The 55,589-nt window shown below is 51.7% G+C and carries 61 protein-coding genes and 2 tRNA genes (2 of these 63 cut by a window edge); 26 read left to right on the forward strand and 37 right to left on the reverse strand.

Translation table 11 applies throughout. The features are described from left to right. The 4 genes in view from lpoA to dolP are tightly spaced (at most 19 nt apart) and all read left to right on the forward strand, a layout consistent with a single transcriptional unit that may run on beyond the window. A protein-coding gene (gene lpoA, locus D9736_RS20905; RefSeq protein WP_130259094.1) for a penicillin-binding protein activator LpoA crosses the window boundary here: on the forward strand, positions 1-1,135 show its 3' portion. 902 nt of this gene lie to the left of the window's left edge; only the last 1,135 of its 2,037 coding nucleotides appear in the window; the start codon falls outside the window, past its left edge; it ends in the stop codon at positions 1,133-1,135. After that, entirely contained in the window at positions 1,093-1,488 is a 396-nt protein-coding gene (locus D9736_RS20910; protein ID WP_130219225.1) for a YraN family protein, read from the forward strand. Before lpoA ends, D9736_RS20910 begins: the two co-directional genes overlap by 43 nt. Positions 1,489-1,507: 19 nt before the next feature. Then, complete coding sequence (gene diaA, locus D9736_RS20915; RefSeq protein WP_001158034.1) at positions 1,508-2,098, forward strand: DnaA initiator-associating protein DiaA; 591 nt, start codon at positions 1,508-1,510, stop codon at positions 2,096-2,098. A 9-nt stretch (positions 2,099-2,107) separates the two neighbouring features. Then, complete coding sequence (gene dolP / locus D9736_RS20920; RefSeq protein ID WP_000646037.1) at positions 2,108-2,683, forward strand: division/outer membrane stress-associated lipid-binding lipoprotein; 576 nt, start codon at positions 2,108-2,110, stop codon at positions 2,681-2,683. A gap of 202 nt (positions 2,684-2,885) precedes the next feature. Here the strand turns inward: dolP and D9736_RS20925 are convergent, their stop codons facing one another. Continuing rightward, positions 2,886-3,926, reverse strand: a complete 1,041-nt coding sequence (locus tag D9736_RS20925; RefSeq protein WP_130259095.1) for a permease — start codon at positions 3,924-3,926, stop codon at positions 2,886-2,888. A 72-nt stretch (positions 3,927-3,998) separates the two neighbouring features. Continuing rightward, positions 3,999-4,634 carry an NAD(P)H-binding protein gene (locus D9736_RS20930; RefSeq protein WP_000084526.1) on the reverse strand — a complete coding sequence of 212 codons (636 nt, stop codon included), beginning with the start codon at positions 4,632-4,634 and terminating at the stop codon, positions 3,999-4,001. 127 nt (positions 4,635-4,761) lie between these two features. Here D9736_RS20930 and yhbO point away from each other — a divergent pair, with 127 nt between their 5' ends. Next, complete coding sequence (gene yhbO / locus D9736_RS20935) at positions 4,762-5,280, forward strand: protein/nucleic acid deglycase (protein WP_000037608.1); 519 nt, start codon at positions 4,762-4,764, stop codon at positions 5,278-5,280. Here the strand turns inward: yhbO and D9736_RS20940 are convergent. Then, positions 5,260-5,703, reverse strand: a complete 444-nt coding sequence (locus D9736_RS20940) for a YhbP family protein (protein ID WP_130259096.1) — start codon at positions 5,701-5,703, stop codon at positions 5,260-5,262. The two genes, yhbO and D9736_RS20940, sit on opposite strands and share 21 nt — an antisense overlap. A gap of 50 nt (positions 5,704-5,753) precedes the next feature. Between D9736_RS20940 and yhbQ the strand changes: the two genes are divergently transcribed. Further along, positions 5,754-6,056 (forward strand): DNA damage response exodeoxyribonuclease YhbQ, encoded by a 303-nt coding sequence (gene yhbQ, locus D9736_RS20945; protein WP_130259097.1) that lies wholly within the window; start codon positions 5,754-5,756, stop codon positions 6,054-6,056. Here the strand turns inward: yhbQ and D9736_RS20950 are convergent. Continuing rightward, positions 6,043-6,546, reverse strand: a complete 504-nt coding sequence (locus D9736_RS20950) for an N-acetyltransferase (RefSeq protein WP_000908553.1) — start codon at positions 6,544-6,546, stop codon at positions 6,043-6,045. The two genes, yhbQ and D9736_RS20950, sit on opposite strands and share 14 nt — an antisense overlap. Next, entirely contained in the window at positions 6,540-7,064 is a 525-nt protein-coding gene (locus D9736_RS20955) for an SCP2 domain-containing protein (RefSeq protein ID WP_130259098.1), read from the reverse strand. The genes D9736_RS20950 and D9736_RS20955 overlap by 7 nt, the downstream gene beginning before the upstream one ends. Before the next feature lie 208 nt (positions 7,065-7,272). Here D9736_RS20955 and D9736_RS20960 point away from each other — a divergent pair, with 208 nt between their 5' ends. The 3 genes from D9736_RS20960 to D9736_RS20970 all read left to right on the forward strand — a co-directional run bounded on the left by D9736_RS20960 (position 7,273) and on the right by D9736_RS20970 (position 10,243). After that, entirely contained in the window at positions 7,273-8,268 is a 996-nt protein-coding gene (locus D9736_RS20960; protein WP_130259099.1) for a peptidase U32 family protein, read from the forward strand. Positions 8,269-8,276: 8 nt separating this feature from the next. Then, positions 8,277-9,155 (forward strand): U32 family peptidase, encoded by an 879-nt coding sequence (locus D9736_RS20965; RefSeq protein ID WP_001361201.1) that lies wholly within the window; start codon positions 8,277-8,279, stop codon positions 9,153-9,155. A gap of 80 nt (positions 9,156-9,235) precedes the next feature. Next, positions 9,236-10,243: a luciferase-like monooxygenase gene (locus D9736_RS20970; protein WP_130259100.1), complete on the forward strand. Its 1,008-nt coding sequence runs from the start codon at positions 9,236-9,238 to the stop codon at positions 10,241-10,243. A gap of 117 nt (positions 10,244-10,360) precedes the next feature. Here D9736_RS20970 and mtr read toward each other — a convergent pair whose 3' ends face one another. From mtr to D9736_RS21035, 12 genes are all read right to left on the reverse strand, one after another. Further along, positions 10,361-11,605 carry a tryptophan permease gene (gene mtr, locus D9736_RS20975; RefSeq protein WP_130204608.1) on the reverse strand — a complete coding sequence of 415 codons (1,245 nt, stop codon included), beginning with the start codon at positions 11,603-11,605 and terminating at the stop codon, positions 10,361-10,363. Between the two features lie 153 nt (positions 11,606-11,758). Beyond that, entirely contained in the window at positions 11,759-13,660 is a 1,902-nt protein-coding gene (deaD, locus tag D9736_RS20980; protein WP_130204606.1) for an ATP-dependent RNA helicase DeaD, read from the reverse strand. After that, a complete protein-coding gene (gene yrbN, locus D9736_RS20985; protein ID WP_010723222.1) occupies positions 13,653-13,733 on the reverse strand; it encodes a protein YrbN in 81 nt (26 codons plus the stop codon). The genes deaD and yrbN overlap by 8 nt, the downstream gene beginning before the upstream one ends. A 106-nt stretch (positions 13,734-13,839) precedes the next feature. Next, complete coding sequence (gene nlpI / locus D9736_RS20990; RefSeq protein WP_098723386.1) at positions 13,840-14,724, reverse strand: lipoprotein NlpI; 885 nt, start codon at positions 14,722-14,724, stop codon at positions 13,840-13,842. Between the two features lie 108 nt (positions 14,725-14,832). Then, entirely contained in the window at positions 14,833-16,968 is a 2,136-nt protein-coding gene (gene pnp / locus D9736_RS20995) for a polyribonucleotide nucleotidyltransferase (protein ID WP_001298330.1), read from the reverse strand. A gap of 244 nt (positions 16,969-17,212) precedes the next feature. Beyond that, positions 17,213-17,482 carry a 30S ribosomal protein S15 gene (gene rpsO / locus D9736_RS21005; protein WP_000059470.1) on the reverse strand — a complete coding sequence of 90 codons (270 nt, stop codon included), beginning with the start codon at positions 17,480-17,482 and terminating at the stop codon, positions 17,213-17,215. 148 nt (positions 17,483-17,630) lie between these two features. Then, positions 17,631-18,575: a tRNA pseudouridine(55) synthase TruB gene (truB, locus tag D9736_RS21010; protein ID WP_000089698.1), complete on the reverse strand. Its 945-nt coding sequence runs from the start codon at positions 18,573-18,575 to the stop codon at positions 17,631-17,633. Then, positions 18,575-18,976 (reverse strand): 30S ribosome-binding factor RbfA, encoded by a 402-nt coding sequence (gene rbfA, locus D9736_RS21015; RefSeq protein WP_001040205.1) that lies wholly within the window; start codon positions 18,974-18,976, stop codon positions 18,575-18,577. Before rbfA ends, truB begins: the two co-directional genes overlap by 1 nt. A 164-nt stretch (positions 18,977-19,140) precedes the next feature. Continuing rightward, positions 19,141-21,813 (reverse strand): translation initiation factor IF-2, encoded by a 2,673-nt coding sequence (infB, locus tag D9736_RS21020; RefSeq protein WP_130204600.1) that lies wholly within the window; start codon positions 21,811-21,813, stop codon positions 19,141-19,143. Between the two features lie 24 nt (positions 21,814-21,837). Then, positions 21,838-23,325 (reverse strand): transcription termination factor NusA, encoded by a 1,488-nt coding sequence (nusA, locus tag D9736_RS21025; protein ID WP_130204598.1) that lies wholly within the window; start codon positions 23,323-23,325, stop codon positions 21,838-21,840. A 27-nt stretch (positions 23,326-23,352) separates the two neighbouring features. Further along, positions 23,353-23,805 carry a ribosome maturation factor RimP gene (rimP, locus tag D9736_RS21030; RefSeq protein ID WP_001300397.1) on the reverse strand — a complete coding sequence of 151 codons (453 nt, stop codon included), beginning with the start codon at positions 23,803-23,805 and terminating at the stop codon, positions 23,353-23,355. 206 nt (positions 23,806-24,011) lie between these two features. Further along, positions 24,012-24,088: transfer RNA gene (locus D9736_RS21035), tRNA-Met, on the reverse strand. A gap of 347 nt (positions 24,089-24,435) precedes the next feature. Here D9736_RS21035 and argG point away from each other — a divergent pair. Next, positions 24,436-25,779, forward strand: coding sequence for an argininosuccinate synthase (gene argG, locus D9736_RS21040; RefSeq protein WP_130259101.1), 1,344 nt, complete (start codon positions 24,436-24,438; stop codon positions 25,777-25,779). A gap of 7 nt (positions 25,780-25,786) precedes the next feature. Here argG and D9736_RS21045 read toward each other — a convergent pair whose 3' ends face one another. The 7 genes from D9736_RS21045 to rlmE form a co-directional block, all read right to left on the reverse strand. After that, complete coding sequence (locus D9736_RS21045) at positions 25,787-27,412, reverse strand: phosphoethanolamine transferase (RefSeq protein WP_130259102.1); 1,626 nt, start codon at positions 27,410-27,412, stop codon at positions 25,787-25,789. A 470-nt stretch (positions 27,413-27,882) separates the two neighbouring features. Continuing rightward, positions 27,883-27,969: transfer RNA gene (locus D9736_RS21050), tRNA-Leu, on the reverse strand. A 14-nt stretch (positions 27,970-27,983) separates the two neighbouring features. Further along, positions 27,984-28,316 (reverse strand): preprotein translocase subunit SecG, encoded by a 333-nt coding sequence (gene secG, locus D9736_RS21055; protein WP_001295556.1) that lies wholly within the window; start codon positions 28,314-28,316, stop codon positions 27,984-27,986. Positions 28,317-28,543: 227 nt separating this feature from the next. Next, on the reverse strand, positions 28,544-29,881 hold the full coding sequence (gene glmM, locus D9736_RS21060; RefSeq protein ID WP_130219209.1) for a phosphoglucosamine mutase: 1,338 nt from the start codon (positions 29,879-29,881) through the stop codon (positions 28,544-28,546). Continuing rightward, positions 29,874-30,722, reverse strand: coding sequence for a dihydropteroate synthase (gene folP / locus D9736_RS21065; RefSeq protein WP_130259103.1), 849 nt, complete (start codon positions 30,720-30,722; stop codon positions 29,874-29,876). The genes glmM and folP overlap by 8 nt, the downstream gene beginning before the upstream one ends. 89 nt (positions 30,723-30,811) lie before the next feature. Further along, a complete protein-coding gene (gene ftsH, locus D9736_RS21070; protein WP_064529531.1) occupies positions 30,812-32,746 on the reverse strand; it encodes an ATP-dependent zinc metalloprotease FtsH in 1,935 nt (644 codons plus the stop codon). A gap of 99 nt (positions 32,747-32,845) precedes the next feature. Beyond that, complete coding sequence (gene rlmE / locus D9736_RS21075; RefSeq protein WP_000145975.1) at positions 32,846-33,475, reverse strand: 23S rRNA (uridine(2552)-2'-O)-methyltransferase RlmE; 630 nt, start codon at positions 33,473-33,475, stop codon at positions 32,846-32,848. 126 nt (positions 33,476-33,601) lie between these two features. Here rlmE and yhbY point away from each other — a divergent pair, with 126 nt between their 5' ends. Continuing rightward, positions 33,602-33,895, forward strand: a complete 294-nt coding sequence (gene yhbY, locus D9736_RS21080) for a ribosome assembly RNA-binding protein YhbY (protein WP_001054420.1) — start codon at positions 33,602-33,604, stop codon at positions 33,893-33,895. A 155-nt stretch (positions 33,896-34,050) separates the two neighbouring features. On the opposite strand, the gene greA is transcribed toward yhbY, so the two are convergent. Next, a complete protein-coding gene (gene greA / locus D9736_RS21085; protein ID WP_064529530.1) occupies positions 34,051-34,527 on the reverse strand; it encodes a transcription elongation factor GreA in 477 nt (158 codons plus the stop codon). A 247-nt stretch (positions 34,528-34,774) separates the two neighbouring features. Between greA and dacB the strand changes: the two genes are divergently transcribed. Beyond that, a complete protein-coding gene (dacB, locus tag D9736_RS21090; RefSeq protein ID WP_130259104.1) occupies positions 34,775-36,208 on the forward strand; it encodes a serine-type D-Ala-D-Ala carboxypeptidase in 1,434 nt (477 codons plus the stop codon). A 190-nt stretch (positions 36,209-36,398) separates the two neighbouring features. Here dacB and cgtA read toward each other — a convergent pair whose 3' ends face one another. The 4 genes from cgtA to rplU all read right to left on the reverse strand — a co-directional run bounded on the left by cgtA (position 36,399) and on the right by rplU (position 39,267). After that, positions 36,399-37,571 (reverse strand): Obg family GTPase CgtA, encoded by a 1,173-nt coding sequence (gene cgtA, locus D9736_RS21095; RefSeq protein WP_000673561.1) that lies wholly within the window; start codon positions 37,569-37,571, stop codon positions 36,399-36,401. Between the two features lie 15 nt (positions 37,572-37,586). Continuing rightward, a complete protein-coding gene (locus D9736_RS21100) occupies positions 37,587-38,552 on the reverse strand; it encodes a DMT family transporter (protein ID WP_000813037.1) in 966 nt (321 codons plus the stop codon). 125 nt (positions 38,553-38,677) lie between these two features. Beyond that, the gene (gene rpmA / locus D9736_RS21105) at positions 38,678-38,935 is read right to left on the reverse strand and encodes a 50S ribosomal protein L27 (RefSeq protein WP_000940595.1); all 258 of its coding nucleotides are present in this window, start codon (positions 38,933-38,935) and stop codon (positions 38,678-38,680) included. Between the two features lie 20 nt (positions 38,936-38,955). Then, positions 38,956-39,267, reverse strand: a complete 312-nt coding sequence (gene rplU / locus D9736_RS21110) for a 50S ribosomal protein L21 (RefSeq protein WP_000271401.1) — start codon at positions 39,265-39,267, stop codon at positions 38,956-38,958. A gap of 258 nt (positions 39,268-39,525) precedes the next feature. Between rplU and ispB the strand changes: the two genes are divergently transcribed. Beyond that, a complete protein-coding gene (gene ispB / locus D9736_RS21115) occupies positions 39,526-40,497 on the forward strand; it encodes an octaprenyl diphosphate synthase (RefSeq protein ID WP_001047336.1) in 972 nt (323 codons plus the stop codon). Between the two features lie 226 nt (positions 40,498-40,723). Beyond that, the gene (gene sfsB, locus D9736_RS21120; RefSeq protein WP_064529526.1) at positions 40,724-41,002 is read left to right on the forward strand and encodes a DNA-binding transcriptional regulator SfsB; all 279 of its coding nucleotides are present in this window, start codon (positions 40,724-40,726) and stop codon (positions 41,000-41,002) included. Positions 41,003-41,049: 47 nt separating this feature from the next. Here the strand turns inward: sfsB and murA are convergent, their stop codons facing one another. The 7 genes from murA to mlaF all read right to left on the reverse strand — a co-directional run bounded on the left by murA (position 41,050) and on the right by mlaF (position 45,880). After that, positions 41,050-42,309, reverse strand: coding sequence for a UDP-N-acetylglucosamine 1-carboxyvinyltransferase (murA, locus tag D9736_RS21125; RefSeq protein WP_130259105.1), 1,260 nt, complete (start codon positions 42,307-42,309; stop codon positions 41,050-41,052). 54 nt (positions 42,310-42,363) lie between these two features. Beyond that, positions 42,364-42,618, reverse strand: coding sequence for a BolA family iron metabolism protein IbaG (gene ibaG / locus D9736_RS21130; RefSeq protein WP_010379217.1), 255 nt, complete (start codon positions 42,616-42,618; stop codon positions 42,364-42,366). Positions 42,619-42,777: 159 nt separating this feature from the next. After that, positions 42,778-43,071: a lipid asymmetry maintenance protein MlaB gene (gene mlaB / locus D9736_RS21135; RefSeq protein WP_130204582.1), complete on the reverse strand. Its 294-nt coding sequence runs from the start codon at positions 43,069-43,071 to the stop codon at positions 42,778-42,780. Beyond that, positions 43,071-43,706 (reverse strand): phospholipid-binding protein MlaC, encoded by a 636-nt coding sequence (gene mlaC, locus D9736_RS21140; RefSeq protein WP_130204580.1) that lies wholly within the window; start codon positions 43,704-43,706, stop codon positions 43,071-43,073. The genes mlaB and mlaC overlap by 1 nt, the downstream gene beginning before the upstream one ends. Positions 43,707-43,724: 18 nt before the next feature. Further along, a complete protein-coding gene (gene mlaD / locus D9736_RS21145; protein ID WP_130204578.1) occupies positions 43,725-44,276 on the reverse strand; it encodes an outer membrane lipid asymmetry maintenance protein MlaD in 552 nt (183 codons plus the stop codon). Between the two features lie 4 nt (positions 44,277-44,280). Then, a complete protein-coding gene (gene mlaE, locus D9736_RS21150; RefSeq protein ID WP_000925792.1) occupies positions 44,281-45,063 on the reverse strand; it encodes a lipid asymmetry maintenance ABC transporter permease subunit MlaE in 783 nt (260 codons plus the stop codon). A 7-nt stretch (positions 45,064-45,070) separates the two neighbouring features. Continuing rightward, positions 45,071-45,880, reverse strand: coding sequence for a phospholipid ABC transporter ATP-binding protein MlaF (mlaF, locus tag D9736_RS21155; RefSeq protein WP_115195110.1), 810 nt, complete (start codon positions 45,878-45,880; stop codon positions 45,071-45,073). A 209-nt stretch (positions 45,881-46,089) separates the two neighbouring features. Here mlaF and D9736_RS21160 point away from each other — a divergent pair, with 209 nt between their 5' ends. The 12 genes from D9736_RS21160 (at position 46,090) to yrbL (ending at position 54,908) form a co-directional block, all read left to right on the forward strand. Beyond that, positions 46,090-47,067, forward strand: coding sequence for a calcium/sodium antiporter (locus tag D9736_RS21160; protein WP_130219199.1), 978 nt, complete (start codon positions 46,090-46,092; stop codon positions 47,065-47,067). Between the two features lie 13 nt (positions 47,068-47,080). After that, positions 47,081-48,067, forward strand: coding sequence for an arabinose-5-phosphate isomerase KdsD (kdsD, locus tag D9736_RS21165; protein WP_130204572.1), 987 nt, complete (start codon positions 47,081-47,083; stop codon positions 48,065-48,067). A gap of 20 nt (positions 48,068-48,087) precedes the next feature. Then, entirely contained in the window at positions 48,088-48,654 is a 567-nt protein-coding gene (gene kdsC / locus D9736_RS21170; protein ID WP_130259106.1) for a 3-deoxy-manno-octulosonate-8-phosphatase KdsC, read from the forward strand. Then, positions 48,651-49,226, forward strand: a complete 576-nt coding sequence (lptC, locus tag D9736_RS21175; RefSeq protein WP_064529518.1) for an LPS export ABC transporter periplasmic protein LptC — start codon at positions 48,651-48,653, stop codon at positions 49,224-49,226. The genes kdsC and lptC overlap by 4 nt, the downstream gene beginning before the upstream one ends. Then, positions 49,195-49,752, forward strand: a complete 558-nt coding sequence (gene lptA, locus D9736_RS21180; RefSeq protein ID WP_130219197.1) for a lipopolysaccharide ABC transporter substrate-binding protein LptA — start codon at positions 49,195-49,197, stop codon at positions 49,750-49,752. Before lptC ends, lptA begins: the two co-directional genes overlap by 32 nt. A 6-nt stretch (positions 49,753-49,758) precedes the next feature. Next, on the forward strand, positions 49,759-50,484 hold the full coding sequence (lptB, locus tag D9736_RS21185) for an LPS export ABC transporter ATP-binding protein (protein ID WP_000224099.1): 726 nt from the start codon (positions 49,759-49,761) through the stop codon (positions 50,482-50,484). Between the two features lie 47 nt (positions 50,485-50,531). Continuing rightward, positions 50,532-51,965 carry an RNA polymerase factor sigma-54 gene (gene rpoN / locus D9736_RS21190; protein WP_105281056.1) on the forward strand — a complete coding sequence of 478 codons (1,434 nt, stop codon included), beginning with the start codon at positions 50,532-50,534 and terminating at the stop codon, positions 51,963-51,965. A 22-nt stretch (positions 51,966-51,987) separates the two neighbouring features. Then, positions 51,988-52,275, forward strand: coding sequence for a ribosome hibernation promoting factor (hpf, locus tag D9736_RS21195; RefSeq protein ID WP_001176602.1), 288 nt, complete (start codon positions 51,988-51,990; stop codon positions 52,273-52,275). Between the two features lie 117 nt (positions 52,276-52,392). Further along, positions 52,393-52,884 (forward strand): PTS IIA-like nitrogen regulatory protein PtsN, encoded by a 492-nt coding sequence (gene ptsN, locus D9736_RS21200; RefSeq protein ID WP_000183677.1) that lies wholly within the window; start codon positions 52,393-52,395, stop codon positions 52,882-52,884. 45 nt (positions 52,885-52,929) lie between these two features. Beyond that, complete coding sequence (rapZ, locus tag D9736_RS21205) at positions 52,930-53,784, forward strand: RNase adapter RapZ (protein ID WP_000243741.1); 855 nt, start codon at positions 52,930-52,932, stop codon at positions 53,782-53,784. Then, positions 53,781-54,053: a PTS phosphocarrier protein NPr gene (gene npr, locus D9736_RS21210; RefSeq protein ID WP_000216792.1), complete on the forward strand. Its 273-nt coding sequence runs from the start codon at positions 53,781-53,783 to the stop codon at positions 54,051-54,053. Before rapZ ends, npr begins: the two co-directional genes overlap by 4 nt. Positions 54,054-54,275: 222 nt before the next feature. Further along, positions 54,276-54,908 (forward strand): PhoP regulatory network protein YrbL, encoded by a 633-nt coding sequence (gene yrbL / locus D9736_RS21215; RefSeq protein ID WP_130219195.1) that lies wholly within the window; start codon positions 54,276-54,278, stop codon positions 54,906-54,908. On the opposite strand, the gene mtgA is transcribed toward yrbL, so the two are convergent. Beyond that, a protein-coding gene (mtgA, locus tag D9736_RS21220; RefSeq protein WP_130259107.1) for a monofunctional biosynthetic peptidoglycan transglycosylase crosses the window boundary here: on the reverse strand, positions 54,905-55,589 show its 3' portion. 44 nt of this gene lie beyond the right edge of the window; 685 of the gene's 729 nt are visible here — the last part of the coding sequence; its start codon lies off the right edge, out of view; its stop codon occupies positions 54,905-54,907. The two genes, yrbL and mtgA, sit on opposite strands and share 4 nt — an antisense overlap.

The following is a 55,589-nucleotide window of genomic DNA, read 5'->3' on the forward strand; positions in this document are numbered from 1 at the left end:
TGACGTAGCAGAACAACCCCAGCCACAAACCGTGGATGGCGTTGCCAGCCCGGCACAAGCCTCGGTTAGCGATCTAACGGGTGAAGAAACCGCAGCGCAGCCGGTGCCTGTAAGCGCCCCTGCGGCAAGTACTGCGGCGGTAAGCACGCCAGCGAATCCAGCCGCAGAACTGAAAATCTACGATACCTCATCACAACCGCTTAGCCAGATCTTAAGCCAGGTTCAGCAGGACGGCGCGAGCATTGTGGTCGGTCCGCTGCTGAAAAATAACGTTGAGGAGTTGCTGAAGAGCAACACGCCACTGAACGTACTGGCGCTGAATCAGCCGGAAAATATCGAAAACCGCGCTAATATCTGTTACTTCGCGCTATCGCCGGAAGATGAAGCACGCGATGCGGCACGTCATATTCGTGACCAGGGGAAACAGGCGCCGCTGGTGCTGATCCCGCGCAGTTCGCTTGGCGACCGCGTAGCAAACGCCTTCGCGCAAGAGTGGCAGAAATTGGGTGGCGGCACCGTTCTGCAACAAAAATTTGGTTCCATCAGCGAATTACGCGCGGGCGTGAACGGCGGCTCCGGCATCGCCTTAACGGGTAGCCCGATTACCCCCAGAGCGACAACCGATTCCGGCATGACCACAAACAATCCGACGCTGCAAACCACACCAACCGATGACCAGTTCACTAATAACGGTGGTCGTGTCGACGCGGTCTATATTGTGGCAACGCCGGGCGAAATCGCTTTCGTCAAACCGATGATCGCCATGCGTAACGGCAGCCATAGCGGCGCAACGCTGTACGCCAGTTCCCGCAGCGCACAAGGCTCTGCTGGCCCTGATTTCCGACTTGAGATGGAAGGATTACAGTACAGCGAGATCCCGATGCTGGCAGGCGGTAATCTACCGTTAATGCAGCAGGCACTAAGCGCAGTGAATAACGATTATTCGCTGGCTCGCATGTATGCAATGGGTGTTGATGCATGGTCGCTGGCAAATCATTTCTCACAAATGCGCCAGGTTCAGGGTTTTGAAATCAACGGTAATACCGGAGGTCTGACGGCTAACCCGGATTGCGTGATTAACAGGAAGTTATCATGGCTACAGTACCAACAAGGTCAGGTAGTCCCCGCCAGTTAACCACTAAACAGACCGGCGATGCGTGGGAAGCGCAAGCGCGTCGCTGGCTGGAAGGCAAAGGACTGCGGTTTATCGCCGCTAACGTGAACGAGCGTGGCGGCGAGATCGATCTGATAATGCGTGAAGGCCAGACCACCGTTTTTGTCGAAGTGCGCTACCGCCGCTCTGCCCTTTACGGCGGCGCGGTAGCCAGTGTGACCCGCAGCAAACAACACAAATTATTACAGACTGCCCGCTTGTGGCTCGCGCGTCATAATGGGAGTTTTGATACTGTGGATTGCCGGTTCGATGTGGTAGCCTTCACCGGGAATGAGGTTGAGTGGATTAAGGATGCCTTTAATGACCACTCATAATTAAGGTTTAAGGATTAGCGTGCAAGAAAGAATTAAAGCTTGCTTCACTGAAAGCATTCAAACTCAAATTGCGGCGGCAGAGGCGCTTCCGGATGCCATCTCCCGTGCAGCCATGACGCTGGTTCAGTCTCTGCTCAATGGCAACAAAATCCTCTGTTGTGGTAATGGAACCTCCGCTGCCAACGCACAGCATTTTGCTGCCAGCATGATCAACCGTTTCGAAACGGAGCGGCCCAGCCTACCTGCCATTGCACTAAATACTGATAATGTTGTCTTAACGGCGATTGCCAACGATCGCTTACATGATGAAGTGTATGCAAAACAGGTGCGGGCGCTGGGTCATGCGGGAGATGTATTGTTAGCCATTTCCACCCGTGGCAACAGCCGCGATATTGTAAAAGCGGTAGAAGCTGCCGTTACGCGTGATATGACCATTGTGGCATTAACCGGCTATGACGGCGGTGAACTTGCAGGTTTGTTAGGGCCACAGGATGTGGAGATCCGCATTCCTTCGCATCGTAGTGCTCGCATTCAGGAAATGCATATGCTGACGGTAAATTGCCTGTGCGATCTGATCGATAACACGCTTTTCCCTCACCAGGATGATTAAGGAGAATACATGAAGGCATTATCGCCAATCGCAGTCCTTATTTCCGCGCTGCTGTTGCAAGGTTGTGTTGCCGCTGCCGTAGTGGGTACCGCTGCTGTGGGTACCAAAGCCGCAACTGACCCACGCAGTGTCGGCACCCAGGTGGACGATGGTACCCTGGAAGTGCGCGTGAACAGCGCATTGTCGAAAGACGAACAGATTAAGAAAGAAGCGCGCATTAATGTAACGGCCTATCAGGGCAAAGTGCTGCTGGTTGGGCAGTCACCAAACTCTGAGCTTTCGGCTCGCGCCAAACAGATTGCTATGGGCGTAGACGGTGCCAACGAAGTGTATAACGAGATTCGTCAGGGCCAGCCGATTGGTCTGGGCGAAGCGTCTAACGATACGTGGATCACCACCAAAGTGCGTTCGCAGCTCTTAACCAGCGATCTGGTGAAATCGTCCAACGTGAAAGTGACCACCGAAAATGGTGAAGTGTTCCTGATGGGGCTGGTGACTGAACGTGAAGCGAAAGCAGCGGCAGATATTGCCAGCCGGGTGAGCGGCGTGAAGCGTGTAACCACAGCGTTTACGTTTATTAAATAGCAGCCCTTGTAATGCCTGATGCGACGCTTGCCGCGTCTTATCAGGCCTACAACGATACAAACGTAGGTCGGATAAGGCGTTTACGCCGCATCCGACTGCCGTTGCCTGATGCGACGCTTGCCGCGTCTTATCAGGCCTACAACGATGCAAACCGTAGGTCGGATAAGGCGTTTACGCCGCATCCGACATGTTTTCCCTCAAATTAGAACAACAGCGCCAGCCCGCCGACAATCACGCCTGACACTGCCACCATCGCCCCCGTCAGCCATAAGGCTTTCGCCGGGAACGATTTGCGCAGCATTATCAACGACGGCAAACTTACCGCTGGAAGCGTCATCAACAATGCCAGCGCCGGAGCAGTTCCCATACCTGCCAGCATCATCGTTTGTACAATCGGAATTTCTGCTGCCGTGGGAATGACAAACAAGCATCCTGCTACCGCCATCGCCACCACCCACATCAGGCTGTTATCGACAGCGCCATCGGCATGGGGGAATAACCAGACGCGAGCGGCACCCAACACCAGTACAGCAAGGATATAAACCGGGATCGTACTCCAGAAAAGCGTCCATAGCGCCCTGCCCCAGCGGCTAAAAAACCCGCCCTGCACTTCCGGCATGTCAATTTCGACCGGTGCCTGCGTTTGCGGTGTTTCACGCACCCATTTTTGCACCAGCGTCGCAATCAGCAACACCATCACCAGCCCCGCCACCAGACGAATCGCGGCAAAGCCCCAGCCAAGGACAAAGCCCATAAACACCAGCGTCGCCGGGTTTAACAACGGATTACCCATCCAGAATGCCAGCGCGCCACCCATCGACACCTGCTGGCGACGCATCCCTGCCGCGACCGGAGCCGCACAGCAGGTACACATCATGCCCGGCAGCGAAAACAGCGTTCCCAGCAGCGTGCCGCGAAAGCGCGATTGCCCAAGCGTGCGCAGCAGCCAGTCACGCGGGATCAGCACCTGAATCAACGAGCCGAGAAGCACCCCCAGCACCGCCGCTTTCCATACCGCGAGGAAATAGATCATCGCGTAATCCCACGCCGCCTGCCACGGATTAGCATCCGCCTGCGCAAGGATAGATTTACCGATACTGTGGGTTTCAGCGGCAGTAAACGCTTTGCCGTAGTAAGGTTGCCATTTCACATACCAGAGACCGGCAATGACAACGAGAAAGAAAAGCGCGGGTTTCCACCACTGAATGGGCGTTGCCGCCTGAGATGAAGACTGACCAGTCATAGCATTCCCCAGGAATAAGTTATGATAATTGAGCGCGTGAATATTACGCTCACTATCATTTCTTGGGAATAATTATTCAGCTCTTTTGCGTAATTCTGAAGAGCTTAAAATAGTCACACCTTCATGCTCGGGCCGCATCGCCTCTGCCAGCATGACCCGCGCCACGTCTCTCGCATCAATGGATTTCCAGTTACCGGGTAACAAACGGAACAGCGGCGCAAAAAGCGTTTCGTTCATTCGCTGTTTGCTACGATCGCCCAGTAACATCGACGGGCGAGCAATGGTCAATTTCGGCCAGTTCTGGGCAATTAATGCTTCTTCCATCTCCCCTTTGACGCGGTTATAGAAAAACGGCGAGTGGGCATTGGCACCCATAGCACTGACCACCAGCATATGCTGCGCGCCCAGCCGCCGCCCGGTTAATGCGGTGTCCACAACCAGCGTGTAATCGGCATGAATAAACGCCTCTTTGCTCCCCGCTTCTCGCCGCGTGGTGCCGAGACAACAAAACACAATGTCGATGGGATCGGTGACCTGCGCCAGCGCGTCGGTCAGTTGCGGGTCATGGGGATTAAACACCCCTGGCATATCGCCCAACGGGCGTCGCGTCGGCGCGGCTATGGCGTTAACTTTCGGTTCGTTAATCAACATCCGCAGCAGGTGACCGCCCACCAGCCCCGTTGCGCCTGTAATCAGTACCTGACTCATCTTCGCTCCTTTACAGAATTGTCCGCCTTGCGCTCCCTAGTACATGCACCAGGCTTAATAGTCTACGAGGTAATTATCCCCGATCGTGAGAAATTCGCCTCATCCAATGCAACAACGCGGAGGAAACATGAGTAAGAAGATTGCCGTTTTAATCACTGATGAATTTGAGGATTCAGAATTCACTTCACCCGCAGACGAGTTCCGTAAAGCCGGACACGAAGTGATTACCATTGAAAAACAAGCGGGTAAAACGGTGAAAGGCAAAAAAGGAGAAGCCAGCGTGACCATCGATAAATCCATCGATGAAGTGACGCCAGCGGAGTTTGATGCCCTGCTGCTACCGGGCGGTCATTCACCAGATTATCTGCGTGGCGACAACCGTTTTGTCACCTTTACCCGAGATTTTGTGAATAGCGGCAAACCTGTTTTCGCCATCTGTCACGGCCCGCAGCTGCTGATCAGCGCCGATGTGATTCGGGGGCGCAAACTGACCGCGGTTAAACCGATCATTATTGATGTTAAAAACGCGGGCGCAGAATTTTACGATCAGGAAGTAGTGGTCGATAAAGATCAGCTGGTTACCAGCCGGACGCCGGACGATCTGCCAGCGTTTAACCGCGAGGCGTTACGCCTGCTCGGTGCCTGAGCCGCGTAGCCAGACCAGTTTTTTACCAAAGCCCAGCGTGTTGTCGGTGAATTTGATTTCATCGAGCCGGATTTCCCACACCGGGGCCGGCAGCATTCTGGCAACCGGAAAGCGACGATTGTACGCCTTGCGCGCAAGGTCGCTTTCCTCACCTTCCAGCCTGCGGATCTCGCCTTTAAACTGCACACCGCGAATTAACGCTACCGTTTTCGGCTGACCGTTTACCGTTCCGGCCACCGCCGCCTGCGGCCCGCTCATCTGCGCATGACGCGTTTTTTCTTCCGTCAAAATGTAGAAGGCGACTTTCTGCGCATCAAAAAGATAAAAGGCATTGGCGCACCACAGTTCCCCTTCCTGCTGCACACACCAGGTGACAACATGTTGTTTTGCCAGCCAACGGCTGATGGCGGTGAGTGTTTCCATTGCTGTTCTCTTTTATACTGTGGGCCAGACCTTAACATGTGACGCAGACGATGACACCCTGGTTTCTTTACTTGATCCGTACCGCCGACAATAAGCTTTATACCGGGATCACCACGGATGTCGAACGCCGCTATCAGCAGCACCAAAGCGGCAAAGGGGCGAAAACACTGCGCGGGAAAGGTGAACTAACGCTGGCGTTTTCCGCGCCAGTGGGCGATCGTTCGCTGGCGCTACGGGCAGAATATCGCGTTAAGCAACTGACAAAACGGCAAAAAGAGCGTCTGGTAGCGGAAGGCGCAGGGTTTGCAGAGCTATTAAGGAGTCTGCAAACCCCGGAGATTAAAAGCGATTGAAGTGATCGTGATACTCAACCAGCCCGGTTACGCCGTTCAGCGCGTCATCCGCTAAACGATGTACCTGGAAGGCGCTTTCAGTGCCCGGCCAGCGACAACGCAAATCGTGATGCGCAGCCAGCTCAAAGCCGAAACGACTGTACAGCGCAGGATCGCCCAGCGTCACCACTGCGGCATAGCCGAACTCATTAAGCGAATCGAGTCCTTCATAGACCAGTTGGCGTGCCAGCCCCTGTCCACGGTATTTTTCATCAACCGCCAACGGAGCCATGCCGACCCATTGCAGGTCTTCGCCCTGCACATCAACCGGACTGAATGCCACATAGCCAATGACCTGACCTTCGTCATCTGTCGCCACCAGGCCCAGCGTCAGAAAGCCATCTTCACGCAGATCGTGAACCAGCTTCGCTTCCGCATCGCTTTCGAATGAACGACGCAGCAGGGCATCAATACCCGGCGCATCAATGGGAATTTCTACTCGAATTAGCATGGTTCACCTACCGATGTCTGTTTGGTTTCAGGCGCGGTTTTCATTCCCGCCTCAACAAAATCCGCCAGTTGCAGCAGCATCATACGTAAGGCTTTCGGCATCTGCTCCAGTTCAATGGCGTCCATCAGGTTTTTCACATACAGCCCCAGCTCCGTATCGCCTTCAATCATCAGCCGACGCTGGAAGAAGAGCGTGTCTGGATCTTGTTTACGCGCCGCAATCATCAGCAGATCGCTGGCGTCGGCACTAAAACTCACATCAGCTTGCGCGTTCTGGCTGACCACCAGTTTGCCATTCACCACCGAGGTAAACCATTGCAGGTCAATATCACGCACATGAATACTTAACCAGCGGCCTTCAAGAAACTCCAGCTCGCCGTCGTCCAGCGCCTGACGGAATTGCCAGCTTAAGACCTGCTCAAGAACCTTGCGTTTAAGCGCAAATGGCGTCAGTTTTACCGGTACACTCAACAGAGATGGCCCCAAATGCACAATGCGGGAACGCAGTTTATCCAACACGAGTTTTACTCCCTGCTTCAACAATCATCCTATTTTGCCATATTGGAAAAATAACATAGCGGTATAAATCAACAATTCCATATGAAATTGCTGCTACCACCAATACAACTTTTACTGCCTTAAATCAAAAATTGTCGCAGCAGGGTTAACTAAAATCCCAGTTCGTTAACATTTTTGCGCTTTGACTGCGCAACCTTCAGGAAAAATTATGGAGCTGCTCTGCCCTGCCGGAAATCTCCCGGCGCTTAAGGCGGCCATCGAAAACGGCGTAGATGCTGTTTATATCGGGCTAAAAGATGATACTAATGCCCGCCACTTCGCCGGCCTTAACTTTACCGAGAAAAAATTGCAGGAAGCGGTGAGTTTTGTTCATCAACATCACCGCAAACTTCACATCGCAATTAACACTTTTGCGCATCCGGACGGTTACGCCCGTTGGCAGCGCGCCGTGGATATGGCGGCGCAGCTGGGTGCCGACGCGCTGATCCTCGCCGACCTCGCCATGCTGGAGTACGCCGCCGAGCGATACCCGCATATTGAGCGTCACGTATCGGTGCAGGCTTCGGCGACCAATGAAGAGGCGATTAACTTTTATCATCGCCATTTTGACGTTGCTCGCGTGGTGCTGCCGCGCGTGTTGTCGATTCATCAGGTAAAACAACTGGCGCGTGTTACCCCTGTACCGCTGGAAGTGTTCGCTTTCGGCAGCCTGTGCATTATGTCGGAAGGGCGTTGCTATCTGTCGTCGTATCTGACGGGTGAGTCGCCCAACACCGTGGGCGCGTGTTCTCCGGCCCGTTTCGTGCGCTGGCAACAAACGCCTCAGGGGCTGGAATCCCGCCTGAACGAAGTGCTGATCGACCGTTATCAGGACGGCGAAAACGCAGGTTATCCGACGCTGTGTAAAGGGCGTTATCTGGTGGACGGCGAGCGTTATCACGCGCTTGAAGAACCAACCAGTCTCAATACCCTGGAACTGCTGCCGGAGTTAATGGCGGCGAATATTGCTTCGGTGAAAATTGAAGGCCGCCAGCGTAGTCCGGCGTATGTCAGCCAGGTGGCGAAAGTCTGGCGTCAGGCTATCGACCGTTGTAAGGCCGATCCGCAAAACTTCATACCGCAAAGCGCGTGGATGGAGACGCTCGGGTCGATGTCCGAAGGCACGCAGACCACCCTTGGCGCGTATCACCGTAAATGGCAGTGAGAAAAGCAATGAAATATTCCTTAGGGCCAGTGCTGTGGTACTGGCCAAAAGAGACGCTGGAAGAATTTTATCAGCAGGCCGCCGCCAGCAGCGCCGACGTGATTTATCTTGGTGAAGCGGTATGCAGCAAGCGCCGGGCAACCAAAGTTGGCGACTGGCTGGAGATGGCAAAATCGCTCGCCGGAAGTGGCAAGCAGATTGTGCTCTCCACGCTGGCGCTGGTGCAGGCATCCTCCGAACTGGGCGAACTGAAACGCTATGTTGAGAACGGTGAGTTTCTGATTGAAGCCAGCGACCTCGGCGTGGTGAATATGTGCGCTGAACGCAAACTGCCGTTCGTCGCCGGACATGCGCTGAACTGCTACAACGCGGTGACGCTGAAAATATTGCTTAAACAGGGCATGATGCGCTGGTGTATGCCGGTGGAGCTTTCCCGCGACTGGCTGGTGAATCTGCTTAATCAGTGCGATGAGTTGGGCATTCGCAACCAGTTTGAAGTGGAAGTCCTGAGCTACGGTCACCTGCCGCTGGCCTACTCCGCCCGCTGCTTTACCGCGCGTTCGGAAGATCGCCCGAAAGATGAGTGCGAAACCTGCTGCATTAAGTATCCGAACGGGCGCAACGTGCTGTCGCAGGAAAACCAACAAGTGTTTGTACTCAATGGCATTCAGACCATGAGCGGCTACGTTTACAACCTCGGTAACGAGCTGACATCCATGCAGGGATTGGTTGATGTGGTCCGCCTGTCACCGCAGGGTACTGACACTTTTGCGATGCTCGACGCCTTCCGCGCTAATGAAAATGGCGCTGCGCCACTGCCGTTGACGGCAAACAGCGACTGTAACGGCTACTGGAGACGGTTGGCGGGGCTGGAGCTGCAAGCCTAAGCAAATAGCTCACTTTGTTAACAACTTTAACTACTCTTTAATGCAGTATTAAAGATTAATCGGTAACAAAGTGAGCTGTTATGACTGATAAAACCATTCCGTTTTCGCTACTCGATCTGGCCCCCATTCCCGAAGGTTCTTCGGCGCGAGAAGCGTTCTCCCACTCTCTCGATCTCGCCCGTCTGGCTGAAAAGCGCGGCTATCATCGCTACTGGCTGGCGGAACACCACAATATGACCGGCATTGCCAGTGCTGCCACGTCGGTGTTGATTGGCTATCTGGCGGCGAATACCACCACGCTGCATCTGGGTTCCGGCGGCGTGATGTTGCCTAACCACTCACCGTTGGTGATTGCCGAACAGTTCGGCACGCTCAATACGCTCTATCCGGGGCGAATCGATTTGGGGCTGGGTCGTGCGCCGGGTAGTGACCAGCGAACCATGATGGCGCTACGTCGTCATATGAGCGGCGATATTGATAATTTCCCCAGCGATGTCGCGGAGCTGGTGGACTGGTTTGACGCCCGCGATCCCAATCCGCATGTGCGCCCGGTACCGGGCTATGGTGAGAAAATCCCGGTGTGGTTGCTAGGCTCCAGCCTTTACAGTGCGCAACTGGCAGCGCAGCTTGGTCTGCCGTTCGCGTTTGCCTCACACTTCGCGCCGGATATGCTGTTCCAGGCGCTGCATCTTTATCGCAGCAACTTCAAACCATCGGCACGGCTGGAAAAACCGTACGCGATGGTGTGCATCAATATTATCGCTGCCGACAGCAACCGCGACGCTGAATTTCTGTTTACCTCGATGCAGCAAGCCTTTGTGAAGCTGCGCCGCGGCGAAACCGGGCAACTGCCGCCACCGATTCAAAATATGGATCAGTTCTGGTCGCCATCCGAGCAGTATGGCGTGCAGCAGGCGCTGAGTATGTCGCTGGTGGGCGATAAAACGAAAGTGCGTCATGGCTTGCAGTCGATCCTGCGCGAAACCGACGCCGATGAGATTATGGTTAACGGGCAGATTTTCGATCACCAGGCGCGGCTGCATTCGTTTGAGCTGGCGATGGATGTTAAGGAAGAGTTGTTGGGATAGTGTGTTTTAACGCGGGAAGCCTTATCCGAGCTGGCAACGCAGTCCTACGTAGGCCTGATAAGCGAAGCACATCAGGCATTGTGTAGGCAGCAGACATGTCGGATAAGGCACCGCTGATTACTGATACACCGGCAGTAAATTAAAGCTCGATAAAATATGGATCAGTGCGTTACCAACGCCAAACACCAGAATCAGCACGATCATCGGTTTGCCGCCCCAGACGCGGAATTTCGGGCTGCCAAAGCGTTTACGCGATGCGCGGGCCAACAGCGCCGGAACTATTGCCGCCCAGATGGTAGCCGCTAAACCAGCATAACCAATGGCGTACAGGAATCCGTTCGGGAACAGCAGGCCACCCACAACAGGCGGGGCAAAGGTCAGCAACGCTGTTTTCAAACGGCCCATAGCCGAGTCGTCGAAACCAAACAGATCTGCCAAATAGTCAAACAAACCCAACGTTACGCCAAGGAACGAACTCGCTACCGCAAAGTTTGAGAACACGACCAGCAGAAGGTCCAGACTACGGCTGTTCAGCACGCCGCTTAACGCCTGTACCAGCACATCAATATTGCCGCCCTTCTCGGCGATGCCGATAAACTCCGGACGAGGGATGTTGCCCATTGTCGCCAACAACCAGATGGTATACAGCGCCAGCGCCATCAGCGTACCGTACACCAGGCATTTCACGATGGTTTTCGGATCTTTGCCGTAATACTTCATCAGGCTTGGCACGTTACCGTGATAACCAAACGACGCCAGGCAGAACGGCAGGGTCATCAGCAAATACGGCGCATAAGATGCATTGCTTTCGGCGACGTTGAACAATGTCGCAGGCTGTACATGCCCCAGCAGGCTACCGAAGGTGAGGAAGAAGGTAATGACTTTCGCCCCCAGCACAATCGCCGTCATCCGGCTGACCGCTTTGGTGCTCAACCACACCACAAACGCCACCAACAGTGCAAAACCAAAACCCGCCGCGCGTGCCGGGACGTTCAGCGACATCTCCGCGAAGGTGTGATGCAGAATCGAACCACTGGCAGAAATATAGGCATAGGTCAGGATATAGAGCACAAAGGCAATGGAAATGCCGTTGACCACGTTCCAGCCTTTGCCCAGCAAATCTTTGGTGATGGTGTCAAAACTCGAACCGATCCGGTAATTCAGGTTAGCTTCCAGAATCATCAATCCGGAATGCAGCATGCAGAACCAGGTGAAGATCAGCGCCGCCATTGACCAGAAGAACCACGCACCGGACATGACCACTGGCAGAGAAAACATCCCTGCGCCAATAATGGTGCCGCCGATAATCACCACGCCGCCAAGCAGCGACGGTGACGTTTGGGTGGTGGTTAGTGTTGCCATGAGGGCTTCTCTCCAGTGAAAAATAGTGCGACTGCGTTGTTATGTATTGCACTGTACCAGTACACGAGTACAAAAGACAGAAAAAAAGCCCCGATTGTTAAAATCGGGGCTGTATATTTTACTTTACGGCAGAGTTCTGCAGGTCAGCGTGAATTACGCATCACCACCGAAACGACGGCGACCGGTAGAGTCATCACGACGCGGTGCGCGGCCTTCACGACGTTCGCCGCTAAAACGACGACCATCACCACGACCACCTTCACGGCGTTCACCGCTGAAGTTACGACCGCCTTCACGACCACCTTCACGACGCTCGCCACTGAAACCACGACCACCGCCACGACGCTCACCACCAGTATGCGGCTGTGCATCGCCCAGTAACTGCATGTTCATCGGCTTGTTGAGAATGCGAGTGCGCGTAAAGTGTTGCAGCACTTCACCCGGCATACCTTTCGGCAGTTCGATGGTGGAGTGAGAAGCAAACAGCTTGATGTTACCGATGTAACGGCTGCTGATGTCGCCTTCGTTAGCAATCGCGCCAACGATATGACGAACTTCAACACCATCATCACGGCCCACTTCAATGCGGTACAGCTGCATATCGCCAACGTCACGACGTTCACGACGCGGACGATCTTCACGGTCGCCGCGCGGGCCACGGTCGTTACGATCGCGCGGACCACGATCATCACGGTCACGGAATTCACGTTTCGGACGCATCGGCGCATCTGGCGGAACAATCAGAGTACGTTCACCCTGTGCCATTTTCAGCAGTGCGGCTGCCAGAGTTTCGAGATCCAGCTCTTCACCTTCTGCAGTCGGCTGAATTTTGCTCAGCAGTGCGCGGTATTGATCCAGATCGCTGCTTTCCAGCTGCTGCTGTACTTTAGCGGCGAATTTTTCCAGACGGCGTTTGCCCAGCAGTTCTGCGTTCGGCAGTTCTACTTCCGGAATAGTCAGCTTCATAGTACGTTCAATGTTGCGCAGCAGACGACGCTCGCGGTTCTCAACGAACAGCAGCGCGCGGCCAGCACGACCCGCACGACCGGTACGACCGATACGGTGAACGTAAGACTCAGAATCCATCGGGATATCGTAGTTAACTACCAGGCTGATACGCTCAACGTCCAGGCCACGGGCCGCAACGTCGGTCGCAATCAGGATGTCCAGACGACCATCTTTCAGGCGTTCCAGTGTCTGCTCACGCAGCGCCTGGTTCATGTCACCATTCAGCGCGGCGCTGTTGTAGCCGTTACGCTCAAGAGCTTCAGCCACTTCCAGAGTCGCGTTTTTGGTACGAACGAAGATAATCGCCGCATCAAAATCTTCCGCTTCCAGGAAACGTACCAGTGCTTCGTTTTTACGCATACCCCAGACAGTCCAGTAGCTCTGGCTGATGTCAGGACGGGTAGTCACGCTGGACTGAATGCGCACTTCCTGCGGCTCTTTCATAAAGCGGCGGGTAATGCGACGAATCGCTTCCGGCATGGTTGCAGAGAACAGAGCGGTCTGATGACCTTCCGGGATCTGCGCCATAATAGTTTCAACGTCTTCGATGAAGCCCATGCGCAGCATTTCGTCAGCTTCATCCAGAACCAGACCGCTCAGTTTAGAGAGGTCCAGAGTGCCACGTTTCAGGTGGTCCAGCAGACGGCCCGGAGTACCGACAACGATCTGCGGCCCCTGACGCAGGGCGCGTAATTGCACGTCATAACGCTGGCCGCCGTACAGGGCAACCACGTTTACGCCGCGCATGTGTTTAGAGAAATCCGTCATTGCTTCAGCAACCTGTACCGCCAGTTCGCGGGTCGGTGCCAGCACCAGAATCTGTGGTGCTTTCAGCTCAGGATCAAGATTCTGCAGCAGAGGTAAAGAGAATGCTGCAGTTTTTCCGCTCCCCGTCTGGGCCATACCCAGAACGTCGCGGCCATTCAGCAGATGTGGAATACACTCTGCCTGAATTGGAGATGGTTTTTCGTAACCCAGATCGTTAAGGGCTTCAAGGATAGGAGCCTTCAGGCCCAGATCTGCAAAAGTGGTTTCGAATTCAGCCATGTAGTACGTGTGCCTCAAAATTAATGGCGGCCAGTCTACATAACTCATCATGAAATTGATCAGCAATTTTCATTGAAAAGTGTGAACCGGCTCAAAGTAGGTGTATTAACGAACAACAACGCCCTCACCCGTTAAGGTGATGGCAATCAAAAAAGATTACGGGCTGATGTGTACGTCAGCTATTGCTGGTCCGATTCTGCCAGGTCATCTTGGTCCTGGCCCAGGAGCGATAATTCCAACAATGCGTATCGGTGCTCAACAAAGTTATGAACGTTGTTGGCAACCGCCAGTTTGAACAGTGCCGTGGCGCTGTCCAAATCCCCCAGACTTAGGTAGTACTTACCTAAATAGAAGTTGGTTTCACTGAGATGCTCAGCGAGCGAGGTGTTATCCGTTGCGTCCGCCTTGAGCCTTTCCATTAACGTTTGTTCGCTAATGTTGCCCAGGTAGAACTCGACAATGTTCCATCCCCACTGTTCCTTGTCCGATTTTTCGAAGTGCTGTTTCAACACTTCTTTAGCCTGCTTCTCATCGAGCTTCTGCTCGGCGAGATAAAGCCACAGACTACGGAAAGGATCATTGGGATCGTCTTGATAAAACGCCAGCAGATCATCTTGCGCTAACTTGTCACGACCGCCGTAATATAATGCGATCCCGCGATTCAAGTACGCGTAGTTGTAAGTTGGATCAAGCTCAAGTACAGAATCAAACGCTTCATAGGCAGCATCAAAATTGCCTGCCTGCGTTAAATATATGCCTAAGTAATTGAATACTTCAGGCATATCTGGTCGGATTGCCAGCGCTTGCGAAAAATCGTTACGCGCTAATGCCCTCAGACCGAGACTATCATACAACACTCCGCGCTCATATAAAAGCTGTGCGCGTTCGTCATCGGTTAAAGCCCGACTGGCAAGGATTTGTTCCATACGTGCCAGAATCACTTCCTGCTGTAAAGTCGGTTGCAATGGTACCGCGAGGACTTCACTTTTACGCCAGGAAGTATTACTGCATCCTGCAAGCGTAAGTGCTGTCGCAACGAAACACCAGCGCAAAAAAGGCTTCATTTCCCACTCCCGAAGACCACGGTTGAATGAACGTCCTGTTCCCGGTTGCTAACAAGGCGTCCTGCCCGGTTAAAAGCCCCCCGCCGCAGCGGAGGGCAAATGGCAACCTTACTCGCCCTGTTCAGCAGCCGGAGCTTCCGGTGCTGCAGCAGGTTGAGACTGCTCAGTCGCTTCTTTAATGCTCAGACGGATACGGCCCTGGCGATCAACTTCCAGAACTTTCACCGGTACTTCCTGACCCATCTGCAGGTAATCGGTCACTTTCTCAACGCGTTTGTCAGCGATTTGAGAGATGTGTACCAGACCTTCTTTACCGCCGCCGATAGCAACAAATGCGCCAAAGTCAACGATACGGGTCACTTTACCATTGTAGACGCGGCCCACTTCGATTTCTGCAGTGATCTCTTCGATACGACGAATAGCATGTTTCGCTTTCTCGCCGTCGGTCGCTGCGATCTTCACAGTACCGTCATCTTCGATTTCAATGGTGGTGCCAGTTTCTTCGGTCAGGGCACGGATAACAGAGCCGCCTTTACCGATAACATCTTTGATCTTGTCCGGGTTGATCTTGATGGTATGGATACGCGGTGCGAACTCAGAGATATCGCCACGCGGCGCGTTGATCGCCTGTTCCATTACACCTAGGATGTGCAGACGCGCACCTTTAGCCTGGTTCAGTGCAACCTGCATGATCTCTTTGGTGATACCTTCAATTTTGATATCCATCTGCAGTGCAGAGATACCGTCGCGGGAACCCGCAACTTTGAAGTCCATATCGCCCAAGTGATCTTCGTCCCCCAAAATGTCAGACAGTACAACGTAGTTGTCGCCTTCTTTCACCAGACCCATTGCGATACCTGCAACAGCGGCTTTGATTGGCACACCTGCGTCCATCAGCGCCAGAGACGCGCCGCACACGGAAGCCATAGAAGAAGAACCGTTGGATTCGGTGATTTCAGACACAACACGTACGGTGTACGGGAATTTGTCCATATCCGGCATAACTGCCAGCACGCCGCGCTTCGCCAGACGACCGTGACCAATTTCACGACGCTTCGGAGAACCGACCATGCCGGTTTCGCCTACGGAGTACGGAGGGAAGTTGTAGTGGAACAGGAAGGTGTCAGTACGTTCGCCCATCAGCTCATCAAGAACTTGCGCGTCACGTGCAGTACCCAGCGTTGCGGTAACCAGCGCCTGCGTTTCACCACGGGTGAACAGCGCAGAACCGTGAGTACGCGGCAGCACGCCAGTACGCACATCCAGACCACGGATCATATCTTTTTCACGACCGTCGATACGCGGTTCGCCTGCCAGTACGCGGCTACGAACAACGTTTTTCTCGATAGCGTGCAGAATTTCACCCAGTTCGTTTTCGTCCAGGGTTTCATCTTCAGCAAGCAGCGTAGCGATGGTTTCAGATTTGATGACATCAACCTGCGCATAACGCTCTTGTTTGTCGGTGATGCGGTAAGCATCGCTCAGACGAGCTTCAGCCAGTGCAGCAACGCGCGCGTTCAGCGCTTCGTTTACCGGCTCCGGCTGCCAGTCCCAACGCGGTTTGCCGGCTTCTTTCACCAGTTCATTGATGTTCTGAATAACAACCTGCTGTTGTTCATGACCGAACACTACTGCGCCCAGCATCTGGTCTTCGCTCAGCAGTTCAGCTTCAGATTCAACCATCAGTACAGCGGCTTCAGTACCCGCAACAACCAGATCCAGTTTGCTCTCTTTCAGCTCGTCCTGAGTCGGGTTCAGTACGTACTGGTCATTGATGTAACCTACGCGGGCAGCACCAATCGGGCCATTGAACGGAATACCAGACAGAGACAGTGCTGCGGAAGCACCAATCATCGCGACGATATCCGGGTTAACCTGCGGGTTAACAGAAACCACGGTGGCGATAACCTGAACTTCGTTGACGAAGCCTTCCGGGAACAGCGGGCGAATCGGGCGGTCAATCAGACGCGCGATCAGGGTTTCGCCTTCGCTTGGGCGGCCTTCACGACGGAAGAAGCTACCCGGGATACGACCAGCAGCGTAGGTACGCTCCTGATAGTTAACGGTCAGAGGGAAGAAGTCCTGACCTGGTTTGGCTTTTTTCTGGCCGACAACGGTAACAAATACCGCGGTGTCATCCATGCTAACCATAACAGCGGCAGTGGCTTGACGCGCCATCATGCCGGTTTCCAGAGTCACGGTGTGTTGGCCGTACTGGAATTTACGAACGATCGGATTAAGCAATGTAATACCCTTTTCTTTCTTAGACAGCACCTTACGGTACTGGTGTTAATACCCGATCTTCTGCGCATCCTCGCGACTAATGACAACCCTAACCCAGCCAAATGTGGGTAAAGCCTCTCATTAGCCGCGCGAACCTCTGCAACGGAAGATCATTCATAGCAACAATACATTAGTTTCCAGTGAATTGCTGCCGTCAGTTTGAAAAAAGGGGCCACTCAGGCCCCTTTTCTGAAACTCGCAAGAATTAGCGACGCAGACCCAGGCGCTCGATGAGCTGGGTGTAACGTGCTACGTCTTTACGTTTCAGGTAGTCGAGCAGTTTACGACGCTGAGAAACCATGCGCAGCAGACCACGACGGCTGTGGTGATCTTTTTTGTGCTCTGCAAAGTGACCCTGCAGGTGGTTGATCTGTGCAGTCAGCAGTGCTACCTGAACTTCGGTAGAACCGGTGTCGTTTTCACCACGACCAAACTCAGAAACGATTTTAGCTGTTGCTTCAGTACTTAGAGACATTTTAAAACTCCAAAGTATATAGAATGAAAGGACGCCGATCTCTAATTCAGCGATCCCAGTGTACGTTACGCAAAGTGTTAAACAATTTACGCGACGTTAAGCGGCAGTATTCTACTCGTAGCGACCTGTTATCGCAAGACGGTTAACATTACGCCGGATATTCAACCACCAGGCGACGAGGCGCAACGCGGCCTTCATCGTCAATTTCACCCATACCGATAAACTTGCCATTCTCACCTTCTGTAACACGAACCAGTCCTTCCAGCGGCGCACCAGATGTACGAACTGGGTTACCATTTTTGAAGTAAACAGAAGACGTTAACGGAAGATTCACCACCGGATAGTCCGAAGCTGGACTGTCCATTGGCATCAGTAATGGATCAAGTAACTCCGCAGCCGGAATATCCTGCTGTTCAGCTTGCTCAACAAGTTCTCGCAGGTGCTCCAGGGTCACCATCCGTTCAACCGGATATTTACTTACCGCCAGACGGCGCAGGTAAATAACATGCGCGCCACAGCCGAGTTTTTCACCCAGGTCGTCAATGATAGTGCGGATATAAGTGCCTTTTGAGCAGTGAATTTCCAGCTCCAGCTCATTGCCTTCATGGCGAATAAACAGCAATTCATAAACGGTAATCGGACGCGCTTCACGCGGAACTTCAATGCCCTGACGCGCGTATTCGTACAGTTTTTTGCCCTGATATTTCAGTGCTGAATACATTGAAGGGATCTGTTCGATATCGCCACGGAAGGTATCCAGCGCCGCCGCCAGTTGCTCTGCACTAAAGGTTACCGGACGTTCTTCAACGATTTGTCCATCGGCGTCAGAAGTATCGGTACGCTGTCCAAGACGCGCAATCACCCGATAGCGTTTGTCGGAGTCCAGCAGATACTGGGAAAACTTCGTCGCTTCCCCGAGGCAAATCGGCAACATGCCAGTTGCCAGCGGGTCCAGCGCGCCGGTGTGTCCGGCACGGTTGGCGTTATATATACGTTTCACTTTTTGCAGCGCATCGTTGCTGGACATACCCTGCGGTTTATCCAGCAACAAAACGCCGTTAATGTCGCGACCGCGACGACGAGGACGACTCATTAGTCCTCCTTGCTGTCGTCCGGGTTAACACGACGCTCTTCGTCATGTTTGACCACGCTGGTCACCAGGTTTGACATACGCATCCCTTCAACCAGTGAGTTGTCGTAGAAGAAGGTCAGTTCCGGCACGATACGCAGGCGCATCGCTTTACCCAGCAGGCTGCGGATGAAACCTGAAGCTTCCTGCAACGCTTTGATGCCCGCTTTAACCGCGTCTTCATCTTTGTCGTTAAGGAACGTCACATATACTTTGGCATAAGCCAGGTCACGAGACATTTCGACACCGGAAACGGTGGTCATCATGCCCAGACGAGGATCTTTAATTTCACGCTGCAGGATGAGAGCGATCTCTTTTTGCATTTCCTGCGCTACGCGCTGCGGGCGACCAAATTCTTTCGCCATAATAAATTCTCCTGACAAAAAAGGGGCTGTTAGCCCCTTTTTAAAAATTAATTTCAGGTGGAAGGGCTGTTCACGTTGGCCTGATAAGACGCGCCAGCGTCGTATCAGGCAATCCATGCCGGATGCGGCATAAACGCCTTATCCCGCATGGAACCCTAAAAACCTTAAGCGATGGTACGTTGGATCTCGATGATTTCGAATACTTCGATCACATCGCCAGTGCGGACGTCGTTGTAGTTCTTAACGCCGATACCACATTCCATACCGTTACGGACTTCGTTAACGTCATCTTTGAAGCGGCGCAGGGACTCCAGCTCACCTTCGTAGATAACCACGTTGTCGCGCAGGACGCGGATCGGGTTGTGACGTTTAACCACACCTTCAGTAACCATACAGCCTGCGATGGCACCAAATTTCGGCGATTTGAACACGTCACGAACTTCCGCCAGACCGATAATCTGCTGTTTCAGTTCCGGAGACAGCATACCGCTCATCGCCGCTTTCACTTCGTCGATCAGGTTATAGATGACGGAGTAGTAACGCAGATCCAGGCTTTCCGCTTCAATCACTTTACGTGCAGAGGCATCAGCACGAACGTTAAAGCCAACCAGGATGGCGTTGGACGCCGCAGCCAGGGTGGCGTCGGTTTCGGTGATACCACCTACACCAGAACCGATGATCTTCACTTTAACTTCGTCAGTAGACAGTTTCAGCAAGGAGTCGGAGATCGCTTCCACAGAACCCTGTACGTCTGCCTTCAGGACGATATTCACTTCGTGAACTTCGCCTTCGGTCATGTTGGCGAACATGTTCTCGAGTTTAGATTTCTGCTGACGAGCCAGTTTAACTTCGCGGAATTTGCCCTGACGGTACAGTGCAACTTCACGTGCTTTCTTCTCGTCACGTACAACGGTAACTTCATCACCCGCAGCCGGAACACCGGACAAGCCGAGGATTTCCACCGGAATGGACGGACCCGCTTCCAGCACTTCCTGACCCAGTTCGTTACGCATCGCACGAACACGACCGTATTCGAAGCCACACAGAACGATATCGCCCTTATGCAGAGTACCTTCGCGGACCAGTACAGTAGCAACCGGACCACGACCTTTATCGAGGAAGGATTCGATAACCGCACCGCTCGCCATCCCGTTACGCACGGCTTTCAGTTCAAGGACTTCAGCCTGCAGCAGGATAGCATCCAGCAGTTCATCAATACCGGTACCCGCTTTTGCAGATACGTGTACGAACTGGCTTTCGCCGCCCCACTCTTCTGGCAGGATGCCGTACTGAGAGAGTTCGTTCTTAACGCGATCCGGATCGGCTTCTGGTTTATCGATTTTGTTCACAGCAACCACCACCGGAACACCCGCCGCTTTCGCGTGCTGGATAGCTTCGATGGTCTGCGGCATTACGCCGTCGTCTGCAGCAACAACCAGGACTACGATGTCCGTTGCCTGCGCACCACGTGCACGCATTGAAGTAAACGCGGCGTGCCCCGGGGTGTCCAGGAAGGTGATCATGCCGTTTTCAGTTTCAACGTGGTATGCACCAATGTGCTGGGTAATGCCGCCCGCTTCGCCAGAGGCCACTTTCGTTGAACGAATGTAGTCCAGCAGAGAGGTTTTACCGTGGTCAACGTGACCCATGATGGTCACAACCGGTGCGCGCGGTTCAGCCGCAGCGCCCGTGTCACGGTCGCTCATTACCGCTTCTTCCAGCTCGTTTTCACGACGCAGGATAACTTTGTGGCCCATCTCTTCAGCTACCAGCTGTGCGGTTTCCTGGTCGATAACCTGGTTGATGGTTGCCATTGCGCCCAGTTTCATCATCGCTTTGATGACCTGAGAGCCTTTAACCGCCATCTTGTTAGCCAGTTCGCCAACGGTGATGGTTTCGCCGATCACAACGTCACGGTTAACGGCCTGAGCTGGCTTCTGGAAGCCCTGCTGCAGCGAAGAACCTTTACGTTTTCCGCCTTTACCGCCACGTACCGCTGCACGCGCTTCTTCGCGATCAGCTTTTGATTCAGCGTGTTTGTTGCCTTTCTTCGGACGCGCTGCTTTCGCGTTACGACCACGGCCACGGCCGCCTTCGACTTCACGATCGCTTTCGTCTTCTGCCTGACGGGCATGTTGAGAGGTAGTAACGTGATAATCGCTGGAATCTTCAGTTGGTTCCGCGTTATCAGTCCATTTATTTTCTTCCGCCATACGACGTGCTTCTTCAGCAACGCGACGTGCTTCTTCTTCGAGTTTACGACGCGCTTCTTCTTCAGCTTTACGCTTGAGCTCTGCAGCTTCCTGCTCACGGCGGGCTTTTTCAGCCTGGGCGGTTTTAGTCATATCGTCTTGTTGATTGCTCACTTTGTCTTTTTCCGCAGCTTCACGTTTCGCTTGTTCAGCGGCTTCACGTTTAGCTTGTTCTGCGGCCTCACGTTCAGCTTTTTGTTGCGCCTCGCGTTTGGCCGATTCTTCTGCCTCACGACGGGCTTGCTCTTCCGCTTCACGCTGCGCTTGCTCTTCCGCCGCAAGGCGCTCGGCCTCTTGCGGGTCACGTTTCACAAAGGTGCGTTTCTTGCGGACTTCGATTTGTACCGATTTGCTTTTTCCACCGGTACCAGGAATGTTAAGGGTGCTGCGTGTTTTACGCTGCAGCGTTAATTTGTCCGGACCTGAATTTTTCTGATTCAGGTGGTCAATTAAAGCTTGTTTCTCTTGTGCGGACACAGAGTCGTCAGCAGACTTCCGGATACCTGCATCAGCAAATTGCTGTACCAGGCGTTCCACGGAGGTCTGTCGCTCTGCGGCCAGCGTTTTAATCGTTACATCTGTCATGCTGTTCCTTCCTGCTACAGTTTATTACGCTTCGTCACCGAACCAGCAAATATTACGGGCAGCCATAATCAGTGCTCCGGCTTTTTCGTCGGTCAACCCTTCGATATCAGCCAGATCATCAATGCCCTGTTCGGCGAGATCTTCCAGCGTACAAACGCCACGGGCGGCCAGTTTGAATGCCAAATCACGATCTATCCCTTCAAGGTTCAGCAGATCGTCAGCCGGTTTGTTATCACCGAGGCTTTCTTCCTGGGCCTGTGCAATGGTGGCCAGTGCATTTTTAGCACGCTCACGCAGTGCTTCAACGGTCGGCTCATCAAGGCCTTCGATTTCCAACAGCTCTTTCATCGGCACATAGGCCAGTTCTTCCAGCGTCGAGAAACCTTCTTCTACCAGGACAGTCGCGAAGTCTTCGTCAATGTCGAGATAACGGGTGAAGGTGTCAATCGCTGCATGCGCTTCCGCCTGATGCTTAGCCTGCAGGTCGTCAACGGTCATTACGTTGAGTTCCCAACCGCTGAGCTGCGAAGCCAGACGCACGTTCTGACCGTTACGGCCAATCGCCTGCGCCAGGTTACCGGCTTCAACGGCGATATCCATGGTGTGTTTATCTTCATCCACCACGATAGAAGCAACGTCTGCCGGTGCCATCGCATTAATCACGAACTGCGCCGGGTTATCATCCCACAGGACGATATCGATACGCTCGCCGCCCAGTTCAGTAGAAACCGCCTGAACACGCGCGCCACGCATACCTACGCAAGCACCTACCGGATCGATACGTTTATCGTTGGTTTTCACCGCGATTTTCGCACGAGAACCCGGGTCGCGAGCCGCTGCTTTAATTTCAATCACTTCTTCGCCGATTTCTGGCACTTCAATGCGGAACAGTTCGATCAGCATTTCCGGCTTGGAACGGGTAACGAACAGCTGCGCGCCACGCGCTTCCGGGCGAACGGAATAAAGCACGCCACGAACGCGGTCGCCAGGGCGGAAGTTTTCACGCGGCAGCATATCTTCGCGCAGGATCACGGCTTCAGCGTTGTTGCCCAGATCCAGAGAGATGTTGTCGCGGTTTACTTTTTTCACCACGCCGGTGATGATTTCACCTTCGTGTTCACGGAACTGATCAACCACCATCGCACGTTCGGCTTCACGCACTTTCTGCACGATAACCTGTTTTGCCGTCTGGGTGGTGATACGGTCAAAGGTAACAGACTCAATCTGATCTTCAACGTAATCGCCCAGGTTCAGGCTTTCATCTTCATAACGTGCGGCTTCAAGGGTGATTTCCTTGGTCGGCTGGGTGACTTCATCAACAACTAACCAGCGACGGAAGGTGTCAAAATCACCGCTTTTGCGATCGATCTGTACGCGGACGTCGATCTCTTGTTCATATTTTTTCTTTGTTGCTGTCGCCAGCGCGCTTTCCAATGCTTCGAAAATCTTCTCGCGAGGTAGCGCCTTTTCATTGGATACGGCTTCAACTACAGCCAAAATTTCTTTGTTCATCGCGGGCTTTTCACCTCATCCAGACTATTAAAAGTGGGGAACCAGGTTCGCCTTCTGGATATTACTCAGCGCGAACACTTCATCTTTACCTTCGACGGTAACTGTGATCATTTCACCGTCTACCGCTTTGATAACGCCCTGCCATTTACGACGGTTTTGTACCGCCATACGGAGAACCAGAGTCACCTCTTCTCCGACAAAACGGGCGTAGTGTTCAGCCGTGAACAGTGGGCGATCGAGACCCGGAGAGGAGACTTCCAGGTTATAAGCAACGGTGATGGGATCTTCAACATCCAGCACAGCACTTACCTGGTGGCTCACATCAGCACAATCATCAACATTGATGCCATCTTCACTATCAATATAGATGCGCAGTGTGGATGTGCGACCGCGAATAAACTCGATGCCAACCAGCTCAAAACCCAGGGCCTCAACTGGCGCAGTAATCATCTCTGTTAATTTTTGCTCTAATGTGGACAAGCCCACCCCCAAGACATAAAAAAAGGGCCTAAAGCCCAGTTATTCTGTAGTCAGATAACAAAAAACCCCGATAAATCGGGGCTTTATATAACTGAACCCTATAACCGCAACTGCGGTCTGGAGCACTTTCCAGAAGGATTTTTTCAAATCCTACTACGAAGGCCGAAGTCTTCACAGTATATTTGAAAAAGAACTCTAAGGGAAAGTGGTTGCGGGGGCCGGATTTGAACCGACGACCTTCGGGTTATGAGCCCGACGAGCTACCAGGCTGCTCCACCCCGCGCCTGAAACGTGGCAAATTCTACTCGTTTTGGGTAAAAAATGCAAATACTGCTGGGATTTGGTGTACCGAGACGGGACGTAAAATCTGCGGGCATTATAGTGATCCACGCCACATTTTGTCAACATTTATTGCTAATCACGTGAATGAATACCCTGTTCACTTTCATTTGTTGAATACTTTTGCCTTCTCCTGCTCTCCCTTAAGCGCATTATTTTACAAAAAACACACTAAACTCTTCCTGTCTCCGATAAAAGATGATTAAATGAAAACTCATTTATTTTGCATAAAAATTCAGTTAGAGCGGAAATCCAGGCTCATCATCAGTTAATTAAGCAGGGTGTTATTTTATGACGACGATTCTCAAGCATCTCCCGGTAGGTCAACGTATTGGTATCGCTTTCTCTGGCGGTCTGGACACCAGTGCCGCACTGCTGTGGATGCGAAAAAAGGGAGCGGTTCCTTATGCATATACTGCAAACCTGGGCCAGCCAGACGAAGAGGATTACGATGCGATCCCTCGTCGTGCCATGGAATACGGCGCGGAGAACGCACGTCTGATCGACTGCCGCAAACAACTGGTGGCTGAAGGTATTGCCGCTATTCAATGTGGCGCATTTCATAACACCACCGGCGGCCTGACCTATTTCAACACGACGCCGCTGGGCCGCGCCGTGACCGGCACCATGCTGGTTGCTGCCATGAAAGAAGATGGCGTGAATATCTGGGGTGACGGCAGCACCTATAAAGGAAACGATATCGAACGTTTCTATCGTTACGGTCTGCTGACCAATGCTGAACTGCAGATTTACAAACCGTGGCTTGATACTGACTTTATTGATGAACTGGGCGGCCGTCATGAGATGTCTGAATTTATGATTGCCTGCGGTTTCGACTACAAAATGTCTGTCGAAAAAGCCTACTCCACAGACTCCAACATGCTTGGTGCAACGCACGAAGCGAAGGATCTGGAATACCTCAACTCCAGCGTCAAAATCGTCAACCCGATTATGGGCGTGAAGTTCTGGGATGAGAGCGTGAAGATCCCGGCAGAAGAAGTCACAGTACGCTTTGAGCAAGGTCATCCAGTGGCGCTGAACGGTAAAACCTTTAGCGACGACGTAGAAATGATGCTGGAAGCTAACCGCATCGGCGGTCGTCACGGCCTGGGCATGAGCGACCAGATTGAAAACCGTATCATCGAAGCGAAAAGCCGGGGTATTTACGAAGCTCCGGGGATGGCACTGCTGCACATTGCGTATGAACGTCTGCTGACCGGTATTCACAACGAAGACACCATTGAGCAGTATCACGCGCATGGTCGTCAGTTGGGCCGTCTGCTGTACCAGGGACGTTGGTTTGATTCCCAGGCGCTGATGCTGCGTGACTCTCTGCAACGCTGGGTTGCCAGCCAGATCACTGGTGAAGTGACGCTGGAACTGCGTCGCGGGAACGACTACTCGATCCTCAATACCGTCTCTGACAACCTGACCTATAAAGCAGAGCGTTTGACCATGGAGAAAGGCGACTCTATGTTTACGGCTGAAGATCGTATTGGTCAACTGACCATGCGTAACCTGGATATTACCGATACCCGCGAGAAGCTGTTCGGTTATGCCAAAACTGGCCTGCTTTCCTCCTCTGCCGCTTCAGGCGTGCCGCAGGTGGAGAATCAGGAAAATAAAGGCCAGTAATTCAACATCAACCCTGCCCTTCGGGGGTGGGGTTACCCTGCTTATCCTCTGTAAACTCCTTTCTCAGCATCACATAATCGAAAACATCATGGTTTGCATCCACAACCCGTGAGTCTCCTTTATAGTGTGCAATCACTTCCTCCAGCGTTTTCGGTTGCTCCGGCTTTGTTACCCCCATCCACGCATTAATAAGGAAATTATTGTAAGCAGTGGAAAAGATATCGTTTTCCGTTGTGCGATCCACGCCATCCCCAAGAACGGAGCTATACCAGATAAACATCGGGACATGATATGCCTGCTGGCTAGCCTCCCTGCCTCCATGAAAATAGACGTTCTTCTTCGTAGGGTCACGTTCCAGGCCGTGGTCGGCAAAATACATGACCGAGGCGCGGCGATCTTTTAATAATTCAAAAACCTGACCTAGCAAACTATCTGTGTAATAAATGGAGTTGTCATAGCAGGCATCCTGATCGTCCTGCGGTTGAAACACGGCGCTGGATTGCGGATAGGCGCTACAAGCCGGTTCATGGCTTCCATTTAAATGAAGAACAATCAGTTTCTTTTGCTGCGTATTTTGCTGTAACGCTTGCGATAAATGCGGCAACAACAATTCATCAAATCCTCTGACATACACTGTTTCCATGGCGCGCATGGCGATACTGGTGACTGCTGTACCATTCTGCCGAAAAGCGGATTGCGAGCTTAGCCAGAAAGTCTGAAATCCTGCCTGATTCGCCATATTAATAATATTGTCGGGGTAATTATGAATGTCATGATTCAAAACGAAATCAGCAGTTAAAGAAAGGGGAACCGACAGCGCAGTGTAAGGTGCACCGCTTATTGCTTGATTAAACAGTTTGATCTGTTTTCTTTGTGCTTCGACTTGCGGTGTCGTAGAGCGTGTATATCCATACAAAGACATATTGTCGACACGTACAGACTCCCCTACAATCAACACGTAGGTATCAATACCTGTATTCCTGACTGATAATTGAAAATGCGGCACCGTGTTTGCAATTGAGAGTAATCTTTGATGCTCTTTTGCTGCTAAAGCAAAATAATTAAGGTTGAAAAACGGCGTATAGGTAGCAAATCGCGATGCTAGTATATATGGACTGAACGCTTTTTTATTTTTTGCATCTTTATAAGCAAATTGACAAGCGGAAAATAAACTGCCCGAAATGACAATCAGCAATAATATTCCTGTCACTTTTTTTGTCGGCAAGGAAACATCATATTTTATTATTACTGTAAAAAAAAGAAGAGATAACAAGACAAAAGCACACAGATAAGGGATATACATCCCCAGCATTTTGACAACTTCATCTGGATCACTCTGCAGCACGCTAATCGCAAATCCATCATTGAAAGTTGTACCAAAGGTACACCATGAGTAGAGGCTAATACTCATGTCCGCCGCTGTCAGCAACACAAATGGTGCGGCAAAAAGCAGGCGAAGCGGAAGGGATGATATACGTTTAACAACCAGGATGGTCAGAACGAAGAACAGCAATCGCTGAACCATATGTGCCCCAGAAGAAGCGACTAAGTTCGTACTGCCAAACACAATAACGCAGAAATATAACAACCAATGCTCTTTCAAACTTCTAACAAATTTGTTGAATACTGTCATCCAGAAATCCGCGTTCACAATCAATACAAATAATAATCCACAGTGTTCGATCTTATGTCAGACATATTTTTCTACTCTGATTTATATGGACCGAGACATGTTTGGTTTTTTGTTTTAAATGATGTAGCCATCGCGTTATCAGCAATCAAATAAAATCGTCAATGTGTCTCTAAGGAATACATAGAACGTAGTCATCAGTAGTTAAATACTGACAGGTGAATGGTGGTTTATCGAGGAGTAAATATATCCGTATCTGTACTTGAAATGGTGTTGACACCACAAACTCACGTACACATCAAAAGGAAGGAAATTTTTTAATACACGCGTACTAAAACTGCCGCCTCATAGTACGAGCAACTGGGCCAGTCAAACAACGGTGTGAGAAACAGATGCCAGGCATCCATTCTGTGATTATCAAGCTGGAACCAAAACGAAAAAAGACGCTTTTCAGCGTCTTTCTTTCGGAATATTGGTACTGAGGATGGGACTCGAACCCACAAGCCCGTTAGGGCACTACCACCTCAAGGTAGCGTGTCTACCAATTCCACCACCTCAGCACAGATACTACTTTTTAGTTCGGGATATCGCTGGTCGGCTTAGCCGGAGCAGCTGGCTGAGTTTGTTCGGTTTTCGCCGGCGCACTCAGGTTTTCCCATTCGCTACCTTTATTGGTTTTGTTGCTATTGATGTTACCCAGCACCAGACTGATGATGAAGAATAACGTTGCCAGCAGCGCCGTCATGCGGGTCATGAAGTTACCAGAACCACTTGAACCAAACAGCGTAGCGGAAGCGCCTGCTCCGAAGGAGGCTCCCATATCAGCGCCTTTACCTTGCTGCAGCATGATCAGACCTACAAGGCCAATTGCTACAATAAGGAAAACTACTAAAAGAGCTTCGTACATAATCAACCTGTTCCTTGCGGAGTTGCCGCGTACCAATGCTTCAACCAATAAAGCGGGAGTTTTTAATCTTTCCCACTGAAGCGGGTGTGAATACTAACCAAAGCGAATGACCTTCGCAAGGGCAATTTTATCGCATTGTATCAACTGCGGAAAAAAACAGCAAAACCGATGTGCTTAAGAAGAACAAAGGCGACAAGCGCCGCCTTTTTAGCCAGTTAGCTATCGAATCAAACTGCTTTTACCGCGTCAGCGATGCGATGCGCAAATTCGGTTACCTGCGCTTCGTCTTCACCTTCTACCATCACGCGAATTAACGGCTCGGTGCCAGATTTACGCAGCAACACGCGTCCACGGTTGCCCAGCGCCGCTTCAACCTCTGCGGTCACGGATTTAACTGACTCATGCTCAAGCGGATCGCCGCTACCTGCGGTGTAACGCACATTAACCAGAATCTGCGGGAACATTTTCATGCCGCTGCAAAGGTCGTGCAGGCTCATATGGTTACGCGCCATCGCCGCCAGCACCTGCAAACCAGCAACGATGCCGTCACCGGTAGTGGTTTTATCCAGCAGGATCACATGACCGGAGTTCTCGGCACCGATGCGCCAGCCTTTCTCCTGCATTTTTTCCAGTACGTAGCGGTCGCCCACTTTCGCACGAGCAAATGGAATACCTAACTGTTTCAGCGCCAGTTCCAGCCCCATATTGCTCATCAATGTACCCACAGCGCCACCACGCAGCTGGCCCTGACGAAGACCTTCACGCGCGATGATATACATGATCTGATCGCCATCGACTTTATTGCCTTCATGGTCAACCATAATCACGCGGTCGCCGTCACCGTCAAAGGCGATACCGAGATCTGCTTTTTCAGCCAGTACGCGCGCCTGTAACGCACGAACATCAGTTGCGCCCACTTCGGCATTGATGTTTACGCCGTTCGGCTCACAACCGATAGCGATAACATTCGCTCCCAGCTCGCGCAGCACGTTCGGCGCAATGTGATAAGTCGCACCGTTTGCACAATCCACCACAATCTTCAGTTCACTGAGGCTAAGTTCGTTCGGGAACGTGGCTTTGCAAAACTCGATATAGCGACCCGCGGCATCAACGATACGGCTGGCTTTACCCAGTTCTGCCGAATCAACGCAGCTAATCTCTTTTTCCATTTCAGCTTCAATGGCTTCTTCAACTGCATCCGGCAGCTTGGTGCCGTCAATAGAAAAGAATTTGATCCCGTTATCATAAAATGGGTTATGTGATGCAGAAATTACAATCCCAGCTTCGGCGCGGAAGGTACGCGTCAGATAAGCCACGGCCGGTGTTGGCATCGGGCCAGTGAAGAGTGCGGAAAGACCGGCAGCCGCCAGACCCGCCTCCAGCGCCGACTCCAGCATATAGCCAGAAATACGCGTGTCTTTACCAATAATGATCTTACGGGAGCCGTGGCGCGCCAGCACTTTACCCGCAGCCCACCCCAGCTTAAGCACAAAATCAGGCGTGATCGGCGCATCCCCAACACGACCACGAATCCCATCGGTACCGAAATATTTACGATTACTCATAGCGTTTGTTTTCCTTTGCAGACAGAGTGGCTTCCACCACTCGCATCGCTTCTACGGTTTCTTTGACGTCATGAACACGAATAATGTGCGCGCCTTGCATTGCGGCAATGACCGCACAGGCCAGACTACCGCTCAGACGCTCAGATGGCCCAACGTTCAGCAGCTGTCCAATCATCGATTTTCGTGACATACCCACCAATAGCGGCAGGTTGAAATGGTGAAATTCAGCCAGACGCGCCAGTAATGAATAGTTATGGGAGAGATTTTTACCGAAACCGAATCCGGGGTCGAGCAACAATTTCTCTTTTGCGATACCCGCCCGTTCACAACGTGCTATTTGCTCAACAAAGTAGCGATTTACTTCGGCAAAGACATCGTCATACTTTGGTGCTTCCTGCATGGTCTTTGGGTTTCCCTGCATATGCATCAGGCAAACTGGCAAACCAGTTTCAGCGGCAGCTTCCAGGGCGCCGGGTTCGGAAAGGGAGCGGATATCATTAATGATGTGAGCGCCTGCTTTAGCTGACTCACGGATCACTTCTGGTTTGGATGTATCTACCGAGATCCAGACTTCGAAGCGTTGAGCAATTGCCTCAACCACAGGAATAACACGTTGCAACTCTTCTTCAACGCTCACTTCCGCAGCCCCTGGACGTGTGGACTCGCCGCCAACGTCAATGATCGTTGCGCCAGCATTGATCATCAGATTCGCATGTTTCACCGCATCAATCAGCGAATTATGCGTGCCGCCATCGGAGAAAGAATCAGGCGTGACGTTGAGGATCCCCATTACGTGAGGATGGCTAAGGTCCAGTGAAGTGCCCTGGGCAAAGAGTTTCATGGTGTTATCCCTGGTATGAATTGATAAGAAAAAACCCCGGAGCACGCCCCGGGGTTTTCGGTACAAATACAGTCATCTGATGCGGGAACTTACTTGTCGCCTAACTGCTCTGACATGGTGTTACCCGGGTTCGGCGTACGCGGTTCATCAACCGGACGCGGAGCCTTTGGACTACCATTGTCGCCAGAATTATTAGAAGCACCTGGTTCTTCCCAGCCCGCTGGCGGGCGTACATCGCGACGTGCCATCAGGTCGTCAATCTGCGGTGCATCGATGGTTTCATATTTCATGAGCGCATCTTTCATCGCATGCAGAATATCCAGGTTGTCGTTCAACAACTGACGCGCACGATTGTAGTTACGCTCAATCAGTAACTTCACTTCCTGGTCGATGATACGCGCAGTTTCATCGGACATATGTTTCGCTTTCGCCACGCTACGACCGAGGAACACTTCACCTTCTTCTTCCGCGTACAGCAGCGGACCAAGTTTTTCGGAGAAGCCCCACTGGGTCACCATGTTACGCGCCAGGTTGGTCGCAACTTTAATATCGTTGGACGCCCCGGTAGAAACATGTTCCGGCCCGTAGATGATCTCTTCTGCCAGACGACCACCGTACAGCGTAGAAATCTGGCTTTCCAGTTTCTGACGGCTGGCACTGATTGCGTCGCCTTCAGGCAGGAAGAAGGTCACACCCAACGCACGTCCGCGCGGGATAATCGTCACTTTGTGCACCGGATCGTGTTCTGGAACCAGGCGACCGATAATCGCATGGCCTGCTTCGTGGTATGCCGTCGATTCTTTCTGCGCTTCCGTCATCACCATGGAGCGACGTTCCGCACCCATCATGATTTTGTCTTTCGCTTTCTCGAACTCAACCATCGACACAACGCGTTTGTTGCCACGAGCAGCGAACAGTGCCGCTTCGTTCACCAGGTTCGCCAGGTCAGCACCGGAGAAACCAGGAGTACCACGGGCAATGATTGCCGCGTCGATATCGGGTGCCAATGGTACGCGACGCATGTGAACTTTCAGGATCTGCTCACGACCGCGAACATCTGGCAGACCAACCACAACCTGACGGTCGAAACGGCCAGGACGCAGCAGTGCCGGGTCCAGAACGTCCGGACGGTTAGTCGCGGCGATAACGATGATACCTTCGTTACCTTCGAAGCCATCCATCTCAACCAGCATCTGGTTCAGTGTCTGTTCACGTTCATCGTGACCACCGCCAAGACCTGCGCCACGTTGGCGGCCGACGGCGTCGATTTCATCGATAAAGATGATACACGGTGCCGCTTTCTTCGCCTGTTCGAACATGTCACGAACACGGGATGCGCCCACACCGACGAACATTTCTACGAAGTCAGAACCGGAGATAGTAAAGAACGGAACTTTCGCTTCGCCTGCAATCGCTTTCGCCAGCAGCGTTTTACCGGTACCCGGAGGACCGACCATCAGGACGCCTTTCGGGATCTTACCGCCGAGTTTCTGGAAGCGGCTTGGCTCGCGCAGATACTCAACCAGTTCAGCAACTTCTTCTTTTGCTTCGTCGCAGCCCGCAACGTCAGCAAAGGTCGTTTTGATCTGATCTTCCGTCAGCATGCGCGCTTTGCTCTTACCGAACGACATGGCACCTTTGCCACCGCCGCCCTGCATTTGACGCATGAAGAAGATCCAGACACCAATCAGCAACAGCATCGGGAACCAGGAGATGAAGATAGAAGCCAGCAGGCTTGGCTCTTCAGGCGGTTCACCGACAACCTTGACGTTCTTGGTCAGCAGGTTATCCAGTAACTTCGGATCCTGAACCGGAATGTAAGTGGTATAACGGTTACTATCTTTCTTGGTAACGTTGATTTCACGTCCGTTGATACGCGCTTCACGAACCTGGTCGTTATTGACCTCTTGTAGGAAGGTAGAGTAATCCACCTTACGTCCATTAGACTCGCTGGGCCCAAAGCTCTGGAATACTGACATCAGCACAACGGCAATGACCAGCCAGAGTATTAGGTTTTTCGCCATGTCACTCAAGGGATTAACCTCTTATTACAACTGTGTTAAAAACAGCGTCAGGATACTCTATATCCAGCATCTTTCAAACTTTCGTCTGAAATCTCCCGGTTAGGGTTTACGCCCGGTCGCTACAATATACACTTCCCGCGAACGTGCACGAGAAGAGTCCGGCTTACGAACTTTGACCTTCGTAAACAGGGAGCGAATTTCCCTTAGATACTCATCGAAACCTTCGCCCTGGAACACCTTCACTACAAAACTGCCACCTGGCGCTAATACATCACGACACATTTCTAGCGCCAGTTCCACCAGATACATGGCACGGGGGATATCCACCGCCGGTGTTCCGCTCATGTTTGGTGCCATATCGGACATGACAACCTGGACTTTGCTGTCGCCTACGCGCTCCAGCAGTGCTTTCATCACCAGTTCATCACGAAAATCGCCCTGAAGAAAGTCCACACCAACGATAGGATCCATAGGTAAAAGATCGCAAGCGATGATACGGCCTTTGCCGCCAATTTGGGTGACCACATATTGTGACCAACCACCTGGCGCAGCACCAAGGTCGACAACCGTCATTCCCGGTTTAAAGAGTTTGTCACTTTGCTGTATTTCATCAAGTTTAAACCAGGCACGGGAACGTAACCCCTTTTTCTGTGCCTGTTGAACATATTTATCGCTAAAGTGTTCCTGAAGCCAGCGACTGGAGCTGGCAGAACGCTTCTTACCTGTCATTTAACTTTCCCATTGGGATAACTCATCGTAACCAATTGCGTAAATTTTTACGCGCCTATTTGGCGATATATGGGAGATGGCGGTAGAATGACCCGTTTTCAATCCCAACGTAAGCAAAAAAATACGATGAATCTGAGTACTAAACAAAAACAGCACCTGAAAGGTCTGGCACATCCGCTCAAGCCAGTTGTTCTGCTTGGCAGTAATGGTTTGACCGAAGGGGTGCTGGCCGAGATTGAACAAGCGTTAGAGCACCATGAACTCATCAAGGTGAAAATCGCCACTGAAGATCGCGAAACTAAAACCTTGATCGTGGAAGCTATCGTGCGCGAAACCGGCGCCTGTAATGTACAGGTCATCGGTAAAACGCTGGTGCTTTATCGTCCAACTAAAGAACGTAAAATCTCGCTGCCACGCTAAGATTATCCTAAAGTTACACACATTTGCTGTGTAAAACGAGGGATTTTCCGCAAGCAGGAGAGCAAAATGCCACGCTCTGTTCGTTGATAAAAGGCCGCATAGCGGCCTTTTTCCTTTCTTTACAATACATCAACATTTTGAGTATTGGGTAATTCTTACAGGTATTCCACCTTAATTACTTCAAATTCTACATCGCCGCCCGGCGTTTTGATGACCACTACATCATCTTCTTCTTTGCCAATCAGGCCACGAGCAATAGGCGAGTTTACAGAAATCAGGTTTTGTTTAAAGTCAGCTTCGTCATCGCCAACAATGCGATAGGTCTGTTCTTCATCAGAATCCAGATTCAGCACCGTTACGGTAGCACCAAAAATCACGCGACCATTGTTGGGCATTTTGGTGACATCAATTACCTGCGCGTTCGACAGCTTAGCTTCGATATCTTTGATACGGCCTTCGCAGAAGCCCTGCTGTTCACGCGCTGCGTGGTATTCGGCGTTTTCTTTCAGGTCGCCATGCTCACGCGCTTCCGCGATAGCAGCAATGATTTCAGGACGGCGCACAGATTTCAGAAAATCCAGCTCTTCGCGTAATTTTTCAGCGCCGCGTAAGGTCATCGGAATAGCTTGCATTTGTTATACCTCTTGAATATTCCTGATGGGGAGAGTCTCCACTCGCCCCGGCTGTTCGGCATGCCCGGCACAACTCCTCGTCGGGGCCAGAAGCAAAAAAATACCGACCCGGGAACAGGTCCCAGGCCAGCAATAATTCACATTTTGATAATCATTTTACCCTGAAGTTCCCGAAGGGTCATCGTTTACTTTATAGGGCGTTGCGCCGTAGTATGACGGCTCGATTCCAGGTTGTTAGCGCGAGATTATGCGATTTTCCAGATTTATCATCGGATTGACCAGCTGTATAGCGTTCAGTGTTCAGGCCGCGAATGTAGATGAGTACATTACTCAACTCCCCGCTGGCGCCAACCTTGCCCTGATGGTGCAAAAAGTCGGCGCGTCTGCCCCCGCTATTGATTACCATAGTCAGCAAATGGCGCTGCCCGCCAGTACGCAGAAGGTGATCACTGCGCTGGCGGCGTTGATTCAACTTGGCCCCGATTTTCGTTTTACCACGACGCTTGAAACCAAAGGCAATGTGGAAAACGGCGTACTCAAGGGTGACTTAGTGGCGCGATTTGGTGCCGATCCGACGCTAAAACGTCAGGATATTCGTAATATGGTGGCGATCCTGAAAAAATCAGGCGTCTCCCAAATCGAGGGCAATGTGTTCATAGACACGTCCATTTTTGCCAGTCACGATAAAGCCCCCGGCTGGCCCTGGAACGATATGACACAATGCTTTAGCGCCCCGCCTGCCGCCGCCATTGTTGACCGCAATTGCTTTTCCGTCTCGCTCTACAGTGCCCAAAAACCCGGTGATATGGCCTTTGTTCGCGTGGCCTCTTATTACCCTGTGACTATGTTCAGCCAGGTACGCACTCTCCCCCGAGGTTCAGCCGAAGCGCAATATTGCGAGCTGGATGTGGTGCCAGGCGACCTTAACCGCTTTACGTTAACCGGATGCCTACCACAACGTTCAGAGCCGCTACCGTTGGCTTTTGCCGTACAGGATGGCGCCAGCTACGCCGGAGCGATTCTGAAAGATGAGTTAAAACAGGCAGGCATTACTTATTCCGGCACGCTACTGCGACAAACGCAGGTTAACGACCCAGGAACGGTGGTTGCCAGTAAACAGTCGGCCCCTTTGCACGATCTGCTTAAGATTATGCTGAAAAAGTCCGACAACATGATCGCCGATACCGTCTTTCGCATGATTGGTCATGCGCGCTTTAATGTCCCTGGGACATGGCGGGCCGGGTCGGACGCCGTGCGTCAGATCCTGCGTAAGCAGGCGGGTGTGGATATTGGCAACACGATTATTGCAGATGGTTCAGGGCTTTCACGGCATAACCTGATTGCACCAGCCACCATGATGCAGGTGCTGCAATACATTGCCCAACACGACAATGAGCTTAACTTTATCTCAATGCTACCTTTGGCAGGCTACGATGGTTCGTTGCAGTACCGTGCAGGTCTGCATCAAGCGGGAGTAGATGGTAAAGTTTCAGCGAAAACAGGTTCGTTGCAGGGCGTGTATAACCTGGCAGGATTCATCACCACAGCAAGTGGGCAACGAATGGCGTTCGTACAATATCTTTCTGGTTACGCAGTAGAACCCGCGGATCAGCGTAATCGCCGTATTCCGTTGGTACGTTTTGAAAGCCGTTTGTATAAAGATATTTACCAGAACAATTAGTCAAAAAGAAACCCCGGCACATGGCCGGGGTTTCAGATTATTGACAAAGCGCGCTTTGTTTATGCCGGATGCGGCGTGAATGCCTTATCCGGCCTACAAAATCGTGCAAATTCAATATATTGCAATCATCTTGTAGGCCTGACCTGATAAGTGTAGCGCATCAGGCTTATTTGGCGTTTGTCATCAGTGATTAACGCTTGTAAATGAACTCAACGCCTTCTTCGTCGTCTTCGTCCCAGTCGTCATCCCAGTCTTCATCATCCTCTTCAGCAATCTCTTCAAGCTGCTGACGGTGATAATCATCCCACATGAATTCGACTTTCTCAGGCTGTTTCGCTTCTTCTGCCTGCACGACCGGGTTTTCAATGATAAAGGTCATCACATCCCAGCAGAGATCTTTCACGCCCAGTCCGCTCGCCGCAGAGATCAGATAATATTTATCTTCCCAGCCCAGCGCCTCAGCGATCGCTTTCGCTTTCTCTTCAGCTTCTGCTTTATCCAGCAAGTCAATCTTGTTGAAGACTAACCAGCGTGGTTTCGCCGCCAGATCCTGGCTGTATTTTTCCAGCTCGCTGATAATAATACGCGCATTTTCAACCGGATCGGTGCCGTCAATCGGATCGATATCGATGAGGTGCAACAGGACGCGGCAACGTTCCAGGTGTTTCAGGAAGCGAATGCCCAGACCTGCGCCTTCCGCAGCGCCTTCAATCAACCCCGGGATATCAGCAACAACGAAGCTCTTCTCGTTGTCCATACGTACCACACCAAGGCTTGGTACGAGCGTAGTAAACGGATAGTCCGCTACTTTCGGTTTAGCCGCCGAGACAGCGCGGATAAATGTCGATTTACCGGCATTTGGCATCCCCAGCATACCGACATCAGCCAGCAGCATCAGCTCCAGCAGCAGCTCGCGCTTATCGCCCGGCGTACCGTTGGTTTTCTGCCGTGGTGTACGGTTAACGGACGATTTGAAACGGGTATTGCCCAGACCGTGCCAGCCGCCCTTGGCAACCAGCAGACGCTGACCGTGTTTGGTCATATCGCCCATGGTTTCACCGGTACCCTGGTCGATTACACGCGTACCTACCGGCACTTTAATCGTCACGTCTTTACCGCGCTTACCGGTACAATCGCGGCTTGCGCCGTTTTGACCGCGCTCTGCACGGAAAGATTTTTCAAAACGATAATCGATAAGCGTGTTCAGGTTCTCGTCGGCTTCCATCCATACGTCACCACCGTCACCGCCGTCGCCGCCATCCGGGCCGCCTTTCGGAATATATTTTTCGCGGCGGAAGCTCACGCAACCATTACCGCCATCACCTGCAACGACCAGAATCGATGCTTCATCAACAAACTTCATTTTATTCTCCGTAAATCATTCGCCTGCGCGGGGTTGCGATACCACCGTTGTATGCTTACGTAATCCGCCCCAAATACGATGACCAATGGCGGAATACATCGCGCCCGCAACCACGACAAACGCACCGAGATAACCTAAAAGGTTTAACATCGGTCTGGCGAAGAAATCGGGCCAGGCCAGTGATAAAAGATCTGAAAAAAACAGCGTAAACAGTGGGGTGAGCGTGATGATCGCACTCACCTGCGCTGCCTGCCAGCGAGCCATCGCTTCCGCCAGGGCGCCATATCCTACCAAGGTATTCAGTCCGCAAAAAATTAAACATGCGAGCTGCCAGTGGCTAAGCTGCGCTATCACTCCAGGCTTTGCCAGAGGGAAGAGCGCGATTGTACATAAAGTGTACAGTAAAAACAGGATCTGCGGTGAGGCCAGCCGACGCAATAAAACCTTTTGCGCCACGCCATAACTCACCCAAACCGTCGCCGCACCGACCCCAAAGATAACTCCCCAGGTGTAATCGGTGAGCTTTGTAAATATCTCGACCAGACTGGTGTTAAAAAACATCACCAGGCCGCTCAGGAGCATCAATGCCCCTACAACCTGAGTGCTGCGCATTTTCTCTTTCAGGATAAATACGCTGGCAACCATCATGCCAACCGGCGAGAGTTGCCCAATCACCTGCGAAGCGGTCGGGCTCAGGTATTGCAAGGATGAGCTGAACAGGATGAAGTTCCCAAACAGCCCGGCGGTCGCCACTGCCAACAAAATCAACCAGCGTGGCTTACGAAACACGCGTAATGGCGGCAACCTCTTCTTCACCGCAAGAATGGCACCAAGACCAATACTCGCCATCAAGAAACGGTAAAACACGATTGTCGGAGGCTCCATCACCTCCAGCACCTGCTTCATTGCGATTGGCAACGCCCCCCAGCAAATTGCTGTGGTGAGCGCCAAAAGAATGCCAATGCCTGCCTGCTGCTTCATACCGTATTCCCTGCAAAGCGCATTTGCGGATTAACGCCGCACCATGCGCATTTTACCGGTTATCGAATGTAAAAAGCCCCGCAACGTGTTGCGGGGCTTTCATCCGTTACCGGGACGCGAAAAACTTATTCAGCTTCGATGCTGATAAATTTACGGTTTTTCGGGCCTTTAACTTCGAATTTCACTTTACCGTCTGCTTTAGCAAACAGAGTGTGGTCACGACCGCAACCTACGTTAGCGCCAGCGTGGAATTTGGTACCACGTTGACGAACGATGATGCTACCCGCCAGAACGGATTCGCCACCGAAACGCTTAACGCCCAGGCGTTTAGCTTCTGAATCGCGACCGTTACGTGTGGAGCCGCCAGCCTTTTTATGTGCCATTTGAAATCTCTCCTCAGGTCTTAGGCGCTGATGCCAGTAATTTTCACATCAGTGAACCACTGACGATGGCCCTGCTGCTTACGATAGTGTTTACGACGGCGAAACTTAACGATTTTAACTTTCTCGCCACGACCGTGAGCAACAACTTCAGCTTTGATTACGCCGCCATCAACGAAAGGAACGCCGATTTTGACTTCTTCACCGTTTGCGATCATCAGCACTTCAGCGAACTCAACAGTTTCGCCAGTTGCGATGTCCAGCTTTTCCAGGCGAACGGTCTGACCTTCGCTTACTCGGTGTTGTTTACCACCACTTTGGAAAACCGCGTACATATAAAACTCCGCTTCCGCGCACACCTTTTCAATGATTCAGAGTGCGCTATAAATATTCACAATAGGGCGCGAATATTACGCAAAACGCACGCCTTTGACAAGTGCTACAGTCAATACACGAAGAAAAAAAACACAACTTGTACGGTAACGTTTATCTGTGCCATTTTTTCAGTACAATCACTCTATATTCCTAACCATAAACCCTAAGTTGCCTCTGTTCACAGTAAGGTAATCGGGGCGAAAAGCCCGGCTTTTGCGATGAATTTAGAAAAAATCAATGAGTTAACCGCGCAAGATATGGCGGGTGTTAATGCAGCAATTCTCGAGCAGCTTAATTCCGACGTCCAACTGATCAATCAGTTAGGCTATTACATCGTCAGCGGCGGCGGTAAACGTATTCGTCCGATGATTGCTGTACTGGCTGCACGAGCTGTTGGCTATGAGGGGAATGCACATGTCACCATTGCTGCCCTAATTGAGTTTATCCACACGGCGACCCTGCTACACGACGACGTTGTGGATGAATCAGATATGCGCCGAGGTAAAGCTACCGCCAACGCCGCTTTTGGTAACGCTGCCAGCGTGCTGGTAGGCGATTTTATTTATACCCGTGCGTTCCAGATGATGACCAGCCTCGGCTCGCTCAAAGTGCTGGAAGTGATGTCAGAGGCTGTAAACGTCATCGCGGAAGGTGAAGTTTTGCAACTGATGAACGTTAATGATCCGGACATCACCGAAGAGAACTACATGCGCGTTATTTACAGCAAAACCGCACGTCTGTTCGAGGCTGCGGCTCAGTGTTCCGGTATTCTGGCAGGCTGTACGCCGGAAGAGGAAAAAGGCCTGCAAGATTATGGTCGTTACCTCGGCACCGCTTTCCAGTTGATCGACGATTTGCTCGATTACAATGCCGATGGCGAACAGTTGGGTAAAAACGTCGGCGACGATCTGAACGAAGGAAAACCAACGCTGCCGCTGCTTCATGCGATGCATCATGGCACACCAGAACAGGCACAGATGATCCGTACCGCCATAGAACAAGGGAACGGTCGACATCTTCTGGAACCGGTTCTGGAAGCAATGAACGCTTGCGGCTCTCTGGAATGGACGCGTCAGCGTGCAGAAGAAGAAGCAGACAAAGCTATTGCTGCGTTGCAAGTGTTGCCGGATACCCCGTGGCGAGAGGCGTTAATTGGCCTCGCACACATCGCTGTTCAACGCGATCGTTAATCCCTTCCTGTTATCCCGCGTACTGCGCGGGATAATTCTAATAAACTCCCAAAAATCCTCAATCAATCGCAAAATTATCTGAAATACAGATGACTTATCTTAATATATTCTGAATATTCACACTCCTTACAGGAACTTTTTAGAACAATGCGCCATCAGGAGTATAGTAGCGTTACCCGGAGTGCATGTTCTGAAAATAAGCGACTAACTTAAGGAGTGAGGGAAGATGGAGAATAATTTTATTGACTGGCATCCCGCCGATATCATTGCGGGTTTGCGGAAAAGAGGAACGTCAATGGCGGCGGAATCTCGCAGAAATGGTTTGAGTTCCTCGACACTGGCGAATGCATTATCGCGTCCCTGGCCAAAAGGAGAGATGATTATTGCGAAAGCATTAGGAACTGATCCCTGGGTTATCTGGCCATCACGCTATCATGACCCGCTGACTCATGAGTTTATCGACAGATCGCAGTTGATGCGCAGCTACACCAAACCGCAAAAATGAGTAGCCTGGCGGTAGCCCCGCGAACGGGGCTGCCAGCTATCAGACGATTACTCGCCTTTCACACGCTCAATGTTAGCACCAAGCGCGCGAAGTTTGTCTTCAATGCGTTCGTAGCCACGATCGATGTGATAAATACGATCAACAACCGTAGTACCTTCTGCAATGCAGCCAGCCAGCACCAGACTTGCTGAAGCACGCAGATCGGTTGCCATTACCTGTGCGCCGGAAAGTTTTTCAACACCGTGACAAATAACGGTATTGCTTTCAATTTCGGCATGCGCGCCCATACGGCTCAGCTCAGGTACGTGCATAAAGCGGTTTTCAAAGACCGTTTCGGTGATGAATCCCGTTCCTTCTGCCACCAGGTTCAGCAGCGTGAACTGGGCCTGCATATCGGTCGGGAACGCCGGATGCGGCGCAGTACGTACGTTAACGGCCTTCGGACGTTTGCCGTGCATATCCAGGCTAATCCAGTCTTCACCCACTTCAATGTCCGCCCCAGCGTCACGCAGTTTCGCCAGCACAGCGTCAAGGGTATCTGGCTGGGCGTTACGGCAGATGATTTTGCCGCGAGAGATCGCCGCCGCCACCAGGAAGGTGCCGGTTTCGATGCGGTCAGGAAGCACACGATAGACACCGCCCCCCAAGCGCTCCACACCTTCGATAACAATACGATCGGTACCCTGGCCGCTAATTTTCGCGCCCAGCGTAACCAGGAAGTTCGCGGTATCGACGATTTCCGGTTCACGTGCCGCGTTTTCAATAATCGTGGTGCCTTCTGCCAGGGTTGCAGCACACATAATGGTCACGGTTGCACCAACACTGACTTTATCCATCACGATATGCGCGCCTTTCAGACGGCCATCGACGGAAGCTTTAACGTAACCTTCTTCCAGTTTGATGGTCGCGCCTAATTGCTCAAGGCCGGAAATATGTAAATCAACCGGACGAGCACCAATCGTACAACCACCAGGCAAAGAAACCTGCCCCTGACCAAAACGAGCCACCAGCGGCCCAAGCGCCCAGATAGAGGCACGCATGGTTTTAACCAGATCGTAAGGCGCGCAGAAGACATTAACGTCACGGGCATCGATATGCACAGAACCATTACGTTCTACTTTGGCGCCAAGCTGGCTAAGCAGCTTCATTGATGTATCGACGTCTTTCAGTTTCGGGACGTTCTGGATCTCCACCGGGTCTTCCGCCAGCAGTGCAGCGAAAAGGATAGGCAGAGCAGCATTTTTAGCGCCGGAAATTGTGACTTCGCCCTGGAGCTTCGTTGGCCCCTGAACACGAAATTTATCCATTTAGTATGTTCTCAGTTAACAATTCATATCCGCTACCGGCGTATCGCCCATAGCTCAAAAGCCGTTCAGTTTGCGATCACGCGCCCACTCCGCAGGGGTATACGCTTTGATCGACACAGCATGAATGCGGTTATCCGCAATATATTCCATCAGCGGACCGTAAACCGTCTGCTGTTTTTTAACCCGGCTCATGCCATCAAACATCTCACCCACGGCAATAACCTGAAAGTGGCTGCCATCGCCGGAAACGTGGACTTCCTGGAGGGAAAGAGCGTTCATCAGCACGCTCTGAATTTCATTATTTTCCATGGGATCTTCATTCATCAGTTAATAAACCAGCGAAACATCTTAGAGCAAAGTTGCGCTGTCATAAATAAGCAAAAAGCCTTGCTGATTAATCAGACAAGGCTCGACTTACTGGTAGGTTTGCCGGACTGGCGGGTAACGCCTTATCCAGCCTGAAAAAAATTAACGAGGCAGGACATCAGACGGCAAATTATACAATTTTGCCAGGGTATACACCTTGTCGTTTACCCCCTGAAGCGTCACGCTGTTGCCTTGCTTTTTCGCCAGATCGATCAGATGGAGCAGCAACGCCAATCCACCCGTATCAACGCGGGACACTCGACTAAGATCGATGCGGGTAATCCCCCTCACCGCTTCGTCACGCATTTCCCACAGCGGCAGCAGAACGTCCTGATCCAGCTCTCCGGTCAATACCAGGGTGTCACCCGTCTGCATCCAGCTCAGTGACTCGCTCATTATTTTTTCTCTTCCAGGGTGATTTTCTGTTGAGAAATAGACTTCAGTTGTGCGGTCAGACCATCGATGCCTTTCGTGCGCAGTAAAGTCCCCCACTCATTTTGTTTCGTGGTGATCATGCTGACGCCTTCGGCAATCATGTCATAAGCCTGCCACTTGCCAGTCTGAGAGTTTTTACGCCACTGGAAATCGAGACGTACCGGTGGACGGCCATTCGGGTCAATAATGGTGACACGGATAGGCACAATGGTTTTATCACCCAACGGCTGTTCTGGCGCAATCTGATAGGTCTGACCGTGATACATCGCCAGCGCCTGACCGTAAGCCTGCTTCAGATACTCATGGAAAGCGGCAAAGTAGGCTTCACGCTGGGCTGGGGTCGCGCTTTTGTAGTACTGACCCAGTACCAGCGCACCGGCGTATTTTATCTGTACGTACGGTAGCAGTTCCTGATCGACGATGGTACGCAGGTAATCCGGATTAGCCCGAATTTGCGATTGTTCATTCTTCAGGCGATCGAACGTTTTCTGTGCCGCCTCGTCCATCAGCTTATACGGATTGGTCTGATCTGCCGCGGTTGCCGCACTCAGCGGTGCAATCATTAGCAAAGCGACCATCATTAAACGTTTAAACATGCGTCGGTTCTCCTGAAATTATTTCGTTGTACCCACAGGTTCAGTGGTTTCATTATTACCTGGCACAGCGGCTGGCGCATCGCCACTATTCTTATTGTCATCACCTTTACTGCCGTAAAGGAACTGACCAATGAGATCTTCCAGAACCATCGCAGATTTGGTGTCCTGAATCGTATCCCCCTCTTTCAGAATAGCAGTCCCCAGTTCCGGGTCTTCAAAACCGACGTTTAATGCCAGATATTGTTCCCCAAGCAAACCGGAAGTACGAATGCTCAACGAACTGGTATCAGGAATGTGGTTATAACGTTGTTCAATTTCCAGCGTCACGCGCGGTAGATAGGTTTTCGGGTCCAGCGTAATATCTGCAACCCGGCCGACGACAACACCACCAATACTGACCGGAGAGCGCGCTTTCAGGCCGCCGATATTATCGAACGTCGCATAAAGCGTGTAGGTCGGTTCAGTTCGCATTGACGTCACGTTTGCCGCTTTCAGGCAAACAAAAAGCGCCGCCAGCAGTGCTGCTAATAAAAAGATACCCACCCAAATTTCATTTTTTTTCGTTTGCATGAACTCAATTCCCAAACATCAATGCGGTCAGCACAAAATCCAGCCCCAGAACGGCCAGAGACGAGTGGACAACGGTACGAGTGGTTGCCCGGCTAATCCCGGCAGAGGTCGGGATGGCGTCATAACCGTTAAACAGCGAAATCCACGTCACCGTAATAGCGAACACCACGCTCTTAATCAGACAGTTGACCAGATCCATACGCCAGTCGACGGCGTTTTGCATTGCCGACCAGAAGAACCCACTATCAATGCCTTTCCAACTGACGCCAACCAGCGATCCGCCCCAGATCCCCACGGCGACGAAAATTATCGTCAGCAGCGGTAGTGAAATTACCCCAGCCCAGAAACGTGGGGAAATGACGCGGCGCAGTGGGTCCACGGCCATCATCTCCATGCTGGAGAGCTGCTCTGTGGCGCGCATCAAACCGATTTCCGCAGTTAACGCCGAACCGGCACGTCCGGCAAACAGCAGTGCTGCGACCACCGGCCCCAGTTCGCGCAGCAGCGACAAGGCCACTAGCATCCCCAGACTGGTTTCCGCACTATAAGTGGTCAGCACCAGATAACCTTGCAGACCCAGCACCATTCCGATGAACACGCCAGAAACCACAATAATCAGCATCGACAGGACGCCGACATTATAGAGCTGACGCACCAACAGCGGCGCATGTTTGCGAAATTCCGGTTTGCCGACCAGCGCATTGAATAACATTAACCCGGCCCGCCCGAACGTTCTCAGGGTTTTAATCCCTTTATGTCCGAGCGACGCCAGCGCATTTAACAGCATGAGTGGCTTAACTCCCTGGTAAAAGATCAGCGTGATAATCGCCGGCAGGATAACGGAACGGAACTGGTCCGTCAGCAATCCCGTCCAGAAACTGACGTACGCGAGGATCAGGATTCGCCTGCAACGCCTGGGCGCTACCGTGAGCGACAATCTTTTTGTCTGCCAGGATCCAGGCGTGATCCGCAATACTTAAGACTTCCGGCACATCGTGAGAAACCACCACACAGGTTACGCCCAGCGCGCTGTTCAGCTCGGAAATCAGCTTCACCAGTACGCCCATAGTGATGGGATCTTGCCCAACAAACGGCTCATCAAACATGATGAGATCCGGCTCCAGCGCAATTGCACGCGCCAGCGCCGCACGACGCGCCATCCCGCCTGAAAGCTCCGATGGCATAAGTTTGGCCGCTCCGCGCAGCCCCACTGCTTCCAGCTTCATCATCACCGTACTATGCAACAATGGTGCGGGAAGTTGGGTATGTTCACGCAGTGGATAGGCGACGTTGTCAAAAACGTTCATATCGGTGAACAGCGCTCCGGACTGAAACAACATGCTCATCCGTTTACGCACGGTATACAGGCGCGAACGAGACATCGCCGGAATATTTTCGCCATCAAAAAGGATCTCGCCGTGATCTGGCACGATTTGCCCACCAATCAGACGGAGTAGCGTCGTTTTACCGATGCCTGATGGCCCCATAATCGCCGTGATCTTCCCTCGCGGCACGGTCAGGGAAATATTATCGAAGATGCAGCGATTGCCACGCGTAAAACTGACATCGCGCATATCGACTAAATTCGCCACAGACTGCTCCATAATTCACCCTTTGTCTTGCGTTGATTTTCTAAGCATGGCGCTCAATTTAACCTTGAACCCAACATATTTACAGAATATTACCCGCCGCGGTTAGCGAAAGCTGGCATTTGTTTTACTTTTTAGCCGCATAAAGTCAAAATTAAGAATTCATTACGGCTTTCTGAAAATCTTCAGCGGACCGGCGAGTATACCTGAAGAAAGGACGTTAGATGCTTTTAGCTACGGCACTGTTAATTGTTGGTTTACTTTTGGTCGTTTACAGTGCCGACCGTCTGGTATTTGCCGCCTCTATTCTTTGCCGCACTTTTGGCATCCCACCGCTGATCATCGGCATGACGGTGGTCAGTATTGGTACGTCACTTCCAGAAATAATCGTTTCGCTTGCCGCGTCGCTGCATGAACAACGAGATTTAGCCGTCGGCACAGCACTCGGCTCAAACATAATCAATATTTTACTGATCCTCGGTCTGGCTGCGCTGGTGCGCCCTTTTACCGTACATTCCGATGTTCTGCGCCGTGAATTACCATTAATGTTATTAGTCAGTGTGGTGGCCGGTTCCGTACTCTATGACGGACAACTTGGTCGCAGCGATGGTATCTTTCTCCTCTTTCTGGCTGTGCTATGGCTGCTGTTCATTGTTAAACTTGCACGTCAGGCAGAACGTCAGGGGACTGACAGCCTGACCAGAGAACAGCTTGCAGAGCTACCGCGCGAAGGCGGTTTACCTGTCGCGTTTTTATGGCTCGGCATTGCATTGATTATCATGCCGGTAGCAACGCGGATGGTGATTGACAACGCCACCGTACTGGCGAATTACTTTGCCATCAGCGAGTTGACTATTGGTCTGACGGCAATCGCTATCGGCACTAGTCTGCCGGAACTGGCAACCGCGATAGCAGGTTTTCGCAAAGGTGAAAACGACATTGCTGTCGGTAATATCATTGGCGCAAACATTTTTAATATTGTCATCGTGCTGGGTTTACCCGCGCTGATAACGCCCGGGGAGGTTAACCCACTGGCGTACAGCCGTGACTGCAGCGTGATGCTGTTGGTCAGTATTATTTTTGCGTTGCTATGCTGGCGACGCTCCCGGCAATCTGGCCGTGGCATTGGGGTATTATTAACAGGCGGATTTGTCGTATGGCTGGCGATGTTGTACTGGTTATCGCCAATACTCGTTGAATAACTGGAAACGCATTATGTCGCACGTAGAGTTGCAACCGGGTTTTGACTTTCAGCAAGCAGGTAAAGAAGTCCTGGCGATTGAACGTGAATGCCTGGCAGAGCTTGATCAATACATCAATCAGAATTTCACGCTCGCCTGTGAAAAGATGTTCTGGTGTAAAGGTAAAGTCGTGGTCATGGGAATGGGTAAATCGGGACACATTGGGCGCAAAATGGCAGCAACCTTTGCCAGCACCGGTACTCCGTCATTTTTCGTCCATCCCGGTGAGGCCGCACATGGCGATTTAGGCATGGTCACCCCGCAGGACGTGGTCATTGCGATTTCTAACTCAGGTGAATCCAGCGAAATCACGGCCTTAATCCCGGTACTCAAACGCCTGCATGTACCGTTAATTTGCATCACCGGTCGTCCGGAGAGCAGCATGGCACGCGCAGCAGACGTGCATCTGTGTGTTAAAGTAGCAAAAGAAGCTTGTCCGTTAGGGCTGGCGCCAACCAGCAGTACTACCGCGACGCTGGTCATGGGAGATGCGCTCGCCGTCGCCTTGTTGAAAGCGCGCGGCTTTACCGCCGAAGATTTTGCACTTTCGCATCCAGGCGGCGCACTTGGTCGTAAACTTCTGCTTCGCGTCAGCGATATTATGCATACGGGCGACGAGATCCCGCATGTCAAGAAAACGGCCAGCCTGCGCGATGCGCTGCTGGAAGTCACCCGCAAAAATCTTGGTATGACCGTCATTTGCGATGACAATATGATGATTGAAGGCATCTTTACCGACGGTGATTTACGCCGTGTCTTCGATATGGGCGTGGATGTCCGTCAGTTAGGTATTGCCGATGTGATGACGCCGGGGGGAATTCGTGTACGTCCTGGCATTCTGGCCGTTGAGGCGCTGAACTTAATGCAGTCCCGCCATATCACTTCCGTAATGGTTGCCGATGGCGACCATTTACTCGGTGTGTTACATATGCACGATTTATTGCGTGCTGGCGTAGTGTAAAGATTCAAGGATAAACAACAATGAGTAAAGCAGGTGCGTCGCTTGCGACCTGTTACGGCCCTGTTAGCGCCGATGTGATGGCAAAAGCAGAGAACATTCGTCTGCTGATCCTCGACGTTGATGGCGTATTGTCAGATGGTCTGATTTATATGGGTAACAATGGCGAAGAGCTGAAAGCGTTCAATGTTCGTGACGGTTACGGTATCCGCTGTGCGCTCACCTCTGATATTGAAGTCGCCATCATTACTGGACGAAAGGCTAAACTGGTAAAAGATCGGTGTGCAACGTTAGGGATCACCCATCTGTATCAGGGTCAATCAAACAAGCTTATCGCCTTTGGCGATCTGCTGGAAAAACTGGCGATTGCGCCAGAAAACGTGGCTTACGTTGGTGATGATCTTATCGACTGGCCAGTGATGGAAAAAGTGGGCTTAAGCGTGGCCGTAGCCGATGCGCATCCGCTATTGATTCCGCGCGCTGATTACGTGACGCGCATTGCTGGCGGTCGTGGCGCGGTTCGTGAAGTTTGCGACTTATTACTTCTGGCGCAGGGCAAACTGGATGAAGCCAAAGGGCAATCGATATGAGTAAAGCCAGACGTTGGGTTATCATTGTGCTATCACTGGCGGTTCTGGTGATGATCGGCGTTAACATGACCGAGAAAGACGATACCGCCCAGGTGGTCGTCAACAACAATGATCCCACCTATAAAAGCGAGCATACGGACACGCTCGTCTATAACCCAGAAGGAGCCCTAAGCTATCGATTGATTGCTCAACACGTTGAATATTATTCCGATCAGGCCGTTTCGTGGTTTACGCAACCCGTACTTACCACGTTTGATAAGGATAAAATCCCGACATGGTCGGTTAAAGCAGATAAAGCCAAGCTAACCAATGACCGGATGCTCTATTTATATGGACACGTTGAAGTCAACGCACTCGTGCCGGACTCTCAACTTCGCAGAATCACGACGGATAACGCGCAGATCAATCTGGTGACGCAGGATGTTACCTCTGAAGACCTCGTCACGTTATACGGAACAACATTTAACTCCAGCGGTCTGAAAATGCGCGGCAACTTACGCAGCAAGAATGCCGAGCTGATTGAAAAGGTTAGAACATCCTATGAAATTCAAAACAAACAAACTCAGCCTTAATCTTGTGCTTGCCAGCTCACTTCTGGCCGCCAGCATTCCGGCATTTGCCGTTACCGGAGATACTGACCAACCGATCCACATTGAGTCGGACCAGCAATCTCTTGATATGCAAGGCAACGTGGTTACCTTTACCGGTAATGTCGTCGTGACTCAAGGCACCATTAAAATTAATGCCGATAAAGTGGTCGTTACCCGTCCGGGCGGCGAACAAGGTAAAGAGGTGATTGACGGCTACGGTAAACCGGCAACGTTCTACCAGATGCAGGACAACGGTAAACCCGTTGAAGGTCACGCTTCCCAGATGCATTACGAACTGGCAAAAGATTTTGTCGTTCTGACGGGTAATGCTTATCTGCAGCAGGTCGATAGCAACATTAAGGGCGATAAGATCACTTACCTGGTGAAAGAGCAGAAAATGCAGGCTTTCAGTGACAAAGGTAAGCGTGTGACCACCGTTCTGGTGCCGTCACAGTTGCAGGACAAAAACAACAAAGGCCAGACCCCGGCGCAGAAGAAGGGTAATTAATTCGTTATGGCAACTTTAACTGCAAAGAACCTTGCAAAAGCCTATAAAGGCCGCCGCGTGGTGGAAGACGTCAGCCTGACCGTCAACTCCGGGGAGATTGTCGGTCTGCTGGGGCCAAACGGTGCCGGTAAGACGACCACTTTCTACATGGTCGTTGGCATTGTACCGCGCGATGCGGGCAACATTATTATTGATGACGACGATATCAGCCTGCTGCCGCTGCATGCGCGTGCGCGTCGCGGTATCGGCTATTTGCCGCAGGAAGCCTCTATTTTCCGTCGCCTCAGCGTTTACGATAACCTGATGGCGGTACTGCAAATTCGTGACGACTTATCCGCTGAACAGCGTGAAGATCGCGCGAACGAGCTGATGGAAGAGTTCCACATTGAGCATTTACGCGACAGCATGGGGCAATCGCTCTCCGGTGGTGAACGCCGTCGTGTAGAAATTGCGCGCGCACTGGCTGCGAATCCGAAATTTATCCTCCTCGATGAACCATTTGCCGGGGTTGACCCGATCTCGGTTATCGACATCAAACGTATCATTGAACACCTGCGCGACAGCGGCCTGGGCGTGCTTATCACCGACCATAACGTGCGTGAAACGTTGGCTGTTTGTGAACGCGCTTATATCGTCAGTCAGGGGCATTTAATCGCTCATGGCACGCCGACAGAAATCTTACAAGATGAACATGTTAAGCGTGTATACCTTGGGGAAGACTTCAGACTCTGATAGGGTAGAAGTTTGCGATGTTTTAGCAGGAGAGTACGATTCTGAACATGAAGCAAGGTTTGCAACTCAGGCTTAGCCAACAACTGGCAATGACGCCTCAGCTACAACAGGCGATTCGTCTGTTGCAGTTGTCCACGCTGGAACTTCAGCAGGAGCTACAGCAGGCGCTGGAAAGTAATCCATTGCTTGAGCAAATCGACACTCATGATGAAATCGACACTCACGAAACGCCAGACAGCGAAACGCTGGATACCGCTGACGCGCTCGAACAAAAAGAGATGCCGGAAGAGCTGCCGCTCGATGCCAGTTGGGATACCATCTACACCGCCGGTACGCCATCAGGCACCAGCGGTGACTACATCGACGACGAGCTGCCGGTCTATCAGGGCGAAACGACGCAGACCTTGCAGGATTATCTGATGTGGCAGGTCGAGCTGACACCGTTTTCCGACACTGACCGCGCTATCGCCACCTCCATCGTCGATGCCGTTGATGACACCGGTTATCTGACCGTCCCGCTGGAAGATATTCTCGAAAGTATGGGCGATGAAGAGATCGACATCGATGAAGTTGAAGCAGTTCTGAAACGCATCCAGCGTTTTGATCCGGTCGGTGTGGCAGCGAAAGATCTGCGTGACTGTCTGCTGATCCAACTTTCCCAATTCGATAAAACCACGCCGTGGCTGGAAGAAGCTCGACTGATCATTAGCGATCATCTCGATCTGCTGGCCAATCACGACTTTCGCTCATTAATGCGCGTCACGCGTCTGAAAGAAGATGTGCTGAAAGAAGCCGTCAATCTGATCCAGTCACTCGATCCACGCCCCGGCCAGTCGATCCAGACCGGTGAACCGGAATATGTCATCCCTGATGTGCTGGTGCGTAAGCATAACGGCCAGTGGACGGTTGAACTGAACAGCGACAGTATTCCACGTCTGCAAATCAACCAGCATTACGCCTCAATGTGCAATAACGCACGTAACGATGGCGACAGTCAGTTTATCCGCAGCAATCTGCAGGATGCTAAATGGTTGATTAAGAGCCTGGAAAGCCGTAACGATACGCTGCTGCGCGTCAGTCGCTGTATTGTTGAACAACAGCAAGCCTTCTTTGAGCAAGGTGAAGAATATATGAAACCGATGGTGCTGGCTGATATCGCCCAGGCCGTCGAGATGCATGAATCGACGATATCTCGCGTGACCACGCAAAAGTACCTGCATAGTCCACGAGGCATTTTTGAACTGAAGTATTTCTTTTCCAGTCACGTCAATACCGAAGGGGGTGGCGAAGCCTCTTCCACGGCGATTCGTGCACTGGTGAAGAAATTAATCGCGGCGGAAAACCCAGCGAAACCGTTGAGCGACAGCAAGTTAACCTCTTTGTTGTCAGAACAAGGTATCATGGTGGCACGCCGCACTGTTGCGAAGTACCGAGAGTCTTTATCCATTCCGCCGTCAAACCAGCGTAAACAGCTCGTTTGACCCAACCGATAAGGAAGACACTATGCAGCTCAACATTACCGGAAATAACGTCGAGATCACCGAGGCCCTGCGCGAATTTGTCACCTCAAAGTTTGCCAAACTTGAGCAATATTTTGACCGAATCAACCAGGTTTATGTTGTTCTGAAAGTGGAGAAAGTCACCCACACCTCAGATGCAACACTGCATGTTAACGGTGGCGAAATTCATGCCAGCGCGGAAGGTCAGGACATGTACGCCGCCATTGATGGCTTAATTGATAAGTTGGCACGTCAGCTAACCAAGCATAAAGATAAATTGAAACAACACTAATTGTCCGGGCAATTAGCAAGTGCATGGCGGCCTGTTGTATGGCACAACAGGCCATTTGTACGGTTAATGCTCCGAATCTGCCCCACTGTTTGAGTGGGCAGATTCTTAGGTGAAATTATGACAAATAATGATACAACTCTACAGCTTAGCAGTGTTCTTAACAGGGAATGTACGCGAAGCCGCGTCCACTGTCAGAGCAAAAAACGCGCCCTGGAAATCATCAGCGAACTGGCGGCAAAACAACTTAGCCTGCCGCCGCAGGTGGTTTTTGAAGCTATTCTGACGCGGGAAAAAATGGGCAGTACCGGTATTGGTAATGGCATTGCCATTCCGCACGGCAAACTGGAAGAAGATACCCTACGCGCGGTTGGCGTTTTCGTTCAGCTAGAAACACCCATTGCTTTTGATGCCATCGATAACCAGCCGGTAGACTTACTTTTTGCCCTGTTGGTACCCGCAGACCAAACCAAAACGCACCTGCACACTCTTTCGCTGGTCGCGAAACGTCTGGCGGACAAAACTATCTGCCGCCGTTTACGTGCAGCCCAGAGCGATGAAGAGCTGTATCAAATCATTACGGATACCGAAGGTACTCCGGATGAAACGTAGTTATTCTGTAATGTCTCTTTTAGACGTTGTGAGGAGAAACAGTACATGGTACTGATGATCGTCAGCGGACGTTCAGGGTCAGGCAAATCTGTCGCCCTGCGGGCGCTGGAAGATATGGGTTTTTACTGCGTGGATAACCTTCCCGTAGTGCTGTTACCCGATCTGGCTCGGACTCTGGCCGATCGCGAGATTTCTGCCGCCGTCAGCATTGATGTCCGCAATATGCCAGAGTCGCCAGAAATATTCGAACAGGCGATGAGCAATCTGCCTGATGCTTTCTCACCGCAACTCCTGTTTCTCGATGCCGATCGTAACACGCTGATTCGTCGTTACAGCGATACGCGCCGCCTGCATCCGCTTTCCAGCAAAAACCTGTCGCTGGAAAGTGCTATCGACAAAGAAAGCGATCTGCTGGAACCGCTGCGTTCACGGGCGGATCTGATTGTCGATACATCTGAAATGTCCGTTCATGAACTGGCAGAAATGCTGCGTACCCGCCTGCTGGGTAAACGCGAGCGTGAACTGACAATGGTCTTTGAATCCTTCGGCTTCAAGCACGGTATTCCTATCGACGCGGATTACGTCTTTGACGTACGTTTCCTGCCGAACCCACACTGGGATCCGAAACTGCGTCCGATGACGGGCCTTGATAAACCTGTCGCCGCATTCCTCGATAGGCACACAGAAGTACACAATTTTATCTACCAGACGCGTAGCTATCTTGAGCTATGGTTACCTATGCTGGAAACCAACAACCGTAGCTACCTGACGGTCGCCATTGGTTGTACTGGCGGGAAACACCGTTCGGTGTATATTGCAGAACAGTTGGCTGACTACTTCCGCTCACGCGGTAAAAACGTCCAGTCACGCCATCGCACGCTGGAAAAACGTAAACCATGACCGTCAAACAAACTGTCGAAATCACTAACAAGCTGGGCATGCATGCCCGGCCTGCTATGAAACTGTTTGAATTAATGCAGGGTTTTGACGCCGAAGTGCTTTTACGTAATGACGAAGGCACCGAGGCTGAAGCCAACAGCGTTATTGCGCTGTTGATGCTGGATTCTGCCAAAGGACGACAGATTGAAGTCGAAGCGACCGGTCCGCAGGAAGTTGAGGCGCTGGCCGCCGTCATCGCCCTCTTTAACTCAGGTTTTGACGAAGATTAATCTTCGTCATTCCGACAATTAATTCCCCCAGACACGCCCCTTCCGCCCTAACGTACGAAAAAAGCACAACCCCCAAATATCCCCATTTCTCGCAAATTGTACATTTCGTGCGCTTTTCTGTAAGTATAAAACCTTAAGAAAACCTTAAAAAAGCTTGTTTAGGTTTTGTTTAAGTTAAGCCCTCATACTGGAGACAGTCAGAAAATACCTCCAGGAGATGGCATGATTCGCTTATCTGAACAAAGTCCCCTGGGCACCGGAAGACATCGAAAATGTTATGCGCATCCGGAAGATGCCCAACGCTGTATTAAAATTGTCTACCACCGTGGCGACGGTGGTGATAAAGAGATCCGCCGTGAGTTAAAGTACTATGCGCATCTTGGTCGTCGTTTGAAAGACTGGAGCGGTATTCCGCGCTATCACGGTACGGTTGAGACTGATTGCGGAACCGGTTATGTCTACGATGTCATTGCCGATTTTGATGGCAAACCGTCTATTACACTGAGCGAATTTGCTAAACAATGCCATTACGAAGAAGATATCGCGCAACTGCGTCAGTTATTGAAACAGTTAAAGCGTTATTTGCAGAATAACCACATCGTGACGATGTCGCTGAAGCCGCAGAATATCCTCTGCCACCGCATCAGTGAGTCAGAAATTATCCCTGTCGTCTGTGACAACATTGGTGAAAGCACGTTGATTCCACTGGCGACCTGGTCGAAGTGGTGTTGTCTGCGTAAGCAAAAGCGGTTGTGGCGACGTTTTATCACTCAACCAGCGTTAGCTGTTGCTCTGCAAAAAGAGGCGCAACCGCGTGACAGCAAAAAGCTCGCCCTCTCCTCGCGCGAAGCCTAATACAGCTGGTGTTGTTGCATAAACGACTCACCGCCTAACTGATGCATTTGCTGCAAAAGCCACGCCTGACGGCTACGCACGTAGCCCGAAGGTGCAGTAACTTTGAAACGAAGTGGATTGGGTAATACAGCCGCCAGTAACGCTGCTTCCGAACGGGTAAGTTTGCTGGCAGATTTATGGAAATAACGCTGTGCCGCAGCCTCGACGCCAAACACACCTTCGCCAAATTCGGCGACATTCAGGTAAACCGTCAGGATGCGCTTTTTGCTCCAGACCGTTTCTATCCCCAGTGTTAATCCGGCTTCCAGCCCTTTTCTTACCCAGCTTCGCCCATCCCACAAAAAGAGATTTTTGGCTGTCTGCTGCGAAATTGTTGATGCGCCGCGAATGCGGTTTTCATTGCGCTCGTTGTGCGCCAGGGCTTTCTCAATGGAAGCGACATCAAAACCCCAGTGCTCGGGAAATTTCTGATCTTCTGCGGCAATCACCGCCAGCCCCATCCACGGCGAGATTTGATCCATACTGACCCAGTCAGAATGCGCCACATAACGAAAGTTGCCATGCAGCCAGGCACTTAGCTGACGCTCGGCCATCACCGCAGAGAACGGGACTGGCGCTATACTAAACAGCGCTATACCCCCGCCCCAGAGCACAACGAGGACAATCAGTAACCGCAGAATG

Source organism: Escherichia sp. E10V10 (genome assembly GCF_004211985.1).
In the GTDB taxonomy this organism is placed as follows: Bacteria; Pseudomonadota; Gammaproteobacteria; order Enterobacterales; family Enterobacteriaceae; genus Escherichia.

What these genes read in the sequence shown, in the direction of transcription:
- nlpI (WP_098723386.1), bottom strand. Translation starts at nt 14,724, where the DNA reads ATGAAGCCTTTTTTGCGCTGGTGTTTCGTTGCGACAGCACTTACGCTT.
- murA (WP_130259105.1), bottom strand. Translation starts at nt 42,309, where the DNA reads ATGGATAAATTTCGTGTTCAGGGGCCAACGAAGCTCCAGGGCGAAGTC.
- rpoN (WP_105281056.1), top strand. Translation starts at nt 50,532, where the DNA reads ATGAAGCAAGGTTTGCAACTCAGGCTTAGCCAACAACTGGCAATGACG.
- rplU (WP_000271401.1), bottom strand. Translation starts at nt 39,267, where the DNA reads ATGTACGCGGTTTTCCAAAGTGGTGGTAAACAACACCGAGTAAGCGAA.
- D9736_RS20970 (WP_130259100.1), top strand. Translation starts at nt 9,236, where the DNA reads ATGACTGATAAAACCATTCCGTTTTCGCTACTCGATCTGGCCCCCATT.
- ptsN (WP_000183677.1), top strand. Translation starts at nt 52,393, where the DNA reads ATGACAAATAATGATACAACTCTACAGCTTAGCAGTGTTCTTAACAGG.
- glmM (WP_130219209.1), bottom strand. Translation starts at nt 29,881, where the DNA reads ATGAGTAATCGTAAATATTTCGGTACCGATGGGATTCGTGGTCGTGTT.
- D9736_RS20965 (WP_001361201.1), top strand. Translation starts at nt 8,277, where the DNA reads ATGAAATATTCCTTAGGGCCAGTGCTGTGGTACTGGCCAAAAGAGACG.
- greA (WP_064529530.1), bottom strand. Translation starts at nt 34,527, where the DNA reads ATGCAAGCTATTCCGATGACCTTACGCGGCGCTGAAAAATTACGCGAA.
- mtr (WP_130204608.1), bottom strand. Translation starts at nt 11,605, where the DNA reads ATGGCAACACTAACCACCACCCAAACGTCACCGTCGCTGCTTGGCGGC.
- hpf (WP_001176602.1), top strand. Translation starts at nt 51,988, where the DNA reads ATGCAGCTCAACATTACCGGAAATAACGTCGAGATCACCGAGGCCCTG.
- argG (WP_130259101.1), top strand. Translation starts at nt 24,436, where the DNA reads ATGACGACGATTCTCAAGCATCTCCCGGTAGGTCAACGTATTGGTATC.
- yhbY (WP_001054420.1), top strand. Translation starts at nt 33,602, where the DNA reads ATGAATCTGAGTACTAAACAAAAACAGCACCTGAAAGGTCTGGCACAT.
- D9736_RS20960 (WP_130259099.1), top strand. Translation starts at nt 7,273, where the DNA reads ATGGAGCTGCTCTGCCCTGCCGGAAATCTCCCGGCGCTTAAGGCGGCC.
- truB (WP_000089698.1), bottom strand. Translation starts at nt 18,575, where the DNA reads ATGAGTCGTCCTCGTCGTCGCGGTCGCGACATTAACGGCGTTTTGTTG.
- D9736_RS20940 (WP_130259096.1), bottom strand. Translation starts at nt 5,703, where the DNA reads ATGGAAACACTCACCGCCATCAGCCGTTGGCTGGCAAAACAACATGTT.
- D9736_RS21160 (WP_130219199.1), top strand. Translation starts at nt 46,090, where the DNA reads ATGCTTTTAGCTACGGCACTGTTAATTGTTGGTTTACTTTTGGTCGTT.
- secG (WP_001295556.1), bottom strand. Translation starts at nt 28,316, where the DNA reads ATGTACGAAGCTCTTTTAGTAGTTTTCCTTATTGTAGCAATTGGCCTT.
- ispB (WP_001047336.1), top strand. Translation starts at nt 39,526, where the DNA reads ATGAATTTAGAAAAAATCAATGAGTTAACCGCGCAAGATATGGCGGGT.
- D9736_RS20910 (WP_130219225.1), top strand. Translation starts at nt 1,093, where the DNA reads ATGGCTACAGTACCAACAAGGTCAGGTAGTCCCCGCCAGTTAACCACT.
- ftsH (WP_064529531.1), bottom strand. Translation starts at nt 32,746, where the DNA reads ATGGCGAAAAACCTAATACTCTGGCTGGTCATTGCCGTTGTGCTGATG.
- ibaG (WP_010379217.1), bottom strand. Translation starts at nt 42,618, where the DNA reads ATGGAAAATAATGAAATTCAGAGCGTGCTGATGAACGCTCTTTCCCTC.
- rpmA (WP_000940595.1), bottom strand. Translation starts at nt 38,935, where the DNA reads ATGGCACATAAAAAGGCTGGCGGCTCCACACGTAACGGTCGCGATTCA.
- yhbO (WP_000037608.1), top strand. Translation starts at nt 4,762, where the DNA reads ATGAGTAAGAAGATTGCCGTTTTAATCACTGATGAATTTGAGGATTCA.
- infB (WP_130204600.1), bottom strand. Translation starts at nt 21,813, where the DNA reads ATGACAGATGTAACGATTAAAACGCTGGCCGCAGAGCGACAGACCTCC.
- mlaF (WP_115195110.1), bottom strand. Translation starts at nt 45,880, where the DNA reads ATGGAGCAGTCTGTGGCGAATTTAGTCGATATGCGCGATGTCAGTTTT.
- deaD (WP_130204606.1), bottom strand. Translation starts at nt 13,660, where the DNA reads ATGGCTGAATTCGAAACCACTTTTGCAGATCTGGGCCTGAAGGCTCCT.
- sfsB (WP_064529526.1), top strand. Translation starts at nt 40,724, where the DNA reads ATGGAGAATAATTTTATTGACTGGCATCCCGCCGATATCATTGCGGGT.
- D9736_RS21100 (WP_000813037.1), bottom strand. Translation starts at nt 38,552, where the DNA reads ATGAAGCAGCAGGCAGGCATTGGCATTCTTTTGGCGCTCACCACAGCA.
- kdsC (WP_130259106.1), top strand. Translation starts at nt 48,088, where the DNA reads ATGAGTAAAGCAGGTGCGTCGCTTGCGACCTGTTACGGCCCTGTTAGC.
- rlmE (WP_000145975.1), bottom strand. Translation starts at nt 33,475, where the DNA reads ATGACAGGTAAGAAGCGTTCTGCCAGCTCCAGTCGCTGGCTTCAGGAA.
- rpsO (WP_000059470.1), bottom strand. Translation starts at nt 17,482, where the DNA reads ATGTCTCTAAGTACTGAAGCAACAGCTAAAATCGTTTCTGAGTTTGGT.
- npr (WP_000216792.1), top strand. Translation starts at nt 53,781, where the DNA reads ATGACCGTCAAACAAACTGTCGAAATCACTAACAAGCTGGGCATGCAT.
- yrbL (WP_130219195.1), top strand. Translation starts at nt 54,276, where the DNA reads ATGATTCGCTTATCTGAACAAAGTCCCCTGGGCACCGGAAGACATCGA.
- D9736_RS20950 (WP_000908553.1), bottom strand. Translation starts at nt 6,546, where the DNA reads ATGCTAATTCGAGTAGAAATTCCCATTGATGCGCCGGGTATTGATGCC.
- nusA (WP_130204598.1), bottom strand. Translation starts at nt 23,325, where the DNA reads ATGAACAAAGAAATTTTGGCTGTAGTTGAAGCCGTATCCAATGAAAAG.
- lptA (WP_130219197.1), top strand. Translation starts at nt 49,195, where the DNA reads ATGAAATTCAAAACAAACAAACTCAGCCTTAATCTTGTGCTTGCCAGC.
- lptC (WP_064529518.1), top strand. Translation starts at nt 48,651, where the DNA reads ATGAGTAAAGCCAGACGTTGGGTTATCATTGTGCTATCACTGGCGGTT.
- kdsD (WP_130204572.1), top strand. Translation starts at nt 47,081, where the DNA reads ATGTCGCACGTAGAGTTGCAACCGGGTTTTGACTTTCAGCAAGCAGGT.
- rbfA (WP_001040205.1), bottom strand. Translation starts at nt 18,976, where the DNA reads ATGGCGAAAGAATTTGGTCGCCCGCAGCGCGTAGCGCAGGAAATGCAA.
- mlaB (WP_130204582.1), bottom strand. Translation starts at nt 43,071, where the DNA reads ATGAGCGAGTCACTGAGCTGGATGCAGACGGGTGACACCCTGGTATTG.
- yrbN (WP_010723222.1), bottom strand. Translation starts at nt 13,733, where the DNA reads ATGAAAATTGCTGATCAATTTCATGATGAGTTATGTAGACTGGCCGCC.
- D9736_RS21045 (WP_130259102.1), bottom strand. Translation starts at nt 27,412, where the DNA reads ATGACAGTATTCAACAAATTTGTTAGAAGTTTGAAAGAGCATTGGTTG.
- lptB (WP_000224099.1), top strand. Translation starts at nt 49,759, where the DNA reads ATGGCAACTTTAACTGCAAAGAACCTTGCAAAAGCCTATAAAGGCCGC.
- mlaC (WP_130204580.1), bottom strand. Translation starts at nt 43,706, where the DNA reads ATGTTTAAACGTTTAATGATGGTCGCTTTGCTAATGATTGCACCGCTG.
- folP (WP_130259103.1), bottom strand. Translation starts at nt 30,722, where the DNA reads ATGAAACTCTTTGCCCAGGGCACTTCACTGGACCTTAGCCATCCTCAC.
- yhbQ (WP_130259097.1), top strand. Translation starts at nt 5,754, where the DNA reads ATGACACCCTGGTTTCTTTACTTGATCCGTACCGCCGACAATAAGCTT.
- D9736_RS20925 (WP_130259095.1), bottom strand. Translation starts at nt 3,926, where the DNA reads ATGACTGGTCAGTCTTCATCTCAGGCGGCAACGCCCATTCAGTGGTGG.
- D9736_RS20930 (WP_000084526.1), bottom strand. Translation starts at nt 4,634, where the DNA reads ATGAGTCAGGTACTGATTACAGGCGCAACGGGGCTGGTGGGCGGTCAC.
- dacB (WP_130259104.1), top strand. Translation starts at nt 34,775, where the DNA reads ATGCGATTTTCCAGATTTATCATCGGATTGACCAGCTGTATAGCGTTC.
- cgtA (WP_000673561.1), bottom strand. Translation starts at nt 37,571, where the DNA reads ATGAAGTTTGTTGATGAAGCATCGATTCTGGTCGTTGCAGGTGATGGC.
- mlaE (WP_000925792.1), bottom strand. Translation starts at nt 45,063, where the DNA reads ATGCTGTTAAATGCGCTGGCGTCGCTCGGACATAAAGGGATTAAAACC.
- rapZ (WP_000243741.1), top strand. Translation starts at nt 52,930, where the DNA reads ATGGTACTGATGATCGTCAGCGGACGTTCAGGGTCAGGCAAATCTGTC.
- mlaD (WP_130204578.1), bottom strand. Translation starts at nt 44,276, where the DNA reads ATGCAAACGAAAAAAAATGAAATTTGGGTGGGTATCTTTTTATTAGCA.
- dolP (WP_000646037.1), top strand. Translation starts at nt 2,108, where the DNA reads ATGAAGGCATTATCGCCAATCGCAGTCCTTATTTCCGCGCTGCTGTTG.